The organism is Streptomyces sp. NPDC005402 (assembly GCF_040606575.1).
Taxonomy (GTDB): Bacteria; Actinomycetota; Actinomycetes; order Streptomycetales; family Streptomycetaceae; genus Streptomyces.
On record NZ_JBEXFB010000017.1, the window covers coordinates 57,672 to 115,342 of the forward strand.

At 71.1% G+C, this 57,671-nt stretch carries 41 protein-coding genes and 1 pseudogene (2 of these 42 cut by a window edge); 10 read left to right on the forward strand and 32 right to left on the reverse strand.

From position 1 onward, the window contains the following. On the forward strand, nt 1-1,114 hold the final stretch of the coding sequence (locus ABZT02_RS29475) for an SCO5717 family growth-regulating ATPase (RefSeq protein ID WP_356022662.1). The gene continues 1,865 nt to the left of window position 1, outside the view; the window shows 1,114 of its 2,979 coding nt (coding positions 1,866-2,979); its start codon lies off the left edge, out of view; the stop codon is at nt 1,112-1,114. A 63-nt stretch (nt 1,115-1,177) separates the two neighbouring features. Here ABZT02_RS29475 and ABZT02_RS29480 read toward each other — a convergent pair whose 3' ends face one another. The 9 genes from ABZT02_RS29480 to rimP all read right to left on the reverse strand — a co-directional run bounded on the left by ABZT02_RS29480 (nt 1,178) and on the right by rimP (nt 13,342). Next, nucleotides 1,178-2,128, reverse strand: coding sequence for a bifunctional riboflavin kinase/FAD synthetase (locus tag ABZT02_RS29480; RefSeq protein WP_356022664.1), 951 nt, complete (start codon nt 2,126-2,128; stop codon nt 1,178-1,180). Between the two features lie 146 nt (nt 2,129-2,274). Further along, nucleotides 2,275-5,625, reverse strand: coding sequence for a trypsin-like peptidase domain-containing protein (locus ABZT02_RS29485; RefSeq protein WP_356022666.1), 3,351 nt, complete (start codon nt 5,623-5,625; stop codon nt 2,275-2,277). 723 nt (nt 5,626-6,348) lie between these two features. Then, nucleotides 6,349-7,254, reverse strand: coding sequence for a tRNA pseudouridine(55) synthase TruB (truB, locus tag ABZT02_RS29490; protein ID WP_356022668.1), 906 nt, complete (start codon nt 7,252-7,254; stop codon nt 6,349-6,351). After that, a complete protein-coding gene (gene rbfA, locus ABZT02_RS29495) occupies nt 7,251-7,703 on the reverse strand; it encodes a 30S ribosome-binding factor RbfA (protein WP_037708684.1) in 453 nt (150 codons plus the stop codon). Before rbfA ends, truB begins: the two co-directional genes overlap by 4 nt. Before the next feature lie 32 nt (nt 7,704-7,735). After that, complete coding sequence (locus ABZT02_RS29500; protein ID WP_356022672.1) at nt 7,736-8,029, reverse strand: DUF503 domain-containing protein; 294 nt, start codon at nt 8,027-8,029, stop codon at nt 7,736-7,738. Between the two features lie 136 nt (nt 8,030-8,165). Further along, nucleotides 8,166-11,318: a translation initiation factor IF-2 gene (infB, locus tag ABZT02_RS29505; protein WP_356022675.1), complete on the reverse strand. Its 3,153-nt coding sequence runs from the start codon at nt 11,316-11,318 to the stop codon at nt 8,166-8,168. 147 nt (nt 11,319-11,465) lie between these two features. Next, entirely contained in the window at nt 11,466-11,762 is a 297-nt protein-coding gene (locus ABZT02_RS29510; RefSeq protein ID WP_356022677.1) for a YlxR family protein, read from the reverse strand. Nucleotides 11,763-11,852: 90 nt separating this feature from the next. Next, nucleotides 11,853-12,839 (reverse strand): transcription termination factor NusA, encoded by a 987-nt coding sequence (nusA, locus tag ABZT02_RS29515; RefSeq protein WP_356022680.1) that lies wholly within the window; start codon nt 12,837-12,839, stop codon nt 11,853-11,855. A gap of 2 nt (nt 12,840-12,841) precedes the next feature. Then, entirely contained in the window at nt 12,842-13,342 is a 501-nt protein-coding gene (rimP, locus tag ABZT02_RS29520) for a ribosome maturation factor RimP (RefSeq protein ID WP_356022682.1), read from the reverse strand. Between the two features lie 175 nt (nt 13,343-13,517). Between rimP and ABZT02_RS29525 the strand changes: the two genes are divergently transcribed. Genes ABZT02_RS29525 through ABZT02_RS29535 form a run of 3 tightly spaced genes read left to right on the forward strand, consistent with a single transcriptional unit; the run spans nt 13,518 to nt 15,452 of the window. Then, nucleotides 13,518-14,048 carry a hypothetical protein gene (locus ABZT02_RS29525; RefSeq protein WP_356022685.1) on the forward strand — a complete coding sequence of 177 codons (531 nt, stop codon included), beginning with the start codon at nt 13,518-13,520 and terminating at the stop codon, nt 14,046-14,048. Continuing rightward, entirely contained in the window at nt 14,045-14,524 is a 480-nt protein-coding gene (locus ABZT02_RS29530; protein ID WP_356022687.1) for a ferritin-like domain-containing protein, read from the forward strand. The genes ABZT02_RS29525 and ABZT02_RS29530 overlap by 4 nt, the downstream gene beginning before the upstream one ends. 28 nt (nt 14,525-14,552) lie before the next feature. Next, a complete protein-coding gene (locus ABZT02_RS29535; RefSeq protein ID WP_356022689.1) occupies nt 14,553-15,452 on the forward strand; it encodes an aminoglycoside phosphotransferase family protein in 900 nt (299 codons plus the stop codon). 87 nt (nt 15,453-15,539) lie between these two features. On the opposite strand, the pseudogene ABZT02_RS29540 reads toward ABZT02_RS29535, so the two are convergent. The 3 genes and pseudogenes from ABZT02_RS29540 to ABZT02_RS29550 all read right to left on the reverse strand — a co-directional run bounded on the left by ABZT02_RS29540 (nt 15,540) and on the right by ABZT02_RS29550 (nt 18,816). Further along, nucleotides 15,540-17,242, reverse strand: a pseudogene (locus tag ABZT02_RS29540) (proline--tRNA ligase). Between the two features lie 73 nt (nt 17,243-17,315). Next, a complete protein-coding gene (locus tag ABZT02_RS29545; RefSeq protein WP_356022692.1) occupies nt 17,316-17,846 on the reverse strand; it encodes a GNAT family N-acetyltransferase in 531 nt (176 codons plus the stop codon). Between the two features lie 121 nt (nt 17,847-17,967). Then, nucleotides 17,968-18,816, reverse strand: coding sequence for a GNAT family N-acetyltransferase (locus ABZT02_RS29550; protein WP_356022694.1), 849 nt, complete (start codon nt 18,814-18,816; stop codon nt 17,968-17,970). A 218-nt stretch (nt 18,817-19,034) separates the two neighbouring features. Between ABZT02_RS29550 and ABZT02_RS29555 the strand changes: the two genes are divergently transcribed. Then, entirely contained in the window at nt 19,035-19,772 is a 738-nt protein-coding gene (locus ABZT02_RS29555; RefSeq protein WP_356022697.1) for a GNAT family N-acetyltransferase, read from the forward strand. Nucleotides 19,773-19,782: 10 nt separating this feature from the next. On the opposite strand, the gene ispG is transcribed toward ABZT02_RS29555, so the two are convergent. The 4 genes from ispG to ABZT02_RS29575 form a co-directional block, all read right to left on the reverse strand. Beyond that, nucleotides 19,783-20,940 carry a flavodoxin-dependent (E)-4-hydroxy-3-methylbut-2-enyl-diphosphate synthase gene (gene ispG / locus ABZT02_RS29560; RefSeq protein WP_356022700.1) on the reverse strand — a complete coding sequence of 386 codons (1,158 nt, stop codon included), beginning with the start codon at nt 20,938-20,940 and terminating at the stop codon, nt 19,783-19,785. Between the two features lie 170 nt (nt 20,941-21,110). After that, complete coding sequence (locus ABZT02_RS29565; protein WP_356022968.1) at nt 21,111-22,403, reverse strand: site-2 protease family protein; 1,293 nt, start codon at nt 22,401-22,403, stop codon at nt 21,111-21,113. An 8-nt stretch (nt 22,404-22,411) separates the two neighbouring features. Next, nucleotides 22,412-23,668 (reverse strand): 1-deoxy-D-xylulose-5-phosphate reductoisomerase, encoded by a 1,257-nt coding sequence (dxr, locus tag ABZT02_RS29570; protein WP_356022702.1) that lies wholly within the window; start codon nt 23,666-23,668, stop codon nt 22,412-22,414. 75 nt (nt 23,669-23,743) lie between these two features. Further along, nucleotides 23,744-25,675, reverse strand: coding sequence for an acyl-CoA dehydrogenase family protein (locus ABZT02_RS29575; RefSeq protein WP_356022703.1), 1,932 nt, complete (start codon nt 25,673-25,675; stop codon nt 23,744-23,746). 1,808 nt (nt 25,676-27,483) lie between these two features. Between ABZT02_RS29575 and ABZT02_RS29580 the strand changes: the two genes are divergently transcribed. After that, nucleotides 27,484-28,497, forward strand: a complete 1,014-nt coding sequence (locus ABZT02_RS29580; protein ID WP_356022704.1) for a LacI family DNA-binding transcriptional regulator — start codon at nt 27,484-27,486, stop codon at nt 28,495-28,497. 131 nt (nt 28,498-28,628) lie between these two features. Then, a complete protein-coding gene (locus ABZT02_RS29585) occupies nt 28,629-30,677 on the forward strand; it encodes a TIM-barrel domain-containing protein (RefSeq protein WP_356022706.1) in 2,049 nt (682 codons plus the stop codon). Nucleotides 30,678-30,787: 110 nt separating this feature from the next. On the opposite strand, the gene ABZT02_RS29590 is transcribed toward ABZT02_RS29585, so the two are convergent. The 8 genes from ABZT02_RS29590 to ABZT02_RS29625 form a co-directional block, all read right to left on the reverse strand. Then, complete coding sequence (locus ABZT02_RS29590) at nt 30,788-31,423, reverse strand: chorismate mutase (protein WP_356022707.1); 636 nt, start codon at nt 31,421-31,423, stop codon at nt 30,788-30,790. A gap of 35 nt (nt 31,424-31,458) precedes the next feature. After that, entirely contained in the window at nt 31,459-32,169 is a 711-nt protein-coding gene (locus ABZT02_RS29595; protein ID WP_356022709.1) for a hypothetical protein, read from the reverse strand. 39 nt (nt 32,170-32,208) lie between these two features. Next, on the reverse strand, nt 32,209-34,425 hold the full coding sequence (locus ABZT02_RS29600; RefSeq protein WP_356022711.1) for a glycoside hydrolase N-terminal domain-containing protein: 2,217 nt from the start codon (nt 34,423-34,425) through the stop codon (nt 32,209-32,211). Further along, nucleotides 34,422-36,404 carry a beta-galactosidase gene (locus ABZT02_RS29605; RefSeq protein WP_356022713.1) on the reverse strand — a complete coding sequence of 661 codons (1,983 nt, stop codon included), beginning with the start codon at nt 36,402-36,404 and terminating at the stop codon, nt 34,422-34,424. The genes ABZT02_RS29600 and ABZT02_RS29605 overlap by 4 nt, the downstream gene beginning before the upstream one ends. Beyond that, nucleotides 36,404-38,605 carry a 1,4-beta-glucanase gene (locus ABZT02_RS29610; RefSeq protein ID WP_356022716.1) on the reverse strand — a complete coding sequence of 734 codons (2,202 nt, stop codon included), beginning with the start codon at nt 38,603-38,605 and terminating at the stop codon, nt 36,404-36,406. Before ABZT02_RS29610 ends, ABZT02_RS29605 begins: the two co-directional genes overlap by 1 nt. 146 nt (nt 38,606-38,751) lie before the next feature. Next, nucleotides 38,752-39,678: a carbohydrate ABC transporter permease gene (locus ABZT02_RS29615; RefSeq protein ID WP_356022718.1), complete on the reverse strand. Its 927-nt coding sequence runs from the start codon at nt 39,676-39,678 to the stop codon at nt 38,752-38,754. Further along, nucleotides 39,675-40,736, reverse strand: coding sequence for an ABC transporter permease subunit (locus ABZT02_RS29620; protein ID WP_356022720.1), 1,062 nt, complete (start codon nt 40,734-40,736; stop codon nt 39,675-39,677). Before ABZT02_RS29620 ends, ABZT02_RS29615 begins: the two co-directional genes overlap by 4 nt. Next, nucleotides 40,736-42,415: an extracellular solute-binding protein gene (locus ABZT02_RS29625; RefSeq protein WP_356022723.1), complete on the reverse strand. Its 1,680-nt coding sequence runs from the start codon at nt 42,413-42,415 to the stop codon at nt 40,736-40,738. Before ABZT02_RS29625 ends, ABZT02_RS29620 begins: the two co-directional genes overlap by 1 nt. Nucleotides 42,416-42,742: 327 nt before the next feature. Between ABZT02_RS29625 and ABZT02_RS29630 the strand changes: the two genes are divergently transcribed. After that, a complete protein-coding gene (locus ABZT02_RS29630) occupies nt 42,743-45,598 on the forward strand; it encodes a glycoside hydrolase family 3 C-terminal domain-containing protein (RefSeq protein WP_356022725.1) in 2,856 nt (951 codons plus the stop codon). A gap of 96 nt (nt 45,599-45,694) precedes the next feature. On the opposite strand, the gene ABZT02_RS29635 is transcribed toward ABZT02_RS29630, so the two are convergent. The 3 genes from ABZT02_RS29635 to ABZT02_RS29645 all read right to left on the reverse strand — a co-directional run bounded on the left by ABZT02_RS29635 (nt 45,695) and on the right by ABZT02_RS29645 (nt 51,128). Further along, on the reverse strand, nt 45,695-47,140 hold the full coding sequence (locus tag ABZT02_RS29635) for an aldehyde dehydrogenase family protein (protein WP_356022728.1): 1,446 nt from the start codon (nt 47,138-47,140) through the stop codon (nt 45,695-45,697). Nucleotides 47,141-47,229: 89 nt separating this feature from the next. Beyond that, nucleotides 47,230-48,888 (reverse strand): PucR family transcriptional regulator, encoded by a 1,659-nt coding sequence (locus tag ABZT02_RS29640; protein WP_356022731.1) that lies wholly within the window; start codon nt 48,886-48,888, stop codon nt 47,230-47,232. 107 nt (nt 48,889-48,995) lie between these two features. Next, the gene (locus ABZT02_RS29645; protein WP_356022733.1) at nt 48,996-51,128 is read right to left on the reverse strand and encodes an ATP-binding protein; all 2,133 of its coding nucleotides are present in this window, start codon (nt 51,126-51,128) and stop codon (nt 48,996-48,998) included. Nucleotides 51,129-51,391: 263 nt separating this feature from the next. On the opposite strand from ABZT02_RS29645, the gene gabT reads away from it, so the two are divergent. Continuing rightward, on the forward strand, nt 51,392-52,726 hold the full coding sequence (gabT, locus tag ABZT02_RS29650; RefSeq protein WP_356022735.1) for a 4-aminobutyrate--2-oxoglutarate transaminase: 1,335 nt from the start codon (nt 51,392-51,394) through the stop codon (nt 52,724-52,726). Between the two features lie 223 nt (nt 52,727-52,949). Beyond that, entirely contained in the window at nt 52,950-53,741 is a 792-nt protein-coding gene (locus ABZT02_RS29655; RefSeq protein WP_356022970.1) for a phosphatase PAP2 family protein, read from the forward strand. Between the two features lie 155 nt (nt 53,742-53,896). Here ABZT02_RS29655 and ABZT02_RS29660 read toward each other — a convergent pair whose 3' ends face one another. The 5 genes from ABZT02_RS29660 to ABZT02_RS29680 all read right to left on the reverse strand — a co-directional run. Next, nucleotides 53,897-54,352: a hypothetical protein gene (locus ABZT02_RS29660; protein ID WP_356022737.1), complete on the reverse strand. Its 456-nt coding sequence runs from the start codon at nt 54,350-54,352 to the stop codon at nt 53,897-53,899. A 119-nt stretch (nt 54,353-54,471) separates the two neighbouring features. Beyond that, a complete protein-coding gene (locus ABZT02_RS29665; RefSeq protein WP_356022740.1) occupies nt 54,472-55,890 on the reverse strand; it encodes an FAD-dependent oxidoreductase in 1,419 nt (472 codons plus the stop codon). A 36-nt stretch (nt 55,891-55,926) separates the two neighbouring features. Continuing rightward, nucleotides 55,927-56,727, reverse strand: coding sequence for an ABC transporter permease (locus tag ABZT02_RS29670; RefSeq protein WP_356022742.1), 801 nt, complete (start codon nt 56,725-56,727; stop codon nt 55,927-55,929). After that, entirely contained in the window at nt 56,728-57,657 is a 930-nt protein-coding gene (locus tag ABZT02_RS29675; protein ID WP_356022746.1) for an ABC transporter permease, read from the reverse strand. Next, nucleotides 57,657-57,671 carry the final stretch of an ABC transporter ATP-binding protein gene (locus ABZT02_RS29680; protein ID WP_356022749.1) on the reverse strand. 1,152 nt of this gene lie beyond the right edge of the window, so only the last 15 of its 1,167 coding nucleotides appear in the window; its start codon lies beyond the right edge, outside the window; its stop codon occupies nt 57,657-57,659. The genes ABZT02_RS29675 and ABZT02_RS29680 overlap by 1 nt, the downstream gene beginning before the upstream one ends.

Genomic DNA, 57,671 nt, shown 5'->3' on the forward strand with positions numbered 1-57,671 from the left:
CCGGCTGGTCAACAGCAAGAAGCAGAAGGCCAAGAGCAGCCGTCCCACTCCCGGCGGCTCGAAGTTCAAGCTGGGCGGCAGGAAGGAGGAGCAGGAGAGGCAGCGCAAGCTCGACCTCATCCGCACTCCGGTGCTGTCCTGCTACCGGATCGCGGTGATCAGCCTCAAGGGCGGCGTGGGCAAGACGACCACGACGACCGCTCTCGGCTCCACCCTCGCCACCGAGCGGCAGGACAAGATCCTCGCCATCGACGCCAACCCGGACGCCGGCACCCTCGGCCGCCGGGTGCGGCGCGAGACCGGTGCCACCATCCGTGACCTGGTCCAGGCGATCCCGTACCTCAACTCGTACATGGACATCCGCCGGTTCACGTCCCAGGCGGCCTCGGGCCTGGAGATCATCGCCAACGACGTCGACCCGGCCGTGTCCACGACGTTCAACGACGAGGACTACCGGCGCGCGATCGACGTGCTGGGCCGCCAGTACCCGATCATCCTCACGGACTCGGGCACGGGTCTGCTCTACAGCGCCATGCGCGGGGTCCTGGACCTCGCCGACCAGCTGATCATCATCTCGACGCCGTCGGTGGACGGCGCGAGCAGCGCCAGCACCACGCTCGACTGGCTGTCGGCGCACGGGTACGCGTCCCTGGTCTCACGGTCCATCACCGTGATCTCGGGGGTGCGCGAGACCGGCAAGATGATCAAGGTCGAGGACATCGTCACGCACTTCGAGCAGCGCTGCCGTGGCGTCATCGTCGTACCGTTCGACGAGCACCTGGCGGCCGGTGCCGAGGTCGACCTCGACATGATGCGGCCGAAGGTCCGGGAGTCGTACTTCGAGCTCGCCGCGATGGTCGCCGAGGACTTCGTGCGGGCCCAGCAGGAGCAGGGCCTGTGGACGGGGAACGGCGGTGTCCAGCCGCCGACGATGGCTCCGCCGATGCCGGGCCACCAGCAGCAGGGCCAGCCCCCGGCCGCACAGCCGCCGTTCCAGGGCTTCCCCGGCGCCCAGCCCGGCCAGCCGTGGCAGACCGGCCAACCCGGTCAGCCGCAGCCCGGGTTCCCGCAGCCGCCGTACGACCCGAACGCGGGTCGGCCGCCGCAGCAGTAGCCGAAGGACAGAGGGCCGGCACCTTGCAGGTGCCGGCCCTCTGTCCTTCGTCCCTACGGGCCTTCAGCCGCCGGCGGCCTCGATCAGCTCACGGCACCGCTGCACGTCGACGGCCATCGCCTTCAGCAGCGCGTCCAGCGACTCGAACTTCTGCTGCCCGCGCACATAGGCGAGGAAGTCCACCGCCACGTGCAGCCCGTACAGGTCGAGCCCGACGCGGTCGATGGCGTACGCCTCCACCGTGCGCTCGGTGCCGTCGAACTGCGGGTTGGTGCCGACGGAGATCGCGGCCGGCATCGCCTCGCCCTGGGTGTGCAGCCAGCCGGCGTAGACGCCGTCGGCGGGGATGGCGGTGTGCGGGAGGGTCTCGACGTTGGCGGTCGGGAAGCCGAGTTCACGGCCGCGCTGGGCGCCTCGGACGACCACGCCCTCCACTCGGTGCGGGCGGCCCAGGATCTCCCCGGCGCCCTCCACGTCTCCCTCGGCGACCAGGCGCCGGGTCAGGGTGGAGGAGAAGGGCTCACCGCCGCCCGCCGCGCCGGTCACGTACAGGTCGACGACCTCGACCTCGAAGTCGTACGTCTTGCCCTGCTCGACGAGGAAGTCGACGTTGCCCGCGGCCTTGTGCCCGAAGCGGAAGTTGGGGCCCTCGACGACCGCCTTGGCGTGCAGCTTGTCGACGAGGACCTTGACGACGAACTCGGCGGGCGAGAGCTTCGAGAACTCCGTGGTGAAGGGGAGGATCAGCAGCGCGTCCACGCCCAGCTCGGCCATGAGTTCGGCGCGGCGGTGGTGCGGGGCGAGCAGCGGCGGGTGGCTGCCGGGGCGGACGACCTCGCTGGGGTGCGGGTCGAAGGTGACGACGACCGAGGGGACACCCAGCTCGCGCGCGCGGTCCACGGCATGCCGGATGATCAGCTGGTGCCCGCGGTGGACCCCGTCGTAGGAACCGATGGTGACGACGCTGCGCCCCCAGTCCTCGGGGATGTCCTCCAAGCCACGCCAGCGTTGCACTGTGACCGCTCCTCGTCGAACCCGTGTCGGTATTGACTCTTGCGACTTACGCAGGTCTAAGGGTGCCATGCCGCGCGCCCGTCGCTCGCATCGGCATGGGGGCTGTGACCCGACGCACGCGGGCAGGCGGCCTCCGCGTCACCGGCTCAGGCCGGCACCCGTACCCCCGCCAGGTTCTCGATCATCCGCCGGGTGCCGGGGCCGACCACCGCCGCCCACTCCTGCGGACACTCGGCGAGCCAGCCGACCACCAGCGCGGCGAACCCGGGGACATGCCGGCCCAGGTCGACGAGACCGCGGTCGAAGCGGGTCGCGCCGTCCGGGGTGCGGACCAGGAGGAGGCCGATGCGGTGGACGAGGTCGCGGATGTCGGTGTCCGCGCGGGCGGCGGCCGCGGGCAGCAGGGCGCCCAGGACCGCGGGCTCGCGTTCGTGGTCCAGGAGGAGATCGAGGAGTTCCCGGCGCAGCGGGCGCGAGGCGGCAGTGCCCGGCCCCGCGAGTACGGCCGCCAGCGCGGCCCGCACCCCTTCCGGACCGCCGTCCAGCAGACCGGTGACCAGCGGGAGGAGCACCGCCCGGGCGGCGGGCCCCTGATCGAGCCGCCGGTCGACGTACGCGGCCACGTCCCCGGCCGTCTCCGGGCGCCGCTCCACCACCTCCCGCACCAGCACGGCCACCCGGCGGGCGAGCGCGGGCGTGGTGACGTCGGCGAGCGTGCGCAGTACCTCCGCCGCGCCGGGTCTGCGCAGCCGCTCCCGGAAGGCGTCCAGGACCGGATCGGGGTCGGTGGCCAGCGCGGGGACCAGCGCGCTCGGCGGGAACTGCGGGTCGCCGGCCGCGAAGTGGCCGAGCGCCTGCGGGAGATGACGGGCACGGGTGTGGGGGTCGCGGACCAGCAGCGCGAGCGCGCCGCCGTGCAGGGTGCAGTCCTCGGGGCGGGCCAGCAGGGCGAGAGCCGCGTAGCGCAGCAGCTCGCGGTCGGCGTCGGTGCGCACGTGCGGGGCGGCGCGCAGTCCGTACGCCACCGCCGCCACCCGCCTCGCCGGCCGCTCGTCGTGCGCCCACCGGTCCACGGCCCGGCACACCGCCGACGGCTCCTCCTCGGCCAGCACGGAGAGCAGTTCGTCGGCCCGCCGGTGCGCACAGCCGACGAGGACCTCCGCGAGGTCGTCCAGGGCCCGGGCCCGGTGCGTGTACAGCAGCGCCTGCGCGGCCTTCGCCACGGTCGCGTGCGGGGTCGCGGGCAACGGCCGTTCGTCGTCGAACCAGCGGGTGAGCTGCGGCTGTACGACGGTGGGGTCGACGGCGAGCAGCTGCGCGACCGCGTCCAGGAACCGGGGGCCGGGCTCGTGCGGCGGCCCGTCGGCGAGGACGAGACGGCGCAGCAGGTGGAAGCGGGCGCCCGGCGAGAGCCGCAGGGCGGTCCAGAACGCGGGCCCGAACGCGGTCGGCACCGGTTCCTGCCTGCGGCGCCGGGCCACGAGGCGGTCGGCGAGCTGCCGCAGGACATCGGTGTACGGCGTCGCGTCGGGCACGCGCAGCAGGGTCTCGGTGAGCAGCCGGGCCGCCCACCACGCGTGCGGGTCGGCGTCGAGGGTGTGCACCAACTCCTCCAGCCGGTGCGCCAGTTGGGGCACGCCGTGCTGGCGGGCGACGAGAAGCAGGGCCTGGACGACGGGGCCGATGCGGTGGTGCGGGGCCGGGAGGGGGTGTGGTCGGCCGGTGCGGGGGCGGTGGACCAGGGCGCGCAGGGCCTCGTCCAGGTCCAGGTGCATGCCCTGGATCCAGTCGGCGAGTTCCTCGTGGGCGAAGCGGTAACCGCTGCCGGCGGGGACGAGGAGGCCCTCGGTGAGGACGGCTGAGGCCCAGCCGGCGCCGCCGAGCCGCTTCGGGGCGGGGCCCCAGGGGAACACCGCCTCGAACGACTCCCGGTCCAGTCCGCCCTGGCCGCGGCCGAGGCTGCGGCGGGCGGCCTCGTGGACCTGGCCCGAGACCTTCGCGGCGAGCCGGCGGACGGCGGCGCCGCGCAGACCGCTCGGAGTGGCCAGCCGTACGGCGATGCGCAGGCACATGAGATCGAGGTGGGCCTCGAAGACCTGGTCGCGGTCCACGGGGGCGTGGGGTGCCTCCGGGAGGGCGGCACGGACCTCGGAGAGGAGGCGGAGAGTGAGGGGGTGGCAGGCGTCGGAGGCGGCGAGGGTGCCCTCGGGAAGGGCGTAGCGGGCGCGGGCGCGGCGGGCCTCGTCGTCGGTGAGGTCGCCGAGACGGACGCAGGGCGGGAAGTGCCCCTCAGGGTCGCCGTACAGCAGCTCTTCAGGGAAGGCCGCCTCCTCCCAGTACTCCGCCCGGCACGCCACCAGCAGCCGCGCGCCCGTCTCCTCCAGCCACTTCGCCGTGCCCTGCGTCCACTCGGCGAGGCGGTGCGCCAGGACCGGGGGCATCTCCTCGGGGCCGTCGAGGAGGAGGAACAGGGGGCGGCTCGCCGCGCGGGACAGCCGGGCCAGCCGCTCGGGGGTGATGTCTCCCAGGTCGGCGGGGACGGTGTCCGTGGAGGTCGCCACGATCCGGGCCGCCCTGGTGAGCGCGCGGCGCACGGCGTCGGCCACCGAGGCGTCGGTGTCCTCCAGGTCGGCGCCACGCAGCCAGAGCGTGGGGGCCGGAGCGGGGCCGCGGTGGCGCTGGGCGGCGAGGGCCGCGAGTTGTGTCGTACGGCCGCTGCCGGGTGGCCCGACGAGGCCGAGCACGGGGGCCGAGCCCTCGGTGAACGCGTCGAACTCCCTGGTGACAGCGGCCCGTTCGACCGGCTCCGTGGCGTCTTCCGGGCCCACGTGACCCGTCAGCGCGCCCGGCGGGCCGTCCTGGGCCACCGACGTGGCCGTCAGCTCCAGCACACCGGCGAGGTTGAGGTCGGCGCCGTACGCCGGGACCGTCGCGGCGTTCTCGGCGAGCAGGTCGGCGAGGGGGCCGGTGCGCACAGAGCTGAGCGGGACCGCGTAACCGCTGTCGCGGTGGCCGCTTTGCAGGGCGGTGCCGAGGACGCCGACCACCGCGCCGGTCTCCGCGTCGAGCACGGGTCCTCCGGCGGCCCCGCCGCCCAGCCGCAGCGCGTCCCGCCCCGCGGTGCCGATCGCCAACTCCAGGGCGTCTTCGAGGATGTGGAAGCGGTCGGTGGCCGTGTAGGTCACGGAGGCCGCACCGAGCACACGGGCCTCGCGCCAGCAGCCGGCGAAGAGCCGGACGTACGTACCGGTCGCGACGGTGTCCCGCACAGAGACGGGCAGCGGGTCCACGCCGAGTCCCTCGGTACGCACGAGCGCCAGATCCAGCTCGGGCAGCGGGGTCACGGCGTCGGCGGACACCACGCAACTGCGGTCACCGGCGTGCAGCACGAGCCGGGCCAGCCCGTCGACCGCCTCATGACTGGTGACGACGGTGCCGCGATGATCGGCCACGAACCCGGTCCCCCGGGGCCGACCGGCCAGATCACGAACCCACACGAGCTCCTCGTCGCGCCCGGCCTCGGCCCCCCACTCCTGAGCCCCGCGCCACCGCCCCCGAGCCCACCGGGAACGCCCGCCCCGCGCCCCCGACCGGTCCCCTGCACACGGCCCGGTCTCGCGGCCCTCCCCACTGCGACCCACCTGGTCGGCGAGACCGAGCCCACCAACTTGTCCAGCACCCCCACCCGGACCGGCCGGACCGACACCCTGACCGGCGTCACCACTCCCCTCGGCCTGGCCCTCGCCCCCACCCGGACCGGCCAGACCAACATCCCGACCGGCGTCCCCACGCCCGCCGACCTGGGGAGGTCGGCCTGGCTGGTGCGGGTGGGGATGTGGGGCTGCCCGCTCCGACGTCCGAGTCGCCACCCCCGCGGTCCCGCCCACCTGCCCCAGGCTCCCCGCGCCGTCGGCGCCGGAGGCGGCAGGCACCGTTTCACCGACGGAGTCACCCCCTGCCGCCATCGCCGAACCTCCCCGCCGTACGCACGTTCCTGTTTCGACCGTAGGCGTGCGGTGATCAGCGGGACAGATCGCGTCTTGAACGCGCCCCCTTCCACACCCCCGGTTCACTCCGAGCGCCTGCCCGCGCGGGTGAATGGAAGGGGAGTGGCGGATACACCCTAGGGGTGGGGGAACCGAGGGGGGACCGTGGAGCGGCGGCACAACCCCGTGATCGCCGCTCCACGGCAGGCAGCCTCGGTGCCCCCACCGTCCGCGTCAGCCGAAGACGGCCAGGCTCTTCGCCTTGCCCTTGTGCTCCTCGACCAGCGCCAGGAAGTGACCCTCGGGGTCGAAGACAGCGACCGTGCCGACGCCCGCGTACTCCTCGGGCATGTCGAGCCGGACGCCGTTGGTGAGCAGCTTGGCCCGGCGGTCGTCGACGTCCCAGCGGGGGAAGGCGGCTGTCGCGGCCTCGGCGATCGGCATCACGGTCAGCTCCTGCTGGAGCTGGTCGAGGGTCTTGGCCGAGTCCAGCTTGTACGGGCCCACGCGGGTGCGCCGCAGCGCCGTCAGATGGCCGCCCACGCCCAGGCCGGCGCCCAGGTCCCGGGCCAGCGCCCGGATGTAGGTGCCGGACGAGCAGACCACCGACACGACCAGGTCCATCACCGGCGTGCCGTCCTCGGCGACCGCGTCCCGGACGTCGTGGACCGCGAAGGACGAGACGGTGACCGGGCGGGCGGGGATCTCGAATTCCTCGCCCTCCCGTGCCCGCTTGTACGAGCGCACGCCGTCGATCTTGATGGCGCTGACCTTGGACGGCACCTGCATGATGTCGCCGGTCAGCTTGGCGATCCCGGCGTCGACGGCGTCGCGGGTGACCTTCGAGGCGTCGACCGACCCCGTGATCTCGCCCTCGGCGTCGTCGGTCAGGGTCGTCTGGCCGAGCCGGATCGTGCCCAGGTACTCCTTCTCGGTCAGCGCGAGGTGCCCGAGGAGCTTGGTCGCCTTCTCGACACCGAGGACCAGCACACCCGTCGCCATGGGATCGAGGGTGCCCGCGTGGCCGACGCGGCGGGTCTTCGCGATCCCGCGCATCTTGGCGACCACGTCGTGCGAAGTGAAGCCCGACGGCTTGTCGACGATGACAAGGCCGTCGGGCGTCCGGTTCTTCTGCGTCATTCGGCGGCGTCGTCCGTCTCGTCCTCGTCGCCCGGCTTCCGGTACGGGTCGGCGTCACCGGCGTACGCGGCACCCGCGGACACCTCGCGCACCTTCTCGTCGGACTGGCGGGCCTTGTCGAGGAGGTCGTCGATGGTCTTGGCGGTGTCGGGCAGGGCGTCCGCCACGAAGGTCAGCGTCGGCGTGAACTTCACACCCGCCGCGGCCCCGACGGCGGACCGGAGCACGCCCTTGGCGCTCTCCAGACCGGCGGCCGCGGCCGCCCGCTCCTCGTCGTCCCCGTACACCGTGTAGAAGACGGTCGCCTCCCGCAGGTCACCCGTGACCCGGGTGTCCGTGATGGTGACATTCGAGCCGAGCCGCGGGTCCTTGATCCCGCGCAGCAGCTTCTGGGCCACCACCTCTCTGATGAGGTCCGCCAGCCTCTTGGCGCGCGCGTTGTCGGCCACTGGTCCGTCTCCTTAAGTACTTACTTGTTGCTTCAGTCTTCGTCGCTGTGGAGCCTGCGTCGAACCGAGAGCAGTTCCACCTCGGGCCGCGCGGCGACCAGCCGCTCGCAGCGGTCCAGCACGTCGGCGAGGTGTCCCGTGTCCCCGGAGACCACCGCGAGCCCGATCTCGGCCCTGCGGTGGAGGTCCTGACTGCCCGTCTCCGCCGCGCTCACCGCGTACTTGCGTTGGAGCTCGGCCACGATCGGACGGACGAGAGAGCGTTTCTCCTTCAGCGAGTGCACGTCACCGAGGAGCAGGTCGAAGGACAGAGTCCCCACATACATGTGTGTCCGGATGTCCCGCCGGTTCGGGGTACGGGCGCCGCGCTTGGACGCCGATACGGGAACCGTACACGCAACGGCCGGGGCCGATCGACGGATATTACGTCCGCCGACCGGCCCCGATCGCGTGCTGTGACGGTCAGCCTCGCGGCTTCTCGCGCATCTCGTACGTCGCGATGACGTCGTCGACCTTGATGTCGTTGAAGTTGCCGAGGTTGATACCGCCCTCGAACCCTTCGCGGATCTCGGTGACATCGTCCTTGAAGCGGCGCAGACCGGAGATGGTGAGGCTCTCCGCGACCACCTTGCCGTCGCGGATGAGGCGCGCCTTGGTGTTGCGCTTGACCTCGCCCGACCGGACCAGGACACCGGCGATGTTGCCCAGCTTGGACGACTTGAAGACCTCGCGGATCTCCGCCGTGCCGAGCTCGACCTCTTCGTACTCCGGCTTGAGCATGCCCTTGAGGGCCGCCTCGATCTCCTCGATCGCCTGGTAGATGACCGAGTAGTAGCGGACGTCCACACCTTCGCGCTCGGCCATCTGCGCGGCACGCCCTGCGGCGCGCACGTTGAAGCCGATCACGATGGCGTCGGAGCCCATCGCCAGGTCGACGTCCGACTCCGTGACCGCACCGACACCACGGTGCAGGATCCGGATGTCGACCTCTTCGCCGACGTCGAGCTGGAGCAGCGAGGACTCGAGAGCCTCCACCGAACCGGACGCGTCGCCCTTGATGATGAGGTTGAGTTCCTGCACCAGACCGGCCTTGAGGGCCTCGTCCAGGTTCTCCAGGGAGAACCGGACACCCCGGCGGGCGAAGTTGGCGTTCCGCTCACGAGCGGCACGCTTCTCGGCGATCTGACGGGCCGTACGGTCCTCGTCGACGACGAGGAAGTTGTCGCCGGCGCCCGGGACGTTGGTGAGACCGAGGACGAGGACCGGAGTCGACGGACCCGCCTCCTCCAGGTTGTCGCCCTTGTCGTCGAGCATCGCGCGGACACGGCCGTACGCGTCGCCGACCACCATGGTGTCGCCGACCCGCAGGGTGCCTCGCTGGACCAGGACGGTCGCGACGGCGCCGCGGCCACGGTCGAGACGGGACTCGATCGCAATACCCTGCGCGTCCTGCTCCGGGTTGGCCCGCAGGTCGAGCGAGGCGTCCGCGGTGAGGACCACGGCCTCCAGAAGAGCCTCGATGTTGAGGCCCTGCTTGGCGGAGATGTCGACGAACATCGTGTCGCCGCCGTACTCCTCGGCCACCAGACCGAACTCGGTGAGCTGACCGCGCACCTTGGTCGGGTCGGCGCCCTCGACGTCGATCTTGTTGACCGCGACCACGATCGGCACGTCGGCCGCCTTGGCGTGGTTCAGCGCCTCGATCGTCTGGGGCATCACACCGTCGTTGGCCGCCACCACGAGGATCGCGATGTCGGTCGACTTGGCACCACGGGCACGCATGGCGGTGAACGCCTCGTGACCCGGGGTGTCGATGAAGGTGATCTTGCGCTCTTCGTCGTTGACGTGGGTCGTGACCTGGTACGCACCGATGTGCTGCGTGATACCGCCGGCCTCGCCCGCGACGACGTTCGTCTTGCGGATGGTGTCGAGGAGGCGGGTCTTGCCGTGGTCGACGTGACCCATGACGGTCACGACCGGCGGACGCGCAACGAGGAACTCCTCGCCACCCTCGTCCTCGCCGAACTCGATGTCGAAGGACTCGAGCAGCTCGCGGTCCTCCTCCTCGGGGCTGACGATCTCGAGGACGAAGTTCATCTCGTCCGCGAGGAGCCTCAGCGTCTCGTCGGAGACGGACTGCGTGGCAGTGACCATCTCGCCGAGGTTCATCATCACGCCGACGAGCGACGCCGGGTTGGCGCCGATCTTCTCGGCGAAGTCGGTGAGGGAGGCACCGCGCGACAGGCGGACGGACTGTCCGTTGCCGCGAGGCAGCATCACGCCGCCGACCGACGGGGCCTGCATGGCCTCGTACTCCTGGCGCCTCTGCCGCTTCGACTTGCGACCGCGACGCGCGGGACCGCCGGGACGACCGAAGGCGCCCTGCGTGCCACCACGACCGCCCGGACCACCGGGACGACCGCCGAAGCCGGGACGACCGCCGCCGCCACCGGGACCACCGGGACGACCGGCGAAGCCGCCGCCACCGCCGCCGGGACCACCGGGACGACCGGCGAAGCCGCCACCGCCACCGCCGGGACCGGCCGGACGACCGGCGAAGCCGCCGCCACCCGGACGACCGCCGCCGGCACCACCGGGACGACCGCCGCCACCAGGACCGCGGCCACCGGGGCCACCGCCGCCCGGACGCGGGCCGGCAGCCGGACGCTGCGGCATCATGCCGGGGTTGGGACGCGCGCCGCCGGGGCCACCGCCGGGACGGGGACCGCCCTGCGGACGGGGCATACCGCCCGGGCTGGGACGGGCGCCGCCCGGAGCCTGCGGACGGGGACCGCCCGCCGCGCCCTGGGGACGGGGACCGCCCTGGCCCTGACCCTGCGGACGCGGGGCGCCGCCGGGACGCTCACCGGGGCCACCCTGGCCGCCGGGGCGAGGGGCGCCGCCCGGACGGGGCGCCTGCGGGCGCGCCATGCCGGTGGAGCCACCAGAGGTGAAGGGGTTGTTGCCCGGACGGGGACCGGCCGGACGGGCGCCGGGACGGGCACCCTGGCCGCCCGGACGCGGAGCGCCGGGACGGTCGCCGCGGTCACCACGGCCCTGGCCACCCTGGCCGGGACCGCCGGCCGGACGCGGGGCGCCCGGACGAGGAGCCTGACCGGCCGGACGCGAGGCGGCCGGACGCGGGCTGGAGCCCTGGCCCTGATTCTGGTCCTGGGAGGCCGGTGCGGCGGGAGCCGCCGGCGCCGACGGCGGAGCCGTGAACTCGGGCGTGGTCGGAGCCGGGGACGCCGGGGCGGGCCGCGGCGCGGGCTTCGGGCCCGGGGTGGGACGGGGGCCGGGAGCGGCCGGCGCGGCGGGAGCCGCGGGCGTCTCGGCGGCGGCCGGCTTGGGAGCCGGCGGGCGCGGGGCGGCCGGACGGGCTGCCTGCGCGGGAGAGGGGGCTGCCGGACGTGCCGGGGCAGCCTTGCGGGCGGGGGCGGGCTTGCCGCCTCCGTTGCCCTGTTGGAGGGCGTCCGTCAACTTACGGACGACGGGCGCTTCGATCGTCGAAGACGCCGAACGGACGAATTCACCGAGTTCCTGGAGCTTGGCCATGACGACCTTGCTCTCAACCCCGAACTCCTTGGCGAGTTCGTATACCCGGACCTTAGCCACTTCGCTCCTTTTAGGTCCGGGTTGCGTCCGGACCGTCGCTACTTCATGGGCGTACTCATCGCGTGCTCATCGAGTGCTCATCGCAATCTCGACCTACTTCCAACTCGCGGGGTACCTGGGCCGCACGGGGGTTCCGCGCGACGCTTCTTACGGTGTTGCCTGCTCAGCAACTGTCTTCTGCTCGACGTACTGGCGCAACGCCTTTGTGTCGAGCGCTCCCGGGGCGCGCAACGCCCGCGTGAACGCCCGGCGGCGTACCGCCTGGTCGAGACAGACCAGGGCGGGGTGGATGTACGCACCCCGGCCGGGCAGCGTACCGCGAGGATCAGGGACGCATGCGTCCTTGATCGCCACGATGCGCAGCAGATCGGTCTTGGCCGCTCGCTGCCTGCATCCCACACAGGTGCGTTCAGGGCATGCGCGGGCGTGCGTCCGACCAGACACTCTTAAGTCTACCTCCCCGTACCGACCTCACCCCTTGGGGGCAGGGATCGAACGGTTGTTGTCGTGATCTGAGCCACCAACGGCTTGGATCTATTCCCCGGCCTGCTCGGTGTCCGGACGGATGTCGATCCGCCAGCCGGTGAGCCGGGCCGCGAGACGGGCGTTCTGCCCTTCCTTGCCGATGGCGAGGGAAAGCTGGTAGTCGGGGACGGTCACGCGCGCGGAGCGGGCGGCCATGTCCACGACCTCGACCTTGGAGACGCGGGCCGGCGAGAGGGCGTTCGCCACCATCTCGGCCGGGTCGTCCGACCAGTCGACGATGTCGATCTTCTCACCGTTCAGCTCACCCATGACATTGCGCACACGGCCGCCCATGGGGCCGATGCAGGCGCCCTTGGCGTTCAGGCCCGAACGGGTGGACCGTACGGCGATCTTGGTGCGGTGACCGGCCTCGCGGGCGATCGCGGCGATCTCGACGGACCCGTCGGCGATCTCCGGCACCTCCAGGGCGAAGAGCTTCTTCACCAGATTGGGGTGCGTGCGCGACAGGGTGACGGACGGACCGCGGACACCCCTCGCCACTCGTACGACGTACGACCGAAGCCGCATCCCGTGCGAGTACGTCTCGCCGGGCACCTGCTCCTGCACGGGCAGGATGGCCTCCAGCTTGCCGATGTCCACGAGCACGTTCTTCGGGTCGCGGCCCTGCTGGACCATGCCCATGACGATGTCGCCCTCGCGCCCCGCGTACTCGCCGAGAGTCGCGTCGTCCTCGGCGTCGCGCAGCCGCTGCAGGATGACCTGCTTGGCGGTGGTGGCGGCGATACGGCCGAAGTCGGAGGGGGTGTCGTCGAACTCCCGGGGTTCCTGGCCCTCTTCGAGCTCCTCGGGGTCCTCCTTCGCCCACACGACCACGTGTCCGGAGTCCCGGTCGAGCTTCACGCGCGCGTGGCGGTGGCTTCCCTCGGTGCGGTGGTAGGCGATGAGGAGGGCCGACTCGATCGCCTCGACCAACAGGTCGAAGGAGATCTCCTTCTCCCGTACCAAGCCCCGCAGGGCACTCATGTCGATGTCCACGGCTACGCCTCCTCTTCGTTCTTGTCCTTGCGGCTGAACTCGACCTGCACGCGCGCCTTGTCGAAGTCGGAGAAGGCGAGTCTGCGGGCGGTGGCCTTGCGGCCCTTCACACCGGGCACTTCGAGGTCGAGGCCCTCGTCGTCGACCTTGAGGATCCTGGCGACCAGTTCGCCTTCGTCCTCGGTCAGCTGGAACTTCACCAGCCGGTCCACGGCCCGCACGTAGTGCCGGTGCTCCTTGAGGAGGCGCTCGGCGCCCGGGGTGCCGACCTCGAGGGTGTACTCCCCCGCGCCCATCGCGTCGGTCTCGTCGAGCTTCGCCGAGAGCGCGCGGCTCACATCGGCGATCTGGTCCAGGTCGGCTCCGGTGTCCGAGTCGACGACGACGCGCAGCACCCGCTTTCGTCCTACGGAGTCCACTGCGATCTCTTCGAGATCCAGTCCCTGGGAGGTGACGAGCGGTTCCAGGAGCTCTCGCAGCCTCTCGCTCTGGGTGGTGCTCATCCGGGTGACTCCTCGGCCGCGTGTGCTGTTGTGGGTAGGTCGCGTGTCAGGTCAAAGGGTATCCGGTCGCGGAGGGTGTTGCCGTCCAGGTGACCTCGGATGCGCGGGTACGGTGATCGCCAGCGGGCTGACCCCCCGCCCGTGTGTTCGTACGAGCTCCCTGAGGACGTCTGCCGTGCCGTACCCGCCTCCGCCGAGCGTCCCTTCGGGGCCGCGGAGAAGATCCCTGCTCGCCTCGGTCGCCGGGGGCGCCCTTCTCGTGGGGTGCTCCGACGGGACCGGAAGCAGCGAGGAGGGCACCGCCGGCAGTCCTTCCGTCGTCGAGCGGGCACGCTCGCGGGCCGCTCGGGACAGCCGGGGGATCGTCGAGCGGTATGACGCCGTCCTGGCCGCCCATCCGACGCTCGCGGAGCGGGTGGGGCCGTTGCGGGCGGAGGCCGTGCGGCATGTGCGGGCGTTCGGGGAGGCGGTCACGGCGGCCTCCCCCGGTGCGTCGGGCAGCGCCACGCCGGCGCCCTCGCCATCTGCCACTGTGCCCGCGACCGAGAAGGACGCCCTCGCGCAGCTGGCCGCCGCCGAACGGACGCTGGCCGACCGGCGGGCCAAAGAACTGCTGGACGTGCCGGGCGAGCTGGCCCGGCTGCTGGCCTCGGTGGCGGCGGCCGGCGCGGCGCACGCCTATCTGCTGACGGAGGCCGCCCGATGAGCGAGAAGCAGGAGCTGGAGGCCCTCCAGAAGGCGCTGGCCGCCGAGCACGCCGCCGTCTACGGCTACGGCGTCGTGGGCGGCCGGGTCCGCGCGGACCGGCGCGCGGAGGCCAAGGCCGCCTATGACGCCCACCGGGCCCGCCGGGACGCCCTGGTGCGTGCGGTGCGGGGCCTGGGCGGAACGCCGGTGGCCGCGGCGGCGGCGTACGCGCTGCCCTTCCCGGTGCCGGACCCGGCCGCGGCGGTACGGCTCGCCGCCGACCTGGAGGACCGGGTGGCGGCGGTGTACTCCGACGTGGTGCGGGCAACCGGGGGCGGGCGGCGGAGCACGGCAGCCGAGGCACTGCGGGAGGCCGCGGTGCGTGCGGTGCGCTGGCGCGGCGAGAGCGTAGCCTTCCCTGGGCTCGCCGAACGGGCGACCACGGTGTCGCCCTCGTCCTCGGCCCCGGTTTCTCCGGCGGCCCCCACGGCGTAACGCGGTACTGGAAGGGAACGACTCGCGCATGGCTTTGGAACCACCGCAGCGGCTGGTGCGGGCGCTCGGCGAGAGCGTGCCGGACGCCGACGACTGGGTGGACAAGCTGCCCGGGACCGCCGGACAGGCCGTCGCGCTGCGCGAGTTGACCGTGGAGCGGGTCCAGGTGCCCGGAGGGCGCAGCAGCCTCGTCGTGCTCGTACGGCGGCCCGACGGGACACCGGCCGTGCTCAAGCTGGCCCCGCCCCGGGCCCGGCCGGAGAGCGAGCGGGCGGCTCTCGCGCACTGGGACGGGCGGGGGGCCGTACAGCTGCTGGAGCCCTTCGTCGCCGAGGGTGTGCTGCTTCTCGAGCGGCTGCATCCCGATGTCTCCGTACGGTCGCTGCCGGAGGCGAAGGCGCTGCTGGAGGCGGCCGGGACCTTGCGGCGGCTGTGGGTGGAGCCTCCCGACGACGACAACGCCCATGTCTTCGAGACGGTGGCCGAGCGGACCGGGCGGCAGGCGTCGGTCATGCGGAGTGCTCCCGCGGCGGTCGCGGGGCTGGTGGCCGCGGCTCTCGACGCGCGCGAGTCGTTGCTGGCCGCGCCGCCGGAGGAGCGGTTGCTGCACGGGACGTTCCGGCAGAGCAAGGTGCTGTCCGGTGCGCGGTCTCCCTGGCTCGCTGTCGGGCCCGACCCTGTCGTCGGGGAGTGCGCGTTCGATCTCGCTCGGCTGGTGCGGGACCGGGTGGAGGACCTGATCGCCACGCCCTCGGGAGCGGCGACGACCCGGCGACGGATCAAGCGGCTCGCGGAGTCGCTCGAGGTGGACCAGGAGCGGTTGCGGGGCTGGACGCTGTTCCGGGCCGTGGAGTCGGGGGTCCGGGCGCTGCGGGTGGGACGGCCGAAAGACGCCGAGTTGCTGCTGGAGTTCGCCGGGTGGCTGTAAGGCCTTCATGCACGGCTGCCGGGCCGGTGCGGTGACGCCGCCGTACGCCGGGCCCCTGCGCGGACCCGGCGACGGCAGCTCGCTCTCCTAGGCGGTCAGGCGGGCGATCGCCTCGTCCACCGTCAGCTCCTCGCGCTCACCGGTGCGGCGGTCCTTGAGCTCCAGGACGCCCTCCGCCGAACGGCGGCCCGCCACCAGGATCTTCGGTACGCCGATGAGCTCGGAGTCCGTGAACTTCACGCCCGGGGAGACGCCGGCGCGGTCGTCGACGAGGACCCGCAGACCCGCCGCACGCAGCTTCTCGGAGACGTCGAGGGCGAGTTCGATCTGTTGGGCCTTGCCGGCGGCGACCACGTGCACGTCGGCCGGGGCCACCTCGGCGGGCCAGCACAGGCCCTTGTCGTCGGCGGACTGCTCGGCGAGGGCGGCCACCGCGCGGGAGACGCCGATGCCGTAGGAGCCCATGGTCACCCGGACCGGCTTGCCGTTCTGGCCGAGGACGTCGAGCTTGAGGGCGTCGGCGTACTTGCGGCCCAGCTGGAAGATGTGGCCGATCTCGATGGCGCGGTCCAGCTTGAGGCCGGTGCCGCACTTCGGGCACGGGTCGCCCTCCTGGACGACCACGACGTCGACGTACTCGTCGACCTCGAAGTCACGGCCCGCGACGACGTTCTTCGCGTGCGTGTGCTCCTTGTTGGCACCGGTGATCCAGGAGGTGCCGGGGGCCACACGCGGGTCGGCGATGTACTTCGCCTTCTCGCCCAGGCCCTGCGGACCGACGTAGCCGCGCACGAGGTCGGGACGCCCGACGAAGTCCTCCGCCGTCACCAGCTCCACGGCGGCGGGCGCGAATACGCCTCGACCTTGCCCATGTCGACCTCGCGGTCGCCGGGGACGCCGACGGCCACGATCTCGCCGTCGACCTTCACGAGGAGGTTCTTGAGGGTGTCGGAGGCCTCGACGCCGAGATGGGCGGCGAGGGTCTCGATGGTGGGGGTGTCCGGGGTCGGGATCTCCTCCGACGCGGGCGCGGCGGTGGCGTCCTGGGGACGCAACTCGTACGTGATCGCCTCGGTGTTGGCCGCGAAGTCGCAGTTCGGGCAGTCCGCGAAGGTGTCCTCGCCGGCCTCGGCGGGCGCGAGGAACTCCTCCGACTTGGAGCCGCCCATCGCCCCGGCGGTGGCGGCGCAGATGCGGTAGTCGAGGCCCAGGCGCTCGAAGACCTTCTGATACGCCTGGCGGTGCAGGGCGTAGGACCGGGCCAGGCCCTCGTCCTCGGTGTCGAAGGAGTAGGAGTCCTTCATCAGGAACTCGCGGCCGCGCAGGATGCCGGCCCGGGGGCGGGCCTCGTCACGGTACTTGTGCTGGATCTGGTAGAGGATGACCGGCAGGTCCTTGTAGGAGGACGCCTGGTCCTTCACCAGCAGGGTGAAGATCTCCTCGTGGGTCGGTCCGAGGAGGTAGTCACCGCCCTTGCGGTCCTAGAGCCGGAACAGCTCGGCGCCGTACTCCTCCCAGCGGCCGGTGGCCTCGTACGGCTCGCGCGGCAGCAGGGCGGGGAGCAGCACCTCCTGGGCGCCGATCGCGTCCATCTCCTCGCGGACGATCCGCTCGACGTTGGCCAGCACCTTCTTGCCGAGCGGCAGCCAGGACCAGATGCCGGCGGCGGTGCGACGGACGTATCCGGCGCGCACGAGCAGCTTGTGACTGAGGACCTCGGCGTCCGCCGGGTCGTCGCGCAGCGTCTTCGCCATCAACTGGGACATGCGCTGGACCGGTGCGTTGGCCATGATTCTCGTACTCCTGCCGGAAAAGGGTGATGGCAAGGAGGTTAGCCGGGGGCCCGGTGCCGGTGGAAATCGGTCAGCGGCGGCGCAGCGGCAGGGGGGCGCCCATCACGGCGTACGGCTTCGGGGCGCTCGGGAACAGGACCTGGCGGGCGAGGTCCTGGTAGCCCAGGGAGTGGTACAGGCCGCGGGCCGGACTGTCGGTGTCGATCGCGGAGAGGATCGAACGGGGCTCGGTCGCGCTGTCGGTGATGGTGGTGATCAGGGTGCGGCCGATGCCGCGGTTCTGGTGGTGCGGGTGGACGTGGAGCTCGGTGATCACGAAGGAGTCGTCCAGCCAGATCTCGTTGTGCTGGGCGCGGAGGTAGGGCTCGACGACGGTGGACCACCAGTGGGTGCGGTCGTTGGGCATGCCGTACACGAAACCCACGAGGTGCCCTGCCGCGGTCGCACCGAGTGCTCTCGCGCCCGGGTAGGTCATGTGGCGGAGGACGATCTGGCGGCGGACCGCCACTTCGTCCGCGCCGAGACCGAACGCGACGGCTTGGACCGCCAGAGCCTCGTCCACGTGGGCCGACAGGTCGAGGGGGCCGATGACGAGGTCCATGCGGGGAGCGTACAGGGGAGTCCGGTGGTGTGCCGGGGCGGGACGGCGGGGGACGACGGGGCCGGTGGGAGCCGGTGCGGGCCGGGGTCGCGCGGTTCCCCGCGCCCCTCAACGGCTGCGATCAGAACAGGACGCTCATGAAGGCGCCGACCTCCCGGAAGCCCACCCTCGTGTACGTCCGCCTCGCCGCCGTGTTGAAGTCGTTGACGTACAGGCTGACCACCGGGGCCACGTCCGCGAGGGCGTAACGCAGTACCGCTGCCATCCCGGGCGCCGCCACTCCCCTGCCCCGGTACTCGGGGGCCACCCAGACGCCCTGGATCTGGCAGGCCCGGTCCGTCGCGGCGCCGATCTCCGCCTTGAAGACGACCTTGCCGTGTTCGTCGAGGCGGGCGAACGAGCGGCCGGCACCGACCAGTTCGGCGACGCGGGCCTGGTAGAGAAGGCCGCCGTCGCCCGCCAGCGGGGAGACGCCGACCTCTTCCGTGAACATCGCCACGCACGCCGGCATGATCGTCTCCATCTCGTCCTTGCGGATGCGACGGACGTACGGATCCGGAGCGACGTCGGCGGGCATGCGGTCGGTGACCATGAGGGGCTGGCGGGCGCGGACGTCCCGGGCCGGGCCCCAGCTGGGTTCCAGCAGGCGCCAGAGCAGGGAGGTGGATTCGGCGGGGCCGACGATGGAGGAGCAGCGACGGCCCGCGCGCCGGGCACGGTCCGCGAAGGCGCGGACGGCTCGGGGGGTCGCGCAGATCGGGACCAGGTTGGCGCCGGCGTAGCAGAGCGACGTGAGCATGCCGTCCTCGTACCAGCCCCACATCTCGCCACCGAGCCGCCACGGGTCGAGGCCGGCGACCTGCACCCTCGACGTCACGAAGGCGTTCGCGACCGGCTCGCGGTCGAGGACGGCGAGCGCGGCGTCCAGGTCGCTCGGTTCGAGGACCCGGGAGGTCGTCTGGGTCAACACGGGCGGGGCCTCACACTGGGGTCTGCTGATCTCCGCACTGTACCTGCGGAAGCCGAGCGGTGCCGCCCTGAGTTCGGGTGCCGTCGGATGCGCGGTGGTTGCCGGGTCTCGTGCCTCTCCGGTACCTGCGCCCCCGGACCCCGCTCGGCCCCGGAGAGGACTCGCCCCCGGACGCCGGACCGGCTGACAGAGTCCACCCGCACTGATAGGAACAGCGGATGATCTCGACCACCGTGCGATCCGACACCCGTACATGGCCCGACGAGCAGCTCACGGAGCTGTTCAGCGACGGCTTTCCGCAGTTCATCACCGCCGATCAACTGGTGAAGGAATACTTCGGCCGGGTACGGGAGTTCTTCGCGGCGCTGAATCTGATGCTGCTGGACGCGGCGGGAACTCCCATAGCCGCCGGGTGGGGTGTGCCCGTGCGGTGGGACGGGCGCGTCGACGAGCTGCCGTCCGGGTACACGGACGCGCTGGTGCGGGCCGTCGAGGGGCACGAGCAGGGCATCGAACCCGACACCCTGGTGATCTGCGCGGCGGTCGTCACGCCGGCACTCAAGGGACAGGGGCTCGCCGGGCGGATGCTCACGGCGTTGCGGGACGCCGGACAGGACGCGGGACTGCAACGGGTCATCGCACCCGTGCGGCCCACCACGAAGGCCCGCTATCCGCTGACACCCATCGAGTCGTACATGCGCTGGCGACGGGACGACGGGACCGCCCTCGACCCCTGGATCCGCACGCACGAACGGCTCGGCGCCCAGATCCTCGCCCCGGCCCCCGTCTCACAGACGATGACCGGCACGGTCGCCGAGTGGGAGGGCTGGACGAACCTCGCCCTCCCCGAGTCCGGCGACTACGTCATCCCGGACGGCCTGAGTGTGCTGCGCGTCGACCGGGACACCGACGTCGGTACCTACCAGGAGCCGAACGTCTGGATGCGGCACCGGTGAGCCGGGGGCGTCAGCCCGCGACCGACACCGACGGCTCGCCCGACTCGACGCCGGCGTCCTGCATCTGCTCGGCCAGCTTCATGGCCTCCTCGATGAGGGTCTCCACGATCTTGGACTCGGGGACGGTCTTGATGACCTCGCCCTTGACGAAGATCTGGCCCTTGCCGTTGCCGGAGGCGACGCCGAGGTCGGCCTCGCGGGCCTCGCCGGGGCCGTTCACCACGCAGCCCATGACCGCGACGCGGAGCGGGACATCCATGCCGGTCAGGCCCGCCGTGACCTCCTCGGCCAGCTTGTAGACGTCCACCTGGGCGCGGCCGCAGGACGGGCAGGAGACGATCTCCAGGCCGCGCTGCTTGAGGTTCAGGGACTCCAGGATCTGGTTGCCGACCTTGACCTCCTCCACGGGGGGCGCGGAGAGGGAGACGCGGATGGTGTCGCCGATGCCCTGGGAGAGGAGGGCGCCGAAGGCGACGGCCGACTTGATGGTGCCCTGGAACGCCGGGCCCGCCTCCGTGACGCCGAGGTGGAGGGGGTAGTCGCACTGCGCTGCCAGCTGCTTGTACGCCTCGATCATGATGACCGGGTCGTTGTGCTTGACCGAGATCTTGATGTCCCGGAAGTCGTGCTCCTCGAAGAGGGACGCCTCCCACAGGGCCGACTCGACGAGCGCCTCGGGCGTCGCCTTGCCGTACTTCTGGAGCAGGCGGCGGTCCAGGGAGCCCGCGTTCACGCCGATGCGGATCGGGGTGCCGTGGTCGCGCGCGGCCTTCGCGATCTCCTTGACCTTGTCGTCGAACTGCTTGATGTTGCCGGGGTTCACCCGGACCGCCGCGCAGCCCGCCTCGATGGCCGCGAAGACGTACTTGGGCTGGAAGTGGATGTCCGCGATCACCGGGAGCTGCGACTTGCGGGCGATCGTCGCGAGGGCGTCGGCGTCGTCCTGGGTCGGACAGGCCACGCGGACGATCTGGCAGCCGGACGCCGTGAGCTCGGCGATCTGCTGGAGGGTGGCGCCGATGTCGGACGTACGGGTCGTGGTCATCGACTGCACGGAGACCGGGGCGTCGCCACCGACCGCCACAGACCCGACCTGGATCTGCCGGCTCTTCCGGCGCTCGGCGAGCTTGGTCGGAACGGACGGCATGCCGAGAGAAATCGCAGTCATCTGCTGTGCAACCCCAAGTCGTGGATCAAGGTCCAGGTCCCGTCAGCGGCGGGCTCCAGGCTTCGAGATTACGGCACCGATCGGGGCGCGAGCACATCACAGGCGTCAAACCCACTCAATGGAAGGCGGCCCGGCACAGAGCGTGCCGGGCCGCCGCCAACGCCGTACGGCTAGGAGATGCGGACCGGGTTAACGACGTCCGCGATCAGAACGAGGATGGTGAAGCAGATGAAGATCCCCGCCACCACATAAGCCACCGGCATCAGCTTCGCCACGTCGAACGGGCCCGGGTCCGGGCGCTTCAGAACCTTGGCCAGGTTGCGGCGCAGCGACTCCCACAGGGCGCCCGCGATGTGGCCGCCGTCCAGGGGGAGCAGCGGGAGCATGTTGAAGAGGAACAGGGAGAGGTTGAAGCCCGCGACCAGCATCAGGGCCATGGCGAGTTGCTGGGTGGGCGGGATGTCGAGGGTGAAGATCTCGCCGCCGACCCTCGCCGCGCCGACCACGCCCATCGGGGAGTCCGGTTCGCGCGGGGCGTCGCCGAAGGCCGCGTTCCACAGGGCCGGGATCTTGCCGGGGAGGGCGGCCAGGGAGTCGACGGCGTCGCCGACGCGGTCGCCCATCCAGACGACGGAGTCGCCGAAGTCCTGCTTGACGATGCCGGTGGCGGCGCTGAAGCCGAGGAAGCCGGCGGTGACGTACTCACCCGGGACGTACTGGCCGCTGGAGTCCTTCTTGGCGACCTGGTTGCTGGCGATCTTCGCCGTCAGGGTGACGTTCTTGCCGTCGCGCTCGACGACGATCGGGACCGTCTTGTCCGGGTTGGCGCGGATGAGGTCGGAGAGCTTGTTCCAGTCGTCCGTCCTGACGCCGTTGAACGAGAGGATCTTGTCGCCCGCCTTGAGGCCGGCTGCCGCGGCCGGGGAGGCCGGGTCGGAGGCCTTGCAGTTCTCGCGGTTCTGGCTCTGGGCGATCACGCACTTGGAGACCGAGCTGACCGTGTTGGTCTGCTGGGAGATGCCGAAGCCCATGAGGACGGTGAGGAACAGGGCGACCGCGAGGATCAGGTTCGCGAAGGGGCCCGCGAACATCACGATGACGCGTTTCCAGGGCTTACGGGTGTAGAAGAGGCGTTTCTCGTCGCCGGGCTGGAGCTCCTCGAAGGCGGCCGAGCGGGCGTCCTCGATCATGCCGCGCCAGGGGGAGGTGGAGCGGGCGCTGATCCGGCCGTCGTCGCCGGGCGGGAACATGCCGATCATGCGGATGTAGCCGCCGAAGGGGACGGCCTTGACGCCGTACTCCGTCTCGCCCTTCTTGCGCGAGAAGACGGTCGGGCCGAAGCCGACCATGTACTGCGGCACGCGGATACCGAAGAGCTTGGCGAAGGACAGGTGCCCCAGCTCGTGCCACGCGATCGACACCAGGAGACCGAGGGCGAAGAGCGCTATGCCGAGGATGAACATCAGGGTCGTCATGCACGGGCCTCCGCCGTCTGTGCCGTCAGTTCCCGGGCCCGGGTCCGCGCCCAGGTCTCCGCTTCGAGGACGTCCGCGACGGTGAGCGAGGTTCCCCCGCGAGGGGTGCCGTGCTCGTCCACCACCCGGGTCACGGTCTCCATGATCCCGTTGAACGGCAGCGCGCCGGCCCGGAAGGCCTCCACGCACTCCTCGTTGGCGGCATTGAACACCGCCGGGGCCGTGCCCGCGAGCTGTCCCACGTGTCTCGCAAGGTTGACCGAAGGAAACGCGTCGGTGTCGAGCGGGAAGAACTCCCACGTCGACGCGTTGCTCCAGTCGAAGGCCGGTGCCGCGTCGGGGACGCGTTCGGGCCAGCCCAGGCCGATGGCGATCGGCCCGCGCATGTCGGGGGGCGTCGCCTGGGCGATCGTGGATCCGTCCGTGAACTCAACCATCGAGTGGACATACGACTGGGGATGCACGACCACCTCAATGCGGTCGAAGGGAATGTCGTAGAGGAGGTGCGCCTCGATGACTTCGAGACCCTTGTTGACGAGGGTCGCGGAGTTGATGGTGATGACCGGGCCCATGGCCCAGGTGGGGTGGGCCAGGGCGTCCTCGACGGTCACCTGGGCGAGGTCGGCCTTCGTGCGGCCGCGGAAGGGGCCGCCGGACGCCGTCACGACCAGCTTGCGTACGTCGGCCCTCGTGCCGGAGGCCAGGGCCTGGAAGAGGGCCGCGTGCTCGGAGTCGACGGGGATGATCTGCCCGGGCTTGGCGAGGGCCTTCACCAGCGGGCCGCCCACGATGAGCGACTCCTTGTTGGCGAGCGCGAGGGTGCGGCCCGCCTCCAGGGCGGCGAGGGTCGGGGCGAGTCCGATGGAGCCGGTGATGCCGTTGAGGACGGTGTGGGCGTCGGAGGCGGCGAGCTGCGTGGCCGCGTTAGGTCCCGCGAGGATCTCGGGGAGCGGCTCGCTGGTGCCGTAAAGGGCGCTGAGCGCCTCGCGGAGCTGCGGTACGACATCCTCGCGGGCGACCGCGACGGTCCGCGCCCTCAGCCGGTACGCCTGCTCGGCGAGGAGCGCCACGCGCCCGCCGTTGGCGGAGAGCCCGGTCACCCGGAACCGGTCGGGGTTGCGCAGCACGAGGTCGATGGCCTGGGTGCCGATCGAGCCGGTGGAGCCGAGGATCACCACGTCCTTGGGGCCGTCGCCCGCGACCGGGTCGTAGACGAGGTGCGGGTCGGCGAGAGGGGATGGACTGTCGCTCATCCCTCCATTGTGGCCGTAAGGAAGGTGTAGGAGGACAGCGCGTCCCCCTCTTGGGGGGCGCGCTGTCGTGCGTGGTCAGCGGATGGGGCGGTGGACGTTCTCCTTCTCGGAGGGGCCGGGGGTGGCGTCCGCGATCCAGACGCCTTCGCCGGAGGGGTCGACGACGCCGTCCTCCAGCCAGGCGTAGGTGCCGGAGAGCACGCCCTTGACGACCTTGCGGTCCTGTTCGTCGGTGTTGTTCCAGAGGCGGCCGAAGAGTTCCTCGACGCGCAGGCGGGACTGGTGGCAGAAGGCGTCGGCGAGTTGGTAGGCCTCGCGGCCGTGGGACTCGGTGGTGTACAGGAGTTCGGCGCGTACGCAGGCCGCGCTCATCGCGAAGAGTTCGGCGCCGATGTCGACGATCCGGCCGAGGAAGCCCTGTTTGGTCTCCATGCGGCCCTGCCAGCGGGACATGGCGTAGAAGGTGGAGCGGGCGAGTTTGCGGGCCGTGCGTTCGACGTAGCGCAGGTGCGTGGAGAGGTCGACCTCGCGCTTGAAGTCACTGTAGGAGTTCGGCAGTTGGCCCGGTCCCGCGACCAGTTTCGGGAGCCACTTGGCGTAGAAGACGCCTGCGTTCGCGCCTGCCTTCGCCTTGTCGCCGAGGGACTTCTCCGGGTCGATGAGGTCGCCGGCGACGGACAGGTGGGCGTCGACGGCCTCGCGGGCGATCAGCAGGTGCATGATCTCCGTGGAGCCCTCGAAGATGCGGTTGATGCGCAGGTCACGCAGGACCTGTTCGGCGGGGACCGCCTTCTCGCCGCGGGCCCTGAGGGAGTCGGCGGTCTCGAAGCCGCGGCCACCGCGGATCTGGACGAGTTCGTCGGCGATGAGCCAGCCCATCTCGGAGGCGTAGAGCTTGGCGAGGGCGCCCTCGATGCGGATGTCGTTGCGGTTTTCGTCGGCCATCTGGGAGGACAGGTCCAGTACGGCCTCCAGGGCGAACGTCGTCGCCGCGATGAAGGAGATCTTGGAGCCGACGGCCTCGTGGTGGGCGATCGGCTTGCCCCACTGTTCGCGGGCCGTGGACCACTCGCGGGCGATCTTCAGGCACCACTTGCCGGCGGCCACGCAGGAGGCGGGCAGCGAGAGGCGGCCGGTGTTGAGGGTGGTGAGGGCGATCTTCAGGCCGGCGCCCTCGGGGCCGATGCGGTTCTCCGCCGGGACCCGGACCTGGTGGAAGCGGGTGACGCCGTTCTCGATGCCGCGCAGGCCCATGAAGGCGTTGCGGTTCTCGACGGTGATGCCGGGTGAGTCGGTCTCGACGACGAAGGCGGTGATGCCGCCCTTGTGACCGTCGGACTTCGGGACGCGGGCCATGACGACGAGGAGGTCGGCCACCACGCCGTTGGTGGTCCACAGTTTCACTCCGTCGAGGATGTAGTCGTCCCCGTCGGGCACGGCGGTGGTGGCGAGGCGGGCCGGGTCGGAGCCGACGTCCGGTTCGGTCAGGAGGAAGGCGCTGATGTCGGTGCGGGCGCACCGGGGCAGGAACTTCTCCTTCTGCTCCTGGGTGCCGAACAGCTTCAGCGGCTGGGGTACGCCGATCGACTGATGGGCCGAGAGCAGCACGCCGATCGCGGGGCTCGCGGAACCCGCGAGAGCCAGCGCCTTGTTGTAGTACACCTGGGTGAGGCCGAGGCCGCCGTACTTGGTGTCGATCTTCATGCCGAAGGCGCCGAGTTCCTTGAGCCCGCTCACGACGTCGTCGGGGATGCGGGCCTCTCGTTCGACGAGGGCGCCGTCGACCTTGGTCTCGCAGAAGTCGCGGAGTTTGGTGAGGAACTCCTCGCCGCGCTGTGCGTCCTCCTGCGGGGGCATGGGGTGGGGGTGGATGAGGTCGAGCCGGAACCGCCCGAGGAACAGTTCCTTGGCGAAGCTGGGCTTTCGCCAGTCCTGTTCCCGGGCGGCCTCCGCCACCTCGCGGGCCTCGCGCTCGGTGACGACGGGCTTGGTGGACGGTGCGGACATCAGGCTCACCTCGTCGTGAATGGGGATCTTGGGGGTCGTATGGTTACCGACGGGTGCTACCCGATCGTATGTACCTGATCCGGGGCGAGGTCACCACCCTTCGCGCGGCCGTTCGGCCGATGTCGACGGAATACGACTTGCTGTCCAGTCGCACCCAGCGGCTGACGCTCGCCGACGACGGATGTCCGGCCGTCGCTCGAGGGAGCCCGGTCGGCGGTGTCCTCGGGGTACAGCAGCGGGGCGTGGGCGACGTCTGTGGTGGGGAGGGCCCGGAACCGACCGAGAGGGTCCGGCCGGCCCTCAGGGACTTGCGGCCCGCTGGCCCGCGCGGGCAGGCCGGCGGCCGGGCTGGTCGACGGGGGCAGACCCCGGGGACGGACTCGTCGGCCTTCATCGGCGGGCCGGTGGCCGGGTTCGCCGACGCGGGGGTAGGCCGGGGGCCTGGTTCGCCGACCCGGGTGGGCAGGCCTGCGATCCGACTCGCCGACCGGGGGCAGGCCCGGGGGCCCGGCTCGCCGACAGTGATCGTCAGGCCGGGGGCCTGGTTCGCCGACCCGGGCGGGGACAGGTTTTGTGGCCGGGCTGGTCGACCGGGGCAGGCCCGGGAAGCCGGGCTCGTCGCCCCTGACCGGCAGACCGCGAGCGGCCCCACGGACTCTGAACGGCGGGCCGGTGGCCGAGTTCGCCGACCCGGGCGGACAGGCCTGTGACCCGACTCGCCGACCGGGGGGGCAGGCCGGGGGCGGTCTCGCGATCCTGACCGGCGGGCCGGTGGCCGAGTCCGCCGACCCGGGCGGACAGGCCTGTGACCCGGTTCGCCGCCCCGGGGGACAGACCGGGGGCGGTCTCGCGATCCTGACCGGCCGGCCGGTGGCCGAATCCGCCGACCCGGGCGGACAGGCCAGTGACCCGACTCGGCAGGCCGGGGGCGGTCTCGCGATCCTGACCGGCGGGCCGGTGGCCGAGTCCGCCGACCCCGGCGGACAGGTCCGTGACCCGGTTCGCCGACCGGGGGGGACCGGGGAGCCGGGCTTGTCGACCCTGACTGGTAGGCCGGGGCCGGGCTCGCCGACGGAGCGCGGGCCGGGGGGCGAGTCCGCCGCACCTAACCGGCAAGCCGGTGGCCGAGTTTGCCGACCCAGGGGGACAGGGCTGTTACCCGGCTCGCCGACACGGGTGGGGGCAGACCGGTGGCCGGGCTCGCCGACCGGGGCAGCCGGTGGCCGGGCTCGTCGGCCTTCCAGTCCCGCCGTCGACCGCTCCAAAGGGTTCGTCCGGAGGCGTCGCCCCCGCTGGCAGGACTGCCAGGTCGTGGCCGCGGAACAGGCGGGCCTTGGTGTCTCGTCGGCGGCGAGCCGATCGGCGGCGGCCGGGGGCGTCGCGGACGGCTCCGGTATGAGAGGCGGGGTGCCGTCGGTCTGCCCCGGCCCCAGGTGGGCGCGGAGTGCGGCGGCCACGGCGTTCCGTACGGTCGCGCGGGCGTCCCGACCCGGGTGTACGGTGCCCATCCCGTCGGCGCCCGTCGGCGTGGCGTTCGGATACGGGGCGCCCCGGCCCGGGTCCATGGCCCGCCGCGGCCTGTCGTGGTAGGCAGGAAGCCGCACCCCGTGGAGGCCGGAACGGCCAGGCCGGAGCGGGTCCGCCGTTGTCGGCCCCGCTCTCCCGCGCCGCCCGCCGAAGAGTCCTTGTCGAAGCGCTTCGACAACCTATGGACACCCACTCCCGGGGGAGCTACTGTCGAACCACCCCCACCCGCACCTGTTCGCACTGCGCACTGTCGAAGCGCTTCACAAAGCTTGGAGAGCTGGATGGTCACCCTCGCCGAGGTCGCCCAGCACGCCGGAGTCTCGGCGAGCACGGTGAGCTATGTCCTCAGTGGCAAGCGGTCCATCTCGACGAGCACCCGGCAGCGGGTCGAGGAGAGCATCCGCGAGCTCGGCTACCACCCGAACGCCGGCGCCCGCGCACTCGCCAGCAGCAGGTCGAACATCATCGCGCTGATGATCCCGCTCCGCACCGACATGTACGTGCCGGTGATGATGGAGATCGCCATCGCGGTGGCCACCACCGCACGGACGCACGGGTACGACGTCCTGCTGCTGACCGGCGAGGAGGGCCCCGACGCCGTACGCCGCGTCACCGGCAGCGGGCTCGCCGACGCGATGATCCTGATGGACGTCGAACTCGACGACGAGCGGCTGCCGTTGCTGCGCGGCACCGACCAGCCGTGCGTGCTCATCGGCCTCCCCGCCGACACCTCCGGGCTCACCTGCGTCGACCTCGACTTCCGGGCCACCGGCGCACTGTGCGTCGAGCACCTCGCGAAGCTCGGTCACCGCGACATCGCTGTCATCGGCGAGGCCCCCGCGGTCTACGAACGGCACACCGGTTTCGCCGAGCGCACTCTGGACGGACTCCGGTCGCGCGCCCAGGAGTTGGGCGTACGGCTGCTGCACCGGCCGTGCGACGGCGGGTACGACGCGATGGCCGTGACCCTCGCCCGCATCCTCGACGAGCGTCCGTCCACCACGGGTTTCGTCGTGCAGAACGAGCAGGCCGTCGAGCCGCTGCTCGCGCTGCTGCGCCAGCAGGGCCGGGCCATCCCCGAGGACGTCTCGGTGGTCGCGATCTGCCCCGAACAGGTCGCCGTCCAGGCCTCGGTGCGGCTCACCTCGGTCGCCATCCCCGCGCAGGAGATGGGCCGGCACGCCCTGGAGCGGCTGGTCGCCAAGCTGGAGGGCCGCGGTGAGGACGAACTCGTCCTGATCGAGCCCGAGTTGACGGTCCGGGCGAGCACGGGCCCGGCACCTTCGGCGTCCTGACACCTCACCCACCGGCCACCTCGCACACCGGCCATCACGCTCACCGGCCACCTCGTACACCAGACACCACACACCACGCGTCCGTGCCTGTGCGGCACGCCCCTGTCTGCATTCCTTCAGGAGCACTCCTCGTGAATCAGCCTGCCGAAATCCAGCCCAAGGTCAGTCTGGCGCAGTCGTCCCCCACTGTCGGCACGTTCCGGGAACGGGACGGCGCGCTGGAGTGGAGCGGGCGCCAGGAGACCGTACGCGTCGAGCCCTGGGGCCCGGACGCGGTGCGGGTGCGTGCCCGGCTCGGCGGGCCGATCCTGGAGGGGCTGCCGGGCGCCCTGCTCGACGAGGCGCCGGCCACCGAGAGCACGGTCAAGATCGGTGACGGGGAAGCCCGGTTGACGGTGGGAGCGCTGACCGTCCACGTCGACGCCGAGGGACAGCTCCGCTTCCTGCGCACCGAGGACTGTGCCGAGCTCCTCGCGGAGGCCCGCGCCCACTTCTGGTGGCCCGGCTCGCGTCTGTACACGGCGGTCGGCAACGGCCACCACCGTCTGGAGCAGCGCTTCGCCGCCTACGACGACGAGAAGCTGTACGGCCTCGGCCAGCATCAGCACGGCAAGCTGGACCAGAAGGGCCTGGTCCTCGACCTGATCCAGCGCAACGCCGAGGTCGGCATCCCGGTCCTCGCCTCCAGCCGCGGCTACACGCTGTTGTGGAACAACCCGGCGATCGGCCGCGTGGAGCTCGCCCACAACGGCACGCGCTGGGTGGCCGACTCGGCCCGCCAGATCGACTACTGGATCACCGCGGGCACCCCGGCCGACGGCCAGCGCCGCTACAGCGCGGTGACCGGCCGTACGCCGATGCTGCCGGAGTGGGCGGCGGGCTTCTGGCAGTGCAAGCTGCGCTACCGCACCCAGGACGAACTCCTCTCCGTGGCAAGGGAGTACAAGCGCCGCGGGCTGCCCATCTCCGCGATCGTCTGCGACTTCTTCCACTGGACGCACCTCGGCGAGTGGAAGTTCGACCCGGCCGAGTGGCCCGACCCGGCGGCGATGGTCCGTGAACTGGAGGAACTGGGCATCAAGTTGGTGGTGAGTGTGTGGCCGTCGGTGTCGCCGCTCAGCGAGAACCACTCCCTGATGGAGCAGCGCGGTTACTTCATCGGTACCCAGTACGGTCCGATGGCGCACGCCGACTGGCCGGACAAGGGGGTCGCCTCCACCGTCCAGGTCGCCTTCTACGACGCGACGAACCCCGAGGCCCGCGACTTCATGTGGGCGAAGGTCCGCGACAACTACCTTGCCCCGTACGGCATCACGGCCTTCTGGCTGGACGCCTGCGAGCCGGAGCTCAAGCCGGGCTTCCAGGAGAACCTGCGCTACTGGGCGGGTCCCGGCCTGGAGGTCGGCAACATGTACCCGGCCGAGAACTCCCGCACCTTCCACGAGGGCCTTACGACCGCCGGTGAGGAGGTCATCACCCTCAACCGCTCGGCCTGGGCGGGCAGTCAGCGCTACGGCGCCGCGCTGTGGTCCGGTGACATCGGCACCGACTTCCCGACCCTGCGCGAGCAGATCGCGGCCGGTCTCAACACCGCGATGTCCGGCATCCCCTGGTGGAACACCGACATCGGCGGCTTCCACGGCGGCGACCCGGACGACCCGGCGTACCGCGAGGTCATGGTCCGCTGGTTCCAGTTCGGCGCCCTGTCGCCGCTGATGCGTCTGCACGGCTTCCGCGACCCGGGCATGGAGCTGGGCCCCGACATGACGGGCGGCCCCAACGAGGTGTGGTCGTACGGCGAGGAGGCCGGCGCGATCCTGGAGAAGTACCTGCGGCTGCGCGAGCGGCTGAAGCCGTACGTGCTGAAGGTCATGCGCGAGGCCCACGAGGAGGGTCTGACGCCGATGCGGCCGCTGTTCCTGGAGTTCCCGGACGACCAGGCGACGTGGAGGGTCGACGACGCGTATCTGTTCGGGGCGGATCTTCTGGTGGCGCCGGTGCTTACGGCCGGAGCCACGGCTCGGACTGCGTATTTGCCGGCGGGGGCGGTGTGGACTGACGCGTGGACCGGGGTGACGTACGAGGGTGGGACCACAGTGACCGTTGATGCGCCGTTGGACCGGATTCCCCTGTTTCTGCGGGACGGGGCTCGGTTGCCGATTGAGGAAGTGTCGCGGTAGGTGGTCCAGCGGGTGCGGCGCCGTCGTGGCTGTTCGCGCAGTTCCCCGCGCCCCTGGGGCGATGCGGTCGCCCTGTGAGAAGGGTGGCCGCATCTCCGCGTGACAAAGGGTCAGTTGCCGCAGATCGAGGGCAGGGCGCGGGTCAGCGCGCGGGTGTGCAAAGCGTCCAAATGGTTCTCGTGGTGGACCTGGAGGCCGGCCAGTGCCAGCTCGGGGCGGCAGGTGAACGCGCCTCGGTCGTCGGCGGTGGTGGCGAGGGACTGGACCAGCGCGCTGGTGATCCGGTTGATCTCCTGCCGTACGGCACTCAGGTCGGGCTTGGTCGTCGGGGCCTCGTCGGGGTGGGTGGTCCAGCGTTGGAACAGGCCGCGCTGGACGATCTTGTTGGCCTCGATCTGGTCGCGGAAGATCACCCGGATCTCGGCCGGGTCGGCGCCGAGCTGCTGGGCCTGGGCGGCCACGTTGTCGAGGACCTGCTGTTCGCGGGCGGGGTCGTCGATGGGGCTGTCGGTGCCCCACTTGGCGGCGGCGACCAGGTCGCCCGTGGCCAGGCGTGCGGCGGCGAGTTCGACGACGGGGCGCAGGGCGGAGGGGGCCTGGGCGGAGAGGGGCCGGGCGGCGGAGTGGGGGGCCGCGGCCGTGCCGGGGACCGGAACCGCGACCGCGGTACCCGTCGCGATGAGAACGACGGTCGCGGTCGCGGTCACGGTGGTCAGGGCACGTCGGAGGGGGGTGGTGGTACGCATGTCCCCATCAAACCCGACGCTGCCCCGTGATCAGGTCAACTGCTGCTGACCGTCAGGTTGTTGGTGGTGAAGTTCAGACCGCCGGACGAGCTGGTGATCTCGAAGCCGAACTGCACGTCACCGATGGTCTCGTTGCCGAACCAGCCCTTGGTGTCCTTGATCCACTTCAGGATCGGGAGGATGTTGACCGAGCCGGAGGTGGAGTTGGAGGTGCGGACGAAGGAGAAGACCTGGTTCGCGCCGTTGGTGCCCTTGTAGACGGTCCAGGTGTGGCCGCCGAGCGTCACGTTGCCCTGCGAGGTGCCGAGCGGGCCGACGGCTCCGGTCTTGTTGACCCAGAGCATGATCTCGTAGTCGTAGTCGGTGTCCCAGATGTCGTACGAGGTGTTGTACGCGCCGGACGACGGGACCGTGACGTTGTAGTTGCTGGAGAGCGAACCGAGCGAGGTGATCGACTTGTTGATCACCTTCTTGGAGTTCGGGTAGGACTTGATGCCGCCGGTGTTGGGGTGGTTGGCGTTGACGCCCCAGTTGGTGCCGGAGTTGGCCCAGATGCACTGGCTGCCGGCGCCGGAGCCCCAGATGTTGTTGTAGAGCGTGTAGCCGTTCAGGCTGGTGTTGGCCCACTGGTCGCAGGAGCTCCAGACGGCGGCGGAGGCGGGGGCGGAGGCGAGTCCGACGGTGGCGCCGAGGGCCATCGCCGGGGCCAGTACGGCCATGGTGACCTTGCGCAGGGTGCTTGCCATGGTGTCCCTTTCCATGGGTGGGGGGAAATGCGGGGGTGGTTACCACGCCTCCAGACGGAGGACGTGGTCTTCTCCGGCGACGAGTTCGAGGGGCTCGGCGCCGGAGGAAGTCCGGAGTTCGACGCGGGTGGTGCGGGTGGGGCGCAGCACCGCGGTCGCTTCGGTGGGGCTCCAGGTGAGGTCGAGTACGGCCCCGAACCTGGTGCGGATGCCCCGTAGTGCACCTCGGGGGCAGATGGTGGGAACCGCCGGGAGCAGCACCAGCCGGTCCGGTGTCGACTGCACGAGCATCTCGACGAGGACGGCGGGCAGGGTGTGGGCGGCGTCCGCGTTGTAGACGTTCCGGTCCGGGTAGTGCGCGCTCATCAGCGAGGCGTGGAAGAAGTCGCCCCCCAGAACCTGGCCGAGGGCGTGCGCGACCCGTTCTCCGTCGCGCAGTCGGGCGGCGACGAGGGCGTGGTGGAGGTGTCCGTGGGCCGAGTCGTTCTCGGAGCCGCGCAGTTCGAGGGCTCGGTGGGCGGCCTTGGCGAGGTCGGGGGTGTCGTAGGGGGTGATCTCGTCGAGCGGCCAGACGCCGTAGAGGTGGCTGAGGTGGCGGTGGTCGTAGGTGTCGTCGAGGCCGGGCCGGGCCCATTCGGCGAGGGCGCCGTCGGCGTTGACGCGGTGCGGAGGGAGGCGGTCGGCGAGGGCTCGCCAGGCTGCCGCCTTCTCCGGGTGGTAGGCGGCGGCCGTCAGCAGGGCGTGCCGGGCGGCCGAGAGATCCATGGCCGCGTTGATCGCGCCCCAACTGGCGTTCGCGGGGCGGTTCTCGGGCGAGTAGGAGGGGACGACGACGAGATGGCCGTCGGCGTCCGTGCGGGTGAGGAAGTCCTCGTAGAACAGGGCGACTTCGGCGAGGGCGCGGGCGGTGCGCGGGTCCTGTTCGCCGCGCGTCTCGTCGTGGTCGACGAGGGGTTTGAGCAGCCAGTCGGCGCCCGCGGTCCACAGGTGCAGCGGGTACTCGCGGCTGAAGTGGTATGTCAGCCCGGACTCGCCGTCGGAGTGCGGCGGGGCCACGACACCCCGGGTGCCGAAGATCTCGCGGGCGTTGTCCTGCCAGTCCGGTATCTGCCGGTGGATCAGGGAGGCGAGGGCTTCGGTGACTTCGGGGAGGGCGACGCACGCGGCGGACGCGGTCTGGAGGTTGACGTTGGCGTCGTTGGTGAACGCTCCCGACCACGCCGTCTCCCAGTCGCCGGTCCACAGGCCGGTGAGGCGGGGCGGGAAGAGGCCGCTGGAGGAGAGCAGGTGGTAGCGGCCGGCGGCGAAGAGGCGTTCCAGGAGGGCCGGGCTGTCGGGTCGCGCCAGCAACTCCGAGCCCGCCAGGGCGCGTTCGGTGGGATCGGCGGCGAGGTCGAGGGCGACACGTGCGTAGGCGGGGCGGTGGAGGCGGGTGTGTCGGTCGAGAAGTCGGGCGTACGCGTCGGACGCGGACTCGGCCTCCACCTCGCACTCGGGGACCAGGTCGCGCAGGGCCTCGACGTGGGGTGTCGTGTCCAGTTCGCCGGTGTGACGGACGACGCGGGTCAGCAGCAGGACGGACTCGGCGCCGGTGACATGGGCGCCGGGCGCGATGAGCGCGGTACGGGCGCCGCCCGTGGGGACGACCAGGGTGATGCCGGTGTAGCGGCGGTCGCTGTCGGGGTAGCGGACGCGGAGGGTCAGCAGGGCCCCGTCGGCGGCGCGGACGATGCTCTGGCCGACCCTCAGGGTGTGGGGGGCGCCCGGGAGCCGGTGGTCCAGCGAGACGACCAGGTCCGCCGCCTCGACGTGCTGGACGATGACGTCGTCCGCGCGGGAGACGAAGACCTGGCCGCGTCGCCCCTGGCACTGCGTGTGCAGGACGCCGGTGGTGAAGTCGACGGACCGGCGGTAGTCGGCGACGGCCGTGCGCGGACGGCGCAGCCGGATCTGGAAGGCGGGGTGGAAGGGCTGCACCCACTGCAGCGGGCGACCGTCCGTGAAGCGCTCGGCGGCGTCGAGCTCACCGGCGAGCAACCGGTCCTGGAGCGCGGGCAGTTCGGCGGCGAGGCGGGGCGGGCGGGCGTGTTCGGCGCCGTTGGGGCGGACCAGGGTGTGGTGGGTGACGACGACCCGCTCGTCGTCCGGGTCGCCGAACAGGAGGGCGCCGTGGTGGCCGTTGCCGCTGAGGAAGCCGTCCTCCCAGCGTGCGGCCGGTTCGGGTTCCCAGGTGCCGTGGACGGGGCCGTCGGTCATGGCCTGAGCACCGCCGCCCCGTAACGCCCGAGGACCACCTCGTCCGTGACGGTCCTTCCCGTCAGCAGGTCGTGGTGGGTGCCCGGCACGGTGACGGTCACCGACTCGCGTCCGTGGTGGAGGAGGAACAGCAGGTCCCCGCGACGGACGGCTTCGACCTGGTCGGGCAGTGCGTCCAGGGCCGGCCGGACCCCGGCGTCGGCGGCGATCCGGGCGAGCAGTCCGCGCAGCGCGTCGGGTTCGGGGAGCGTGGAGAGGTACCAGGCGCGCTCCTTGCGCAGCACGGCGGGCAGGCCGTCGAGCTCACCGCCCTTGTAGGCGGTTTCCGTTGTGCCGTCCTCGGCCTGCTCGATCTCCTCCGACCACAGCGTGCCGCGGAAGCCCTCGCATTCGGCGCGCTCGCCCGCGTCCAGCGGCCACCACTCGTGCAGGGTGCGGATGCCGAACAGCTCGCGCAGCCGGGCGTCCATGCCGCCGGGGCGTACCCGGTCGTCCTGGTCGGCGACGCCGGTGAGGAAGCCGGAGACGAGGGTGCCGCCCTGGCGGACGTAGGTGAGGAGGTTGTCGATCGCCGTGTCGGTGAGGGCGTAGAGCTGGGGGACGACGACCACCTTGTACGCGGTGAGGTCGTGTTCGGGGTGGGCGAAGTCGGTGGTGAGGTGGGCCTCCCACAGCGCGCGGTGCCAGGCCCGGAGCACGTCCGGGTAGTCGACCTCACGCGAGAGCCGGCCGTCCTGGGCGCCGGCCCACCAGGCGTGCCAGTCGTGCAGGACGGCGATGTCGTTGGCGGTGTGGCTGCCCGTCACCTGAGCGGATATCGCGGCCAGTTCGGCGCCGAGCTGCTTGACCTCCTGGTAGGTACGGCCCTCCTCCCCCGCGTGGCTGACCATCCCGGAGTGGAACTTCTCGGCGCCCTGACGGGACTGGCGCCACTGGAAGTAGCAGACGGCGTCGGCGCCTCGGGCGACGGCCTGGAGGGACCAGAGGCGGTTCAGGCCACGGGGTTTGGGGTGGTTCACGCCCCGCCAGTTGACCGGACCCGCGGCCTGTTCCATCAGCATCCAGGGGCCGCGTGCCTGGGAACGGGTCATGTCCTGGACCAGGGCGCCTTGTTGGGCTCCCAGGGGATCACGCGGGTCGGGATAGAGGTCGACGGAGACGACGTCCTCCTCCTCGGCCCAGCGCCAGGCGTCCTGGCCGACCCACAGCGGCATGAAGTTGCTGGTCACCGGGGTGTGCGGGGTGACCCGGCGGACGATGTCGCGCTCGGCGGTGTAGCACTCCAGGAGCATGTCGGAGGTGAACCGTTTGAAGTCCAGCACCTGAGTGGGGTTCTTCATGTAGTGGGCGTTGCGTGGGGTGTGAATCTCGGCCCAGTCGCCGTAGCCCTGGCTCCAGAAGGCGGTGCCCCAGGCGGAGTTGAGGGCGTCGAGGGTGCCGTATCTCTGCTGGAGCCAGCCCCTGAACCGGGCGGCGGCCTCGTCGCTCCAGTCGTAGGTGCAGTACTCGTTGTTGATGTGCCACAGAGTGAGGGCCGGGTGGCCGCCGTAGCGGGCGGCGAGGTCCTCGGTGATGGCGGCGGCGTACCGGCGGTAGGTGGCGCTGGAGTGGGAGAAGTGCTGGCGCCCGCCCCAGTACTCGGTGCGGCCGTCCTCGGTGACGGGCAGGGTGTCGGGGTGCAGGTGGCCCATCCACGGCGGCGGCGAGGAGGTGGGGGTGGCGAGGACGACCCCGATGCCGTTCTCGTGCATGAGGTCCATCAGCCGGTCCAGCCAGCCGAAGTCCCGCTCCCCCTGCCGGGGTTCGAGCTTCGCCCAGGAGAAGACACCGAGGGTGACAGAGTTGACGCCGGCGGCCTTCATCAGCCGGACGTCCTCGCGCCAGGTCTCCTCGGGCCACTGCTCGGGGTTGTAGTCGCCGCCGAAGAGGATGCGGCCGCGGGTGGCGTCGCCCAGCGACGGTGTCTTTCCGGCGGCCATCAGACGGGCTCCCCGTACTGGATGCCCCGGCCGTTGGTGGCGATGTACACGCGGCCGTACACCCGCGGGTCGGCGGCGATGGTCGCGCCGATCCAGCCCCACTGGTGCTGGTCGTCGTTGACGCGCACCCAGGTCTTCGCGCCGTCGTCCGAGCGGTACACGGCGGTGATCGCCTCCGTGGAGCCGACCATGTAGATCGCCGGGTGGGCGGCGCCGCGGGCTGCCTTGCCGAAGGCGAGGGTGTGCGAGGCCCAGCAGCTGGTGAGCTTGGTGAAGGTCGCTCCGCCGTCGGTGGACCGGTACAGGCCGTTCGTCTTGGTGCTCAGCCACAGGTCACCGGAGCGCCCCGGGGCCGCGGTCAGCTGGAACTGGCTGTCCCCGGAGGGCAGTCCGCTCGCGCGCCCGGTGAAGGTGAGGCCGCCGTCCGTACTGGCGAACAGGGTGCCGGTGTCGGTGTCGTACGCGTAGAAGCGTGCCGGGTCGGCCGGGTCGGCGAGCGGGGTGGCGCCCTTGGGGTAGGTGGCGACCTCGGACCAGGTCGCCCCGTTGTCGGTGGAGCGCTGGGCGGGGTACTTGGTGCCGTCCCAGTGCACGAAGGTCCACAGCAGCACGCTGCCGTCGGTGTTGGTGGCGATCGGGCCGGGTGCGTCCTTGGCGAGGGCGGGCTGGGCCGCGAAGGGTGCCCAGGACTTGCCGCCGTCGTTCGAGAAGGCGCCGTTGCCGTGGTCGCCGAAGCCCGTGCGGACGACGTACGCGGGCTTGGCCGCAGCCTGCGCGAGGCCCGTCGCCGACCCGAACACCGGATTCGAGGCCATACCGCGCGAAGGCGAGGCGGTCAGCCGCTCGTGGTACATGACCCCGACGTCCCCGAGCCCGCTCAGCAGGTGCGCCTCACCGGACGGGGGCGAGATCAGCTGACGTACGGAGGTCTCCTCCAGGCCGCGGATCTGCGGGGCCCAGTGCTTCAGGTCCCGGGTGCCGTAGAGGGTCGCGCCGGTGCCGTAGACGAGGTGCTTCGAGTCGTACGGGTCGAGAGCGACGGCCTGGATCCACCAGCCGAACTTGGGCTCGTCGGCGCCGAAGGTGAGGAACGGGGTCTCGGAGACGTCGAGGACCGCCGAGTCCTTCAGGGACGTCCAGGTACGGCCGCCGTTCGTCGTGCGGTACAGGGTGTCGACGGCCGCCCAGCGGTTGTTGGTGGAGACGACGACCGTGCCGGGGCGGCGGGCGTCCACGGCGACGCCACCGTAGGCGAAGGTGTCCGAGGAGCCGTCGGCGGTGGTGCCGCCGGGCTTCACCGGGGTGACGTCGGTCCACTTGCCGCTCGTCGTGGCCAGCTTGTGCACACTGCCGTCGGACTGCCCGTTGGGCCCGGGGGCGTTGGCGTAGGTGATGTACAGCTCGCGGGTGTGGCAGTCGTAGGCGGCTCGGATCGGCACCTTGGCGGAAGTACCGGAGGGCTGCGAGGGGACGGCTTCCCAGGTGGTGCCGTCGGAGGTGCGGTACAGGTTGGGGGCGGTGCCGTCGGAGTCGCCCCAGCCGGCGTACAGGGTGCGACCGGCGGCGACGAGGAGGGTGACGCCCTGACCGCCGGTGCTGGGAGCTCCCGGGAAGGTGCTCGCCGCAGCCCAAGTGGCGCCCCGGTCAGTGGACTTGAGCAGCCCGTCGTGCCGGGTCCCGAGCCAGAGGGTGTCGCTGTCCCGCGGGTCGACGAGCAGCCGTTCCCCCGTTCCGCGGCCGTCCTCGTTCCCGCCGAGCTTCACGGCGAGGTCGGTCCGGGCCCAGGTGGCACCGCGGTTCTCGGACCGCAGCACGGCCCCGTTGCCGGCCCAGGGCTGGGCGTAGGTGCCGAGCGCGAGGTAGACCCGGTCGGGGTGGGCGGGGTCGACGGCCATGGCCTCGACACCGAGGAGGTTCCAGTCGTCCCAGCCGAGGTCGTCGTTGAGCGGGGTCCAGCGCGCGCTCCGGTCGTCCCATCGGTAGGCGCCGCCGATGTCGGTACGGGCGTAGGCGAGCCCGCGCACGGAGGGATGGAAGAGAACTCCGGTGACGAACCCGGTGCCGCCGATGGCGACTTGGCGCCAGCGGTAGGAGGAGGTGGCGGCCGCGGCGACTGCCGGCAAGGACGGAACCATGGTGATCGCGGCAGCGGCCGCCGTTCCGGCAAGAACAGCACGACGGCTAGGTCCGGACGTAAGCATGACAAACCTCGCTCTGGACTAAGGGGGAGTGAGCCCACCGAGGGGCGCGGGGCTGAATCGATGTGCGGCTCCGCCGCGTGGGCGCGACAGGCCACAACGAACCAGCAGCCGCCGACCGATCGAAGCCCCCGTGGATCAGGCGCAGGTCAGCCCTTCACCGCACCCGTGAGCATGCCCTTCTTGAAGTGCCGCTGGACGAACGGAGAAGCCACCGCGACCGGAATCAACGCCAGCACCATCACGGCCATCTGCAACCCCAACGCCGACAACTGGCCCGTACGAACCGCCTGCTGCAACCCCGTAGGGTTCGCCGTGTTCTTCTGCACCAGCTGAATGAGCACGTTCTGCAGCGGCATCATCGACTGATCACTGAGATAGATCGACGCGTTGAACCAGGCACTCCAGTACCCCACCGCGTAGAAGAGCGAGATCACGGCCAGCACAGCCCGGGACAGCGGCATGATGATGGTCAGCAGGATCCGCATGTCACCGGCGCCGTCGATCCGCGCGGACTCGGTGAGTTCGGGCGAGATCCCCATGAAGAAGGCCCGCAGCACCAGGATGTTGAAGACGCTGACCGCGCTCGGCAGGATCAGGGACAGATAGGTGTCCGTGAGCCCCAGCGACTGCACCAGCAGATACGTGGGGATGAGGCCGGCTCCGAAGAACATCGTCGCCATCATGGTCACCAGGAAGAACCGATGGCCCAGACTCCCGGGCCGCGACAGCCCGTACGCCGCCAGCACCGACACCGCCATCGAGAACAACGTGCCGACGAGCGTGACCCCGATCGACACCATGATCGCCCGGCTGACCTGGCCACCGCTGAGCAGTTCGGTGTAGTTGACGAAGGTGATGCCCTGGGGGATCACGACGAGGCCACCGACCCGGTCGATCACCGGCTTCGGGGAGAGGCTGGTGACGATGACGATCCACAGCGGACCGAGCACGCCGAGACAGCACAGGAGAAGGAAACCGCTCTTCGCGGTGAGTCCGGCCTTGCTGGGCGGCTCCTCCCAGACGGGCCTGGCGGGGGCCTTGAGGCTGCGGACGAGCTGCGTGTTGAGGCTCACTTCTGGTACACCCCCTGCTCGCCCAGCAGGTGCGCGAACTTGTTCGCGGCCAGGACGAGACAAAGTCCGATGGCTCCCTTGACGAGGCCGACCGCGGCCGCATAGCTGAAGTCGCCGTTCTGGATACCCATGTTCCACACGTACGTGTCGAGGACCTCACTGGCCCCGACCCCGACCGCGTACCGCTGGAGCAGGAACTGCTCGAAGCCGACGCTGAGCGCGTCACCGACCCTGAGCACCAGCAGCAGCGCGATCACCGGGCGCAGCGCGGGCAGCGTCACGTGCCACATGCGGCGCCAGCGTCCGGCGCCGTCCATGGCGGCGGCCTCGTACAGGTCGGTGCTGACGGCGGCCAGCGCGGCGAGGAAGACGATGATCCCCCAGCCGGCGTCCTTCCAGACGGCCTGCGCGGTGACCAGGTATTTGAACAGGCCCGAATTGGTCATCAGGTCGAAGCCGCTCCAGCCGTGGTCCTCCAGTGTCTGGGCGATGATGCCCGCGCCGCCGAAGATCTGCTGGAAGACGGTGACGACGAGGACCCACGAGAAGAAGTGCGGCAGGTACATGATCGCCTGCGCCACGGCCCGCACCCGGGGCCGGATCACGCTGTTGATGAGCAGCGCGAGGGCGATCGGGATCGGGAAGAACAGCACCAGTTGGAGCACGAACAGCACGATGGTGTTCTTGGCGGCGCTCCAGAACAGCGGGTCGTCGATCATCCGCGAGAACTGCTCCACCCCGACCCAGGGGCTGTGGAAGATCGCGGTGACGCCGTTGCTGGAGACGTACGGGTCGTACTCCTGGAAGGCGACGACGTTGCCGAGCAGCGGAACGTAGTTGAAGAGCAGGAGCAGGACCATGACGGGCAGCGTCATCAGGACGAGCGTGCGGTCGCGGCGCAGCCTGGTCCTGAAGGGAACCTTGCCGGCCTTGCTCGCCTTGCGCGGCGCCCGTTCCTTCGCCGAAGCGGTTACCGCGGCTCCGACAGCGACCGTCGGTTCCTCGACGGCCGCGGGAGGACGAGTCCCGTCGGGCCTGCTCCCGGCCGTGAGAGACATCAGTTGCCGCTGCCGTTCTTGTCGAGGAGCTGCTTGTACCAGTCGCGCAGCTTGTCGCCGCCGGAGGACTTCCAGGTGGAGATGGCCGCCTGGACGTCCGACAGCTTGCGGTTGCCGCGCACGTAGTCGATCTCCAGCTGCTCGAACTGGCTGCCGAGGTTGGCCCAGCGGGTCGGCTCGACGATGTTCATGCCGAAGGTGGACGTCTTCTTCATGAAGGCGCCCATCCGCTGCTGCCACTCGACCTGCTTGCGGGCGACCTCGGGGAAGTCGGGGTGCGCGAAGTAGGCGGCCGGTGCGGCCAGCATCACCCAGGCGTTGATGACCTCGGAGTTGCCGAGGTCGTTCTTGACCGGGACGCCGTCCTTGACGGTGTAGTGGGTGCCCTCGACGCCGTAGTCGACGAGCATCCGCTCCTTGGTGCCGTAGGGCGCGGCCGAGAAGTCGGCGGCGGCCAGCGCGTTCTCGACCGTCGTCTTGGAGGCGCCCTTGCGGATCAGCGACCAGATGGTGGCGGGCTGGGAGGCCCACAGCGTGGGGTTGCCGCCGTCCGCGCCGTAGAGGTCGATCACGTCGATCTCGAAGTCCGGGTTGGACTGGGCCTGTTCGGCGGTCTTCCCGTACCAGTCGGCGATGTTGGTGTTCCAGACCAAAACCTGTCCGGCGGTGAACCGCTGGCCCTGGTCGCCCGTGCGCGCCTTGTCGTCGGGGTGGACCACGCCCGCGTCGAACAGCTTGCGGACCCACTCCAGTGCTTCGAGGTACTCGGGCTGCTCGATGCGGTACGTCATCTTGCCGTCGGACCCCATGTCCCAGCCAAGCGTCCCGGAGGAGCGGACGCCGAAGTTGCTCCACGCTGACCAGGTCATGTCGTTGCAGGCCCACACCTTGGCCTTGGCGCTGGTGGCCTCCTTGGCCCAACTCAGGAACTCGTCGGGCGACTTGGGTACCGTGTAGCCCTTCTTGTCGAAGAGGTCCTTGCGGTACAGGGGCGCGATCCAGTTCGCGGTGGCGGCCGGCATCGGGATGCCGCGCAGCGCACCGCCGAAGATGCCCATGCGCCAGGCGTCGGAGGGGATCGCGGCCAGGTTCGGGTACTTCTTGACCTTGTCGCCCGCGAGGTAGGGGCTGAGGTCCATGAACTTCGCGGTGACGGCGTTGGAGATCTTGCCGACCAGTTCCCAGCTCGGGACGACCACCATGTCCGGTATGGAGCTGGAGGCGAGGACCGCGCCGAGCTTCTCGCCGTAGGTGTTGCCGTCCTGGTTCTGCCAGGTGATCTTGGTGCCCGCGGCGGCGTCGAGCGCCTTGTAGTAGGCGCAGCCGGCCTTCGGTGGGGAGCCCCAGAAGGGAGACATGATCTTGAGGGGGGCGCCGGTGCCGAGCTTCTCCGGGACCGAGGTCCCGAGGGCCGCGAGGTCGACCTTGCCGGTGTAGCCGGCGGCCGAGCCGTTCTTCGACGGGAGGTCGGGGTTCGCGACCGTGCTGGCGACGAAAGCCGGGAGCATCTTGTCCGCGGCCTTGCCCGACGTGGTCCCTTCGCGCTCCCCGCTGTCCGAGCCGCCACAGGCGGCAAGCAGCGGCATCCCGCCCGCCACCGCTGCGGTGGCGACCGCGGTGGAGGCGAGGAAGCTTCTCCGGCTCGGCCCGGAGGAGGCGGAAGCGGCGTTCGGCGTCATTGCGTCAACCCTTCATGGCGCACCAGGACACCCGGCGGTGGAGCCGTCGGCTGCGGTGTCTTGAGTGGAACTGGCTGAGCTGAAGCGATGCCTCGACCGTTGTGGCGGAATCCGTAGTCGAAGCGCTTCGATGTTGCTGTGAGGTTAAGTGAACACCCAGGGGTGCACAAGGGTCGTTCCCAAGATTCCTCGGAGGTAAGAGAGGTGACCTTTTCTTATGCACCGCCTGAAGTGACGGTGTTGATCTCTTGACACCCACCCCGGTGTCGAATGAGCATCGAAGCGCTTCGAAAGCATCGAACCGATCCATCGCAAGGGGATCCCCACGTGACCGCACACCCGCCGCACACACCGCCATTTCGCGATCCACACCTGCCGTTCGCGAAGCGCATCGACGATCTGCTGTCGCGGCTGACCCTCGACGAGAAGATCGGCTTCCTGCACCAGTTCGCCCCGGCCGTCGAACGGCTCGGCATCTCCGCGTTCCGCACCGGCCAGGAGGCGCTGCACGGCGTCGCGTGGATGGGACCCGCGACGGTCTTCCCGCAGGCGGTGGGCCTCGGCGCGACCTGGAACACCGATCTCGTACGGCGGATCGGCGAGGCGGTGTCCAAGGAGGTCCGGGCGATGCGCGCCCGCGACGACAGGGTCGGCCTCAACATCTGGGCACCGACGGTCAATCTGCTCCGCCATCCACTGTGGGGCCGTAACGAGGAGGGCTACTCGGAGGACCCGAAGCTCACCTCGGCCATCGCCACCGCCTACACCCACGGACTGCGCGGCGACCACCCCACGTACTGGCGCACGGCCCCGGTGCTCAAGCACTGGCTGGCCCACAACAACGAGACGGACCGGGCCACCTCGTCGAGCTCGGTGCGTCCGCGCGTGCTGCACGAGTACGACCTGCGGGCCTTCCGTGAGGCGGTCGAGGCGGGCGCGGTGGCCGGCGTGATGCCGGCGTACAACCTGGTCAACGGCCGCCCCAACCACGTCTCGCCGTATCTGCGCGAGCATCTGCGGGCCTGGACGCAGGAGGAGCTGCTGGTCTGCTCGGACGCCGGCGCGCCCTCCAACCTGGTTGATCACGAGCACTACTTCGACACCCACGAGGAGGCCACCGCGGCCTCCCTCAGGGCCGGGGTCGACAGCTTCACCGACCACGGCACGGACAGCACGCAGATGATCGCGCGCATCCAAGGTGCCCTCGACCAGGGCCTGTTGACCGAGGCCGAGATCGACACCGCGGTCCGCCGACAGCTCTCGGTCCGCTTCCGGCTCGGCGAGTTCGACCCGCACCACGACCCGCACGCCGACGTCCGGGACTTCGACACCCCGGCGCACCGCGCGCTCGCCCAGGAGGCCGCCGAGCAGGCGATCGTGCTCCTCAGGAACGACGGTGTGCTGCCGCTCGCCCCCGGCACCCGGCTCGCCGTGGTCGGCCTGCTCGCCGACGAGTGCAAGCGCGACTGGTACAGCGGCACGCTCATCCACCGCTCCACCCCGCTGGAGGGGCTGTACGAGCGGTTCGGCGCCGAGCGCGTGGAGTTCGCGGAGGGCGTGGACCGGGTCCGGCTCAAGACCTCCGCCGGGACGTTTCTGCACGTCCTGGCCTCCGAGAGCGGCGAGGACGAGGCGCGCGACGCCGAGGGCGCCCTGGACCCGGCGCTGCTCGCGGGCCGCACGGACCTGCCCCCGCTGACGACCGACGCGACCGGTACCGAGTTCGCGCTGATCGACTGGGGCGAGGGCGTCCTCACGCTCCGCGCCCCCGACGGCCGCTACCTCTCCGTCGCCGAGGACGGCTACCTGCGCGCCTCCGCCGACCAGCCCGGAGGCTGGGTCGTCCAGGAGACCTTCCGCCTGGAACCGCACGCGAACGGTCACCTCCTCCGGCACATCGGTACGGGCCGCCACGTCACTGTCGCCGCGGACGGAGTGAAGGTTGCCGACGAGAACCCGGCACCCGAGGCGAAGCCGGAAACCTTCACGCTGATCATCGTCGAACGCGGCGAGGACGCAGTGACCCGCGTCACTTCCGAGGCCGATGTCGTCCTGGTCGTCGCGGGCAACGACCCGCACATCAACGGCCGCGAGACCGAGGACCGCGCCTCCTTGCGGCTCCCCACCCACCAGGAGCGCCTGCTGCGGGCGGCCCGCGCGGCGAACCCCCGCACGGTCCTGGCCCTGGTCTCGGCCTACCCGTACGCGGTCGACACGTCCCAGCTGGCCGCGGCGCTGTGGACGGCCCACGGCGGCCAGGCGGCCGGCACCGCCCTGGCCCGTGTCCTGGCCGGTGACGTCTCCCCCGCGGGCCGCCTCCCGCAGACCTGGTACGAGAGCGACGCGGACCTGCCCGGCCTCCTCGACTACGACGTCATCGGCAGCCGCCAGACCTATCTGTACTTCGAGGGCACGCCCCTGTTCCCGTTCGGCCACGGGCTGTCGTACACGTCCTTCTCGTACGGCGACCTCACGTCCCGTACGGCGGAAGGGGCGCTGCACGTCTCGTTCACGATCACGAACACCGGTGACGTCACCGCCGACGAGGTCGCCCAGCTCTACACCCGGGCGATCGACCCGGCGCTCCCCCGCCCGCGCCGCGAGCTGGTGGCCCACCGGCGGGTGACGCTCGCCCCGGGTGCCGAGGAGGAGCTGTCCTTCGAAGTCCCGCTGCGCGCCTTCGAGTTCTGGGACGTGACGCAGGGCCGGTGGCGTCTGGAGCCGGGTCCGTACGAGCTGCTGGCCGGCGCCTCCAGCGAGGACATCCGGCTGCGGACGACGGTGCTGCTCGACGGCGAGCCCGCCGCACCGCGTCCCGTGCTCCGACGGGGCCTTGCGGGCGCGGACTTCGACGAGCAGAGCGGTGTCGAGATCGTCGACCGGACGAAGACGGCGGGTGACGCGGTGACGGCCGCCGAGGGCCGTACCGGCGAACTGGTCTACCGGGACTGCGACTTCGGCGACGGAGTCACCGAGGTGACGGCCCTGGTCTCCGGCGAGGGCTCGGTCGAACTGTCCCTGGACGGGGGCGCGGTGCTCGCCACCTGGGAGGTGGCGGAGTCCGAGTCCGGACCGTACGACTACACCACTCTCGGCGCCGGGATCGTCGCCGAGGGCGTGCACGACGTGCATCTCAGGCTGCGCGGCCCGTTGCGGCTCGCGCATGTCGGCTTCTCCGGTTGAGGGGCCGGAGCGGCTGACGACATGAGGGGGCCCGGCACCGGAAGGCATCGGTGCCGGGCCTCTTCGAGAAACTTATATGAAAATGGTTCCCATTAGCTAGAGCGCGAGCCCGGTCAGCACCAGCACCCGCTCGTACGTGTAGTCGTCCATCGCGAACTTCACGCCCTCGCGGCCCACCCCGGACTGCTTCACGCCCCCGTACGGCATCTGGTCGGCGCGGTAGGAGGGCACGTCGCCGACGACCACGCCGCCGACCTCCAGCGCGCGGTGGGCGCGGAAGGCGGCCTGCAGGTCGTGGGTGAACACGCCTGCCTGGAGGCCGTACTTGGAGGCGTTGACCGCGGCGAAGGCCTCCGTCTCGCCGTTCACCTTCTGCACGGTGAGGACGGGGCCGAAGACCTCCTCGCAGGAGATCGTCGTGTCGGCCGGGACGTCGGCGAGGACGGTCGGCGCGTAGGAGGCGCCGTCACGGTCGCCGCCGGTGAGCAGGGTGGCGCCCGCCTCGACGGCTTCCTTCACCCACGCCTCGACGCGCACCGCCGCGTCCTCGCTGACCAGCGGGCCGACGTCGGTCTTGTCGTCGCCCGGGTCGCCGGTGACCTGGGCCTCGACGGCGGCGACGATCCTCGGGAGCAGCCGGTCGTACACCGACGCGTCGGCGATCACGCGCTGCACGGAGATGCAGGACTGACCGCCCTGGTAGTTGGAGAAGGTCGCGATACGGGTCGCGGCCCAGTCGAGGTCCTCGTCGCTCGCGTAGTCGCCGAGGACCACCGCCGCGCCGTTGCCGCCGAGCTCCAGGGTGCAGTGCTTGCGCGGCACCGAGTCCATGATCGCGTAGCCGACCTTCTCGGAGCCGGTGAAGGAGATCACGGGCAGGCGCTCGTCCTGGACCAGGGCGGGCATCCGGTCGTTCGGGACGGGCAGGATGCTCCACGCGCCGGCGGGCAGCTCGGTCTCGGCGAGGAGGTCGCCGATGATCAGCCCGGAGAGCGGGGTGGCCGGGGCGGGCTTCAGGATGATCGGCGCGCCGGCCGCGATCGCCGGGGCGATCTTGTGGGCGCAGAGGTTGAGCGGGAAGTTGAAGGGCGCGATCCCGAGCACGACCCCCTTCGGGAAGCGCCGGGTCAGCGCGAGACGGCCCTGGCCGCCGAGGTCGGTGTCGAGGCGCTGGGCCTCACCGCCGTTGAACCGCCGGGCCTCTTCCGCGGCGAACCGGAACACGGAGACGGCACGGCCGACCTCGCCCCGGGCCCACTTGACCGGCTTGCCGTTCTCGGCGGAGATCAGCCGGGCGATCTCCTCGGTGCGCTCGACGAGCCTGCGGCTGACGTGGTCGAGGGCGGCGGCGCGGACGTGGGCGGGAGTGGCCGCGAAGTCCTCGCGGACGGCGTACGCGGCGGCCACGGCCTCCTCGATCTGCGCGTCGCTCGGCGCACTCACCGTGCCGACCAGCCGGCCGTCCCACGGAGAGGTGACATCGAAGGTGTCCTCGCCGGTGACCTGGCGGCCGGCGAGCCAGAAGGCGGTGGTGGAAGTCATGCCCCCACGGTAGGGCCGCGAGGACGCGAGGGAAGTTGTCCGGGGTGTAGCAGTGGGACGGATCAGCACTCCAGCCCGGCCAACCGCCGCTACTCCGCCGCCGCCGTCTTCAGCGCCAGCCACAGCTCCATGCGTACGTCCGGATCGTCCAGGGAGCGGCCCAGGATCTCCTCGACCCTGCGCATCCGGTACCGCAGGGTGTGCCGGTGGACGCCCAGGTCGGCGGCGGCCGCGTCCCACTGGCCGTGCCGCGAGAGCCAGGCCCGCAGCGAGGCGACCAGGTCGCCCCGGCCGGTCGCGTCGTGCTCGTACAGCGGCCGCAGCAGCCCGTCCGCGAAGGCCCGCACCGCGTCGTCGGCGAGCAGCGGCAGCACCGATCCGGCGGCCAGTTGTTCGTGCTCGACGTACACCCGGCCCCGTCGCCGGGCGACCGAGAGGGCCTGTTCGGCCTGCTTGTAGGCGGCCGCGGCGGCGATCGGCCCGGTGGGGGCCGAGACTCCGACCACCAGTTCCTCCCCCTCCTCGGCGCCTGCCTGCTCGCACGTCCGCGCCGCCTCCAGCGCCACCGCGTACTCCCCGCACGCGGTGACGGCGGCGCCGCCGTCCGCGGCCAGCACCACCAGCCGCTCCCCCTCGGGCACCACGAGCACGGTCTCCCCGGCACGGGCCGCCGCCGACTCCACCATCTCGGTGAGCGCCCCCAGCGGATCACCGTTCGCGTCGGCGGCCGCGGCGAGCGCGGCGGCGGACGGGATCCGGGCGGGGGTGTCGGCGGCGATCCGCACGGACGACACGGCGACCGTCTCCGCCACGATCAGCCGGAAGGGCGCGTCCAGGAGCCCGCCGTACACGTCGCCCGCGACCGTGCGCGCGTGCTCCGGCTCCCCCGCGAGCAGCATCCGCAGAACCGCCACCCCGATCCGCTGTTCGGCCGCTTGCAGGGAACGGGACCGCTCGGTCGTGAGGGTCAGCAGCGCGATCGCCGAGTGCACCGCGTACCGCTCCGCCGTACCGAGCGCCGCGGCCGTCCCCACCGCCAGAGCGGCCCGGGGGCGCCGCCCGGTGCCCAGCGAGTGCAGCTCCACACGGTCGTCGTTGTCCGCGGTGCCGGACCCGCCGACCACGGAGGACGCGGGCGCGGGCCGCTCTCGCAGCCGTTCCACGTCGGCGGTGATGCGCGCGGCCCGGCGGCCGGCCCACTCCGGCGCGGCGGCCACGACGGCGCCCGAGGCGTCGTAGAGCGCCGCCCAGCCGTCCACCTGGGCGGCGAGGGCGGAGAGCAGACCTTCCGGGCCGTCGCTCAGGGCCTGCCTGGTCAGTTCGCGCTGGGCGGCGAAGCCCGCGGTGACGGACCGGTACTGATCGGCCGCGATCGCCGCGGACACGGCCTTGCTGATGGCGAGGAAGGGGGTGCGGCGCGGCACTTCGAGCAGCGGGAGCCCTTCGTCGCGGGCGGCGTCGACGAGGGCCTCGGGGATCTCGTCGTAGTTGACCCCGACGGCGAACCCGAGTCCCACCACCCCGGCCCCGGCCAGCCGCTTCACATACCGGCGCATCGCCTCCGGATCCTCCGCGTCCAGCTTGAGCGCGGTGATCAGCAGCAGTTCCCCGCCCTCCATGTAGGGGACGGGATCGGCGAGCTCGCTGACGTGCGCCCAGCGGACGGGGACGTCCAGCCGGTCCTCGCCCGCGCGCACGGTCAGCTTGAGCGCGGAATGGTGGACGAGCGAAGCGAGGGTGGGTGGCATGGGGCCTTCAGAGCGTCAGGAAGCAGTGATCGCTGCGATCTTTTGGCCGCCGCGTATGAACGGCCTGTGACGATTCTGCCTCACCGTACGGTCCTCAGGTCACATCATCATCCCCGCAGATCCACCAGCAGCGGCGGCGCGTGCTCACCCGTCACCGTGGTCAGCGACAGCACCGCGTGCCCGGGCGGCACCCCGTGCGCCAGCTCGGACGCGGACCACCGCTCCCGCTCGACCTGCCGTACGGTCACCGCCCGCGCGGTCGGCGCCTTGCCGGTGATGACCTGACGCACCGCGTGCAGCACCTTGCCGGCCGGGGTCTCGGCGATGATCTGCCGGTCGGTGACGTCCCGCGCCTCGATCCACTCCTTGCCCCACACCTCGGCGAAGTCCTGCCCGTCCCACGGGGTGAGCCCGGACAGCGCCATCCGGCACCCGATGGCCCCGAGCAGGGGCCCGCGCAGCGGCCGCGGCACGTCGTCCAGCGTCCGCAGCGTCAGCACCACTCCCGCGTTGCCGGACCGCAGCCGCTGCACGCCCCGTACCGCTTCGGGCGTCACGACCCCCGTGGCGTCGTCGACGACCAGGCAGGCGAACAGCGACCGGTCCTCGCGCACCGCGACGCTCGCCGTGAACTGCGCGAGCACCAGCCGCGCCAGAATCCGGGAGGCGTCGGCGTGCCCGCGCTGGGGCAGGTCGATCCGGACCCGGACGGGGTGGTCGAGAGCCTTCAGCGAGAACGGCCTCGACTGCCCGGCGGCATCGGAGCCCGCGCTCTGGAAGAACGAGGCGAAGGCGGGCCGGTCGAGCAGCGCGACCCGGTCCGCGAGAATGCCGCCCACATCCCCCGGATTCCCCATCTGCCGCTCCCGCGCGTCGAGTTCACGCAGCAGCGACGCCTGCCCGGAGTCCTCCAGGCCCTTCCGCAGCGCGGCCATCGGCCCGGGCGCGCCGTCGAGCAGCTGCCGCAGCTCCGGTACGGAGGGGAAACGGCCGTGGACCGCCCAGAACGGCCCGAGAAGCTGGGCGAGCACGGTGGTGGACCGCCGGGTGTCACCCCCCTGATGAGGCTCGGCGAGGTCCCCGACCAGCGCCTCGGCGAGCACGGCCGCGGCTTCGTCCGGATCGGTCGTCCCCCCGTACAGGTCGAGGTCGTACACCGATTCCGGATTCCCGATCTGTACGACGACGTCGTAGGCGTCGGCCGGTCCGAGCCCCGCGCCCGCGGCACCGACCACCACGACGGCGGCCCGCCCGGCGAGGGCGTGCAGACACAACGACTCGGCGATCGGCCTGATGACGGTCCCGGTCTTCCCGGACCCGGCGGGCCCGACGGCGAGCAGCGAGGTCCCGAGCAGCTCGGGCCCGAGCCCCAGCCCGGCCCCCCGATAGGCGTACGGGTTGCGGGCGTCGTCGGCGGTGGTCCCGAGCCGCACCTGGCCCGTGAGGAGATCATGCCGAGCGAGCCGTGCGGGCAGGTCCCGCTCCCCGGAGGGGTGCAGACAGGCGGCGGCGCCCTCCTGGAGCACAGCACCGGTGAACGTGGCGAGGCTGAACCGGCCACTGCGCACACCCTGCCAGGCCCGTGCGATCCGAGCATGGTCCACATCCCGCATCAACCCGGCCCTGGCCTCGGCGGCAAGCCGCTCGGCGGCGTCGGGGGCACCGGCGGCTCGGAGCTGGGGCCATTCGACGGGGTCCTCGGGCGGAACCGGGACGGGCTGCTGCTGCGGCGGCTTCCGGCGCAGGTGCGGCAGGACGAAGCGACGCCACACCTCACCCCAGCGGCCGAGGCGGCCGACGACGAGCATGATGGCCAGGGCGACGAGCAGCTCGTACCCCTCGTACAGGAGGTAATTGCCGACGTCGCTGCCCCCGCCACGCCAGGCATCGGGGACGAGCAGCTTGAAGGGCAGGAGCCACCAGTCGCCGGCATAGCCGTTCTGGAGCAGCGACCAGACGAGCCAGCCGACGAGGAACGCGATCAGCGCGCCGCTGATCAGCTGGCGGCCGGGGATGAGTTCCGGTTCCGCCTCCGGCCGGGGCCGGTGCCCGAACCGCCACACCCCGGGCGGCGTCTCGGGCCGCGGCGTCCGCAGCCAGGTCAGAAAGGCCGACCCGTCGGGCATCGGCGACGCCCCCGGCGCTCGCGTCGGCCGTGGCGGCACCGCCGGTGGTCCCGCCGGACGTGGCACAGGGTTCGCATGCGTACCCCGGGTGTCCCGCGTCCCGTCGCTGTCCATCGCTCTCGCCCCTTGACCAGCCGATCCGTCCGCCATCAGCGGTCAATCTAACGCCCCCGCCAGGGGAGTTCACCGCTTACGCGGCCGGGGCGACCGTGACCGGCCACTACTGCCGCCCACTCCTCTATGTCCAAGACGGACAACCCGCGTCGGCGAGAGCGCCCACATGGAGCATGCCCACCCTCCCTCCCCCGTCCTAGCCTGCGAGAAAAGACTGGACAGAGTCCGCGAAATCTCCGCCCGCAACACCCCAGGAGCCCCTCATGACCGCACTTCCGCAGGAGCGCCGCGTCGTCACCGCCATCCCCGGACCCAAGTCGCAGGAGCTGCAGGCCCGCCGGGTCGCCGCGGTCGCGCAGGGCGTGGGGTCCGTACTGCCCGTCTTCACGGCGCGCGCGGGCGGCGGGATCATCGAGGACGTCGACGGGAACCGGCTGATCGACTTCGGTTCGGGCATCGCCGTGACGTCCGTCGGCGCCTCCGCCGAGGCCGTCGTACGCCGGGCGACGCAGCAGCTCGCCGACTTCACCCACACCTGTTTCATGGTCACCCCGTACGAGGGCTACGTGGCGGTCGCCGAGGCCCTCGCCGAGCTCACCCCGGGCGAGCACGCCAAGAAGTCGGCCCTGTTCAACAGCGGCGCCGAGGCCGTGGAGAACGCAGTCAAGATCGCGCGGTCGTACACCAAGCGGCAGGCCGTCGTCGTCTTCGACCACGGTTACCACGGCCGCACCAACCTCACCATGGCGCTGACCGCGAAGAACATGCCGTACAAGCACGGCTTCGGCCCCTTCGCCCCCGAGGTCTACCGCGTCCCCGTCGCGTACGGCTACCGCTGGCCCACCGGCCCCGAGAACGCCGGCCCCGAGGCCGCCGCGCAGGCCATCGACCAGATCACCAAGCAGGTCGGTCCGGAGAACGTCGCCGCGATCATCATCGAGCCGGTGCTCGGCGAGGGCGGGTTCATCGAGCCGGCGAAGGGTTTCCTGCCCGCGATCAGCCAATTCGCCAAGGACAACGGCATCGTCTTCGTCGCCGACGAGATCCAGTCCGGCTTCTGCCGCACCGGCCAGTGGTTCGCCTGCGAGGACGAGGGCATCGTCCCGGACCTGATCACCACCGCCAAGGGCATCGCCGGCGGCCTCCCGCTCGCCGCCGTCACCGGCCGCGCCGAGATCATGGACGCCGCCCACGCCGGCGGCCTCGGCGGCACGTACGGCGGCAACCCGGTCGCCTGCGCCGGCGCGCTCGGCTCGATCGAGACCATGAAGGAGCTGGACCTCAACGCGAGGGCGAAGGCGATCGAGGCCACGATGAAGGCCCGCCTCACCGCGATGGCGGAGAAGTTCGACATCATCGGCGATGTCCGGGGCCGCGGCGCCATGATCGCCATCGAACTCGTCAAGGACCGTACGACCAAGGAGCCGAACCCGGAGGCGACCGCCGCGCTCGCCAAGGCCTGCCACCAGGAGGGCCTGCTGGTCCTGACCTGTGGCACCTACGGCAACGTCCTGCGCTTCCTGCCCCCGCTCGTCATCGGCGAGGACCTCCTGAACGAGGGCCTCGACATCATCGAGCAGGCCTTCACCCGCATCTGACGTCACAGGGGCAACGCGGCAGGTCGGAAGCGGACCCACACCTTCCGACCTCAGTCGTCACAGCCCTGACGTCCCTTGGGATTCCGGGGCTGCGGTGGCCAGCGGCAGAGGGTGTGAAGAAGGTGTGCGAGGTGGTTGTGAGGATGGGATTCTGCCTGTCATGCGCCGCCACCCTGCCGTAGGTTCTACCCAGATGAGAGATACACCCCGCCCACAGGGGACTGTGGGCGGCATCAGGCCGAGGCCTCCCCAGCTTCGACCTGGTCGTGCCCTCGCGCACACAACTGGAGCTTCCGGCTCCGGATCTCCTCACCGATCGGACAGTCGCCCGCCCCAAACCCCCCGGGGCGGCCGACGAACCGATCTGATCGGCCGCCCCGGAACCACCCCCCCTGTTCCGGGGCGGCCGGCCTTCCTCACCCTCCTTCTCGGAATCCCGGCCCTCCTCTTCGCCCTGATCACCTGGCAGGTCGTCGAGGACGGGCCGCTGCTGCGTGGGGACGAGCGGGTCAGCCGCGCACTGGTCCACCCGGACCGCGTCTCGGAGGCCCTCGCCGACCTGGGCAATGTCGAGGTCGCGGTCCCGGTCCTCGTCGTGGCCCTCCTCTACGCGGCCTGGCAGGCCCGCCGCACCGGTACAGACCGATGGTGGCTGCCGTCCGCCGCGGCGGCCGTCCTGATGGCCCTGGTCCCGGCTCTGGTCGTCCCTCTCAAGGAACTCACCGACCGCCCGGGCCCGCCCGTCTCACTCGGGACCGGCTACTACCCCTCCGGCCACACCGCCACGGCCGCCGTCGCCTACGGCGCCGCCCTTCTCCTCGTCCTGCCCTGGCTCCGGTCCGCCCGGACCCGCCGCACGCTCGTCATCGGCTACGGCCTCCTCGTCCTCGGCGTCTCCTTCGGCCTGGTCCGCCGCGGCTGGCACTGGCCCCTGGACGTGGTGGGCAGCTGGTGCCTCTGCACGATCCTGCTGCTCGGGCTCTGGCTCTTCCTGGCGCGGCACAGCCGCCGCTGAGCCGCTCGACCCGGCCGCCGGACTCCTGGGCACACTGGGCGTTGTCGCTACCGGCGGGGGACGCCCGCAGCGCCGCACTCCCACTGCGCACAGGACTGCCCGCCCGGTCCGCGTCGGCCGCACGGCGGCCGACGAGAGCGTGGCGGACCGTCGGGTCAGCCGTCGTCCTCCGTCGCCAGGCTCGCCGCCGCCTCGTGCATCGCCAGTTCGAGCAGCGCCGGGTCGATGAGAACGCCGGAACCGTCCGGCGGGACCAGCCAGCGCACCCCTCCCCCGGCCACCCGGCCCGGGTAGGGCACGACGATCCAGGTGCCGGGGCCGGCCGTACGGATACCGGTGCCGAGCCAGCGGGCCGCGGTGCCCGGCGGCACGAAGAAGCCCATCCGCGCGTCGCCGAAGTCGACGAGTACCGGGCCGAGCTGGTCGAGGATGCGGGTGAGGACATCGAGCGTCGGATAGCCGAGCTCGCCCGGCAGGATCAGTACGTCCCAGGCCTTGCCCGCCGGAAGCAGCGCCACCCCGAGGGGATTGCGCTCCCACTCCCAGCGGCAGGCCTCGGGATCCGGTGCGACGGATGCCAGCCACTCGACCGCCGCCTTCGCCCCACTCATGAGAAGACCTCCCTTTCTCTCGTCGACGCTGGTCGCGTCACGAGGGAGAGGAAGGTCCTCGGCGAGCATTACGCGGGTTCTGACCACTCTTTGGAGTGAATCAGACCACATACGATCGTTCAGCTGTCGAATCCCAGACCGAGCTTGTCCATGGTCCGCAGCCACAGGTTGCGCCGCCCGCCGTGCGAGTCGGCACGGGCCAGGGACCACTTGGTGAGGGCGATACCGGTCCAGGCGAAGGGTTCCGGCGGGAAGGGCAGCGGCTTCTTGCGGACCATCTCCAGCGAGGTCCGCTCGGTGCTCTCCCCGGCCAGCAGGTCCAGCATCACGTCCGCCCCGAACCGGGTCGCCCCGACGCCGAGGCCCGTGTAGCCGGCCGCGTACGCCACCTTGCCGTGATGGGCGGTGCCGTAGAACGCGGAGAACCGCGAGCAGGTGTCGATCGCCCCGCCCCACGCGTGGGTGAAGCGAACGCCCTCCAACTGCGGGAAGCAGGTGAAGAAGTGCCCGGCGAGCTTGGCGTAGGTCTCCGGCCGGTCGTCGTATTCGGCGCGGACGCGACCGCCGTACTGATAGACCGCGTCGTAGCCGCCCCACAGGATGCGGTTGTCGGCGGAGAGCCGGAAGTAGTGGAACTGGTTCGCCGAGTCACCGAGCCCCTGACGGTTCTTCCAGCCGATCGACGCGAGCTGTTGCGCGCTCAGTGGCTCGGTCATCAGCGCGTAGTCGTACACCGGCACCGTGTACGCCCGCACCCGCTTGACCAGGTTCGGGAAGATGTTCGTGCCGAGCGCGACCTTGCGGGACCGGACCGAACCGTACGGGGTGCGTACGGCCATGCCGGCGCCGTACGACCTCAGGTCCAGGGCGGGGGTGTTCTCGTAGACCCGGACACCGAGTCTCAGACACGCCCGCTTCAGGCCCCAGACGAGCTTGGCCGGGTTGAGCATGGCCACGCCCCTGCGGTCCCACAACCCTGCCTCGAAGGTGGGCGAGGCGACCTGTTCGCGCACCGCGTCGGCGTCCAGGAACTCGACGCCGTCGGCGAGGCCCTTCTCCTGGAGCTCCTCGTACCAGTGACGCAGTTCCCGGGCCTGGTACGTCTCGGTCGCCACGTCGATCTCGCCGGTGCGCTCGAAGTCGCAGTCGAGGTCGTGCCGGGCGACCGCCTTCTCGATCTCGTCGAGGTTGCGGGCGCCCAGTTCCTCGAGCCTGTGGATCTCGTCGGGCCAGCGGGTCAGGCCGTTGGGCAGACCGTGGGTGAGGGAGGCGGCGCAGAAGCCGCCGTTGCGACCGGAGGCGGCCCAGCCCACCTCGCGGCCTTCCAGCAGGACGACATCCCGCTCGGGATCACGCTCTTTCGCGTTGAGCGCGGTCCACAGCCCGCTGTAGCCGCCGCCGACGACCAGCAGGTCGCAGGTCTCGACGCCGGTGAGGGCGGGCTCGGGGTGGGGCCTGCCCGGGTCGTCCAGCCAGTACGGGACCGGCTGGGCTTCGGAGAGTGCCTTTGTCCAATGGCTCATGGCGCTCGGGGCCATGATGTCAACTCCCTACGGAGGGTTCTGTGAAAAGGCCTATGCCTTTTGCTTGTTGCGGCGGTTGCTGATGACCATGGAGGTCAGCACCAGAAGCACGGCGACGAGGAACATCGTCGTGCCGATGACATTGATCTGCACGGGCGTTCCGCGCTGTGCCGAACCCCAGACGAACATGGGGAAGGTGACGGTCGAGCCCGCGTTGAAGTTGGTGATGATGAAATCGTCGAAGGAGAGCGCGAAGGCGAGCAGCGCGCCCGCGGCGATTCCGGGGGCGGCGATCGGCAGGGTGACCCGGACGAACGTCTGGAAGGGGCCGGCGTACAAATCCTGCGCGGCCTGCTCCAGTCGCGGGTCCATCGACATCACGCGCGCCTTGACCGCCGTCACGACGAAACTCAGGCAGAACATGATGTGGGCGATGAGAATCGTCCAGAAGCCAAGCTGTGCGCCCATGTTGAGGAACAGGGTGAGCAGCGAGGCCGCCATGACGACCTCCGGCATCGCCATCGGCAGGAAGATCAGCGAGTTCACGGCTCCGCGGGCACGGAAGCGGTAGCGGACCAGGGCGAAGGCGATCATCGTGCCGAGGACGGTCGCGCCGGCCGTCGCCCAGAACGCGATCTGGAGGCTGATGGACAGCGAGCCGCACATGTCGGCGACTCCGCAGGGGTCCTTCCAGGCGTCCGTGGAGAACTGCTGCCACTCGTAGTTGAAGCGCCCCTTCGGTTTGTTGAAGGAGAACACCGTGACGACGACGTTCGGCAGCAGGAGATATCCGAGTGTCAGAAGTCCAGCGACGACGACGAATTTACTCTTGAGCCAGTTGACGAAGGCCATTTAAACCAGCTCCTCCGTCCCGGACTTGCGGATGTAGAGCGTGACCATGAAGAGAATCGCGGCCATCAGGATGAAGGAAAGGGCCGCGGCCGTCGGATAGTCCAGAATCCGCAGGAACTGCGTCTGGATGACGTTTCCGACCATGCGCGTGTCCGTGGAACCGAGCAGATCGGCGTTCACGTAGTCGCCGGCCGCCGGGATGAAGGTCAGCAGCGTCCCGGAGACCACGCCCGGCATCGACAGCGGGAAGGTGACCTTGCGGAAGGTGGTCACCGGCTTGGCGTACAGGTCGCCCGCCGCCTCGTGCAGCCGCCCGTCGATGCGCTCCAGCGAGGTGTACAGCGGAAGGATCATGAACGGCAGGAAGTTGTACGTCAGACCGCACACCACCGCGAGCGGTGTGGCCAGGACACGGTCGCCGGTGGTCCAGCCGAGCCAGCTGGTGACGTCCAGGACATGCAACGTGTTGAGGGCACTCACCACCGGGCCGCTGTCCGAGAGGATCGTCTTCCAGGCAAGGGTGCGGATCAGGAAGCTGGTGAAGAACGGCGCGATCACCAGGACCATGATCAGGTTCCGCCAGCGCCCCGCGCGGAAGGCGATGAGGTACGCGAGCGGGTAGCCGAGCACCAGGCAGAGGATCGTCGCGGCACCGGCGTAGAGGATCGAGCGCAGGAACTGCGGCCAGTACGCGGACAGCGCGTCCCAGTAGGTCGCGAAGTGCCAGGTGACCTTGTAGCCCGTCTCCAGGGAGCCCGTCTGTACGGACGTGGAGGCCTGGTAGATCATCGGGAGCGCGAAGAAGACCAGCAGCCACAGGATGCCGGGCAGCAGCAGCCAGTACGGCGTGAAGCGGCCCCTTCTGCGCGGGGGCTTCTTCTCGGGCGCCGTCGGGGACAGCGGCGGGGGCGCCTCGGTGAGCGTCGCCATCAGACCGTCGCCTC

What these genes read in the sequence shown, in the direction of transcription:
- truB (WP_356022668.1), bottom strand. Translation starts at nt 7,254, where the DNA reads ATGACGCAGAAGAACCGGACGCCCGACGGCCTTGTCATCGTCGACAAG.
- ABZT02_RS29500 (WP_356022672.1), bottom strand. Translation starts at nt 8,029, where the DNA reads ATGTATGTGGGGACTCTGTCCTTCGACCTGCTCCTCGGTGACGTGCAC.
- rimP (WP_356022682.1), bottom strand. Translation starts at nt 13,342, where the DNA reads ATGAGCACCACCCAGAGCGAGAGGCTGCGAGAGCTCCTGGAACCGCTC.
- ABZT02_RS29530 (WP_356022687.1), top strand. Translation starts at nt 14,045, where the DNA reads ATGAGCGAGAAGCAGGAGCTGGAGGCCCTCCAGAAGGCGCTGGCCGCC.
- ABZT02_RS29535 (WP_356022689.1), top strand. Translation starts at nt 14,553, where the DNA reads ATGGCTTTGGAACCACCGCAGCGGCTGGTGCGGGCGCTCGGCGAGAGC.
- ABZT02_RS29545 (WP_356022692.1), bottom strand. Translation starts at nt 17,846, where the DNA reads ATGGACCTCGTCATCGGCCCCCTCGACCTGTCGGCCCACGTGGACGAG.
- ABZT02_RS29555 (WP_356022697.1), top strand. Translation starts at nt 19,035, where the DNA reads ATGATCTCGACCACCGTGCGATCCGACACCCGTACATGGCCCGACGAG.
- ispG (WP_356022700.1), bottom strand. Translation starts at nt 20,940, where the DNA reads ATGACTGCGATTTCTCTCGGCATGCCGTCCGTTCCGACCAAGCTCGCC.
- ABZT02_RS29565 (WP_356022968.1), bottom strand. Translation starts at nt 22,403, where the DNA reads ATGTTCATCCTCGGCATAGCGCTCTTCGCCCTCGGTCTCCTGGTGTCG.
- dxr (WP_356022702.1), bottom strand. Translation starts at nt 23,668, where the DNA reads ATGAGCGACAGTCCATCCCCTCTCGCCGACCCGCACCTCGTCTACGAC.
- ABZT02_RS29575 (WP_356022703.1), bottom strand. Translation starts at nt 25,675, where the DNA reads ATGTCCGCACCGTCCACCAAGCCCGTCGTCACCGAGCGCGAGGCCCGC.
- ABZT02_RS29580 (WP_356022704.1), top strand. Translation starts at nt 27,484, where the DNA reads ATGGTCACCCTCGCCGAGGTCGCCCAGCACGCCGGAGTCTCGGCGAGC.
- ABZT02_RS29590 (WP_356022707.1), bottom strand. Translation starts at nt 31,423, where the DNA reads ATGCGTACCACCACCCCCCTCCGACGTGCCCTGACCACCGTGACCGCG.
- ABZT02_RS29595 (WP_356022709.1), bottom strand. Translation starts at nt 32,169, where the DNA reads ATGGCAAGCACCCTGCGCAAGGTCACCATGGCCGTACTGGCCCCGGCG.
- ABZT02_RS29600 (WP_356022711.1), bottom strand. Translation starts at nt 34,425, where the DNA reads ATGACCGACGGCCCCGTCCACGGCACCTGGGAACCCGAACCGGCCGCA.
- ABZT02_RS29605 (WP_356022713.1), bottom strand. Translation starts at nt 36,404, where the DNA reads ATGGCCGCCGGAAAGACACCGTCGCTGGGCGACGCCACCCGCGGCCGC.
- ABZT02_RS29610 (WP_356022716.1), bottom strand. Translation starts at nt 38,605, where the DNA reads ATGCTTACGTCCGGACCTAGCCGTCGTGCTGTTCTTGCCGGAACGGCG.
- ABZT02_RS29620 (WP_356022720.1), bottom strand. Translation starts at nt 40,736, where the DNA reads ATGTCTCTCACGGCCGGGAGCAGGCCCGACGGGACTCGTCCTCCCGCG.
- ABZT02_RS29625 (WP_356022723.1), bottom strand. Translation starts at nt 42,415, where the DNA reads ATGACGCCGAACGCCGCTTCCGCCTCCTCCGGGCCGAGCCGGAGAAGC.
- ABZT02_RS29635 (WP_356022728.1), bottom strand. Translation starts at nt 47,140, where the DNA reads ATGACTTCCACCACCGCCTTCTGGCTCGCCGGCCGCCAGGTCACCGGC.
- ABZT02_RS29640 (WP_356022731.1), bottom strand. Translation starts at nt 48,888, where the DNA reads ATGCCACCCACCCTCGCTTCGCTCGTCCACCATTCCGCGCTCAAGCTG.
- ABZT02_RS29645 (WP_356022733.1), bottom strand. Translation starts at nt 51,128, where the DNA reads ATGGACAGCGACGGGACGCGGGACACCCGGGGTACGCATGCGAACCCT.
- gabT (WP_356022735.1), top strand. Translation starts at nt 51,392, where the DNA reads ATGACCGCACTTCCGCAGGAGCGCCGCGTCGTCACCGCCATCCCCGGA.
- ABZT02_RS29660 (WP_356022737.1), bottom strand. Translation starts at nt 54,352, where the DNA reads ATGAGTGGGGCGAAGGCGGCGGTCGAGTGGCTGGCATCCGTCGCACCG.
- ABZT02_RS29665 (WP_356022740.1), bottom strand. Translation starts at nt 55,890, where the DNA reads ATGGCCCCGAGCGCCATGAGCCATTGGACAAAGGCACTCTCCGAAGCC.
- ABZT02_RS29670 (WP_356022742.1), bottom strand. Translation starts at nt 56,727, where the DNA reads ATGGCCTTCGTCAACTGGCTCAAGAGTAAATTCGTCGTCGTCGCTGGA.
- ABZT02_RS29675 (WP_356022746.1), bottom strand. Translation starts at nt 57,657, where the DNA reads ATGGCGACGCTCACCGAGGCGCCCCCGCCGCTGTCCCCGACGGCGCCC.